The organism is Comamonas sp. C24C, from assembly GCF_053345995.1.
The window spans coordinates 40,174-96,285 of the sequence record NZ_JBKFBC010000010.1 but is presented as its reverse complement, the minus strand read 5'-3'; the positions used below and the strand labels follow the sequence as shown (position 1 = coordinate 96,285).

Below are 56,112 nucleotides of genomic sequence, written 5' to 3'. Positions count from 1 at the left end.
GCGGCGTCTGCCAAGGCGCGCCGTGGCGCGCCGGCTGGCCTTGGTGGCGCAGGACGCCGACACCCTCGATGCCATCACCGTGGCCGAGGCCGTGGAGCTCGGGCGAACGCCCTGGCTGTCTGCGCTGGCTCCTTTGTCGGCCGCCGACCTGAGCATCGTCAAAGATGCGCTGCGCGATGTCGGCCTGCTTTCCAAGGCAGGCAGCCGCTGGAACACCTTGTCGGGCGGCGAGCGCCAGAGAGCACATATTGCACGGGCCCTGGCGCAACAGCCCCAGTTGATGCTGCTTGACGAACCCTGCAACCACCTCGATATCCACCAACAGCTGTCGCTGATGCAGCTGATCCGGGAGCTTCCCATCACCAAGGTGGTCGCGCTGCACGACCTCAACCAAGCCATGGCCTGCGACCGTCTGGCCGTAATGCATCAGGGCCGTCTGGTTCAGCTGGGCAAGCCCCTGGAGGTGCTGAATCCGGATTTGCTGCAGCAAGTCTTTCAGGTTCAGGTGCGCGCCTTGCTGGATCCGGAAGACGGAAGCCACGTGCTGCGCTTTCAAGCGACGGCCAGTCACTAAAACCGAAAGTTCCTCATGCCTGCTCCCAGCTCCATCCGTATTGCCGCCTTGCTTGCCTGCGGTTTGTCAGGGCACTTCGCCGCAGCAGAAACTGTCGAAATCAAGATGCTCAACCGAGGTCCTCACGGAGCCATGGTGTACGAGCCCGAATTCGTCAGGATCGCAGCAGGCGACAGCGTCAAGTTCCTCGCGACCAGCAGCGGGCACGATGCGGTATCCATCCCGGGGATGGCGCCGGCAGGCGCGACGCCCTTCAGAGGCAAGACCAATCAGGAAATCACGGTCACCATGACCGAGCCAGGTCTTTACGGCGTCAAGTGCCAGCCCCACTATGCAATGGGCATGGTGATGCTGATCCAGGTCGGCGACAGCCCCTTGTCCCAGCTATCCGTACCGGATGATGTGCCTGAACAGGCAAGGCAGCGCTTCCAGGACATCGCTGCACGCGCCCAGACCGCAGCTCGAACATCCAGAGAGCCACGCCATGGCCAATGAAATCCGGCGCATCGAGCCTGCAGCCGCCACTGAAAAGATCCATCCGATGAGAGCCCGTGTTTTTCGTCTTTCTGCACTGAGCGCCGTCATGCTATGCGCCAGTGGTGGCGCTGTTGCCGGAGCACAAGATGACGCCAAAGGCTTTGTCGAGGGCGCTGCACTCCATATGCAAAACCGCATGCTGCTGGAACAGCTTAACTACCAGAAAGCAAGCAGCTTTCGTGCGGCCAGCGGACAAAGAGGTCAGACACTGGCCCGAGAATCGGCTTACGGCCTGATGCTCAATTACGAATCGGGCTACACGCAGGGCGTTCTGGGTCTGGGGCTCGATGCACATGCCTATGGCGCCGTCAATCTGGGGACGCAGGCCGAGCATGCACGGGCAACGCCTCGCTACGTGGCCAAGGATGGGCAAGAAATTGCAGATAGCTTTGGTCGTGCCGGCGCTGCACTGAAAGCTCGAATCTCTTCCACGGAACTGAAAGTGGGCGAGATGCGGACCAAGACACCGATCTTCAGTTCGTCCGATACCCGATTGCTGCCTGAAAGCAATCGGGGCTGGCAAGTCATCAGCAGAGACATTCCCACACTCACGCTGCAGGCCGGGCGATTTACCGGCTGGGCCGACCGCAATGCGCGCAAGAACGGTGCCGACTTGCTGGGCAACTATTCGGGCGTAACCAGCGGCTCCTTCAGCTTTGTAGGCGCAGCATGGAACACTCCCGTTCCAAACCTGACGCTGAGCAGCTACTACGGACAATACGCGGATAACTGGAACACCGCGTACCTCGGAAGTTTCTACAAGCTTCCTCTGTCAGACAAGCGTGCGCTGTCGTTCAATCTGAACCTCTATCGCAGCACCGATACCGGAAGGGCCAGGTCTGGCGAGATTGACACCACCACCTGGAGCCTGATGAGCAGCTACGTCGCAGGCGCTCACAGATTCGGCCTCGGCTACCAGAAGGTCACCGGCAACAATCCGTTCGACTATGTGAACCGCGGCTCCATCTGGTTGGAGAACGCCATGCAGCTGTCCGACTTCAACGGCCCGCGCGAAGCGTCCTGGCAACTCAAATACGATGTGGACCTGAGTTCCATCGCCACCCCGGGGTTGAGCGCGGGCGTTGCCTACACCAAAGGCTCCGGAATCGACAACAGCCGTCTCAATGCCGTGTATGCCAGCTACCTTGGCTATTCGGGAACCCAGGGCAAGCACTGGGAACGCGACCTTCTGCTCAGATACACGGTGCAGCATGGGGTGGCGAAGCATCTGAATTTGCAGCTGCGCTACGGCGTGCATCGCACCAACAAGGCCCAGGGCGAGGCCAATATGAATCAGCTTCGGCTGCAGGCGGAATTGCCGTTCAAGATCCTGTAGACCGGGACAAGCCCGGCAATCCAGCAATTCGTTGTGACTGCGTTTTCGGGCAAGCAAAAAGCCCCGGCACTGAGGCCGAGGCTTTGGAATTGGCGCCAGGGGTCAAGCCATCTTTCAGTGCTACAACCAGAACCCAGCGCTACGCATCTTGCCTTTGAAATGTGACAGCCAGATGGCAAAGATCTCAACCCATTAGCGGCAGCCTGCACAAGCCGCCCTCTTGCAAAGGCACCCGCAATATTGATCACGCCGGCCTGACTCTGGCTGTCTGGCACTCTGCCGCGTTCCGTCTGTCGCCCTCTCTTGCCGGCCTGCATGCCTTGGTCTCGGCGTTCATGGCAGGCTCTTTGGCCTTCACTTCATCAGCCCTTAGTCCTCAATTTCAAAGGGTTATTTGAGAACGATTCTCAATTGCGTTTATGATTCATCCCATGGTGCAGCGAATCGCTGTACCGCCTCTTCATCGTGGGGCGCTGACAGGCACGGGCCTGCAGCGTTTTAGCTAGCCAGCGGCCCTCTCCTATTAGCCAAGCCTTTTTTCCACGATCAAGCCTCTCAGCTCTGCAGCAAGCGCTGCTGCGGTCTTGCAGTCCACTCCCACCTGGGTGCCAAGAGCGCTTTAACCTCCATAGATCACCCTGTGCAGCCTTTCAGCCGCGCGATGCGCAAGGGCCGGCCGCCCGAGGACCATCTCTGCCAGCGCCGCGACTCATTACGATTTGCGCATAAAAGAGCAATGCTTTATAATCTCTGGATTGCTGCGCGGCACTTGCCCTGCGCAGCATCTCTCAGGCAGATCTCACGTTGCCCACGCTCGGCTCCATACAGCCAGAGCATTCCCTGGCAAGAAGCATGAGCCACCCGCAAGCGGGCTGGCTTATTTGATCCCGACTCATCAGAGCCGGATTCCTTCATTTTTCATTGGACGGCATGCCCTGCTCAGGGTTCGTGCCGCCCGTTGACTCGATATGCACACAGAACAAATCACAGAGCGTGTCGGCAACTACATTGTGACTGCCCTCACCCAAATTACTCACTCCGGCAAGGTTGCTGCAGCGGTTTCCATCCGACGCGGAACCTATGACCGGATTTTCAGATTTATCCGCCAGTTCGACACCCCGGACATGGCCAGCAAATATGCACTCGCCGAAGGGCGCAGCATGGTGCTGGACAACCAGTTGAACTGACCTTTTTGTTGAAAGGAAATGTTTTGGCCAAAGAAGAATTGATTGAAATGCAAGGCAGAGTGGACGAAGTTTTGCCGGACGCCCGTTTTCGTGTAACGCTGGACAACGGCCACCAGCTGATTGCCTACTCCGGCGGCAAGATGCGCAAGCACCGCATTCGCGTGCTGGCAGGCGACAAGGTAACGCTGGAGATGTCTCCCTACGATCTGAACAAGGGTCGCCTGACCTTCCGTCACATCGAGCGCTCCAACAACAGCAATCCCGCGCCGCAGCAGCGCCGCCACTAAGCATCAGCAGTGGATCTGGTGGAGGCCCCTACCACCAGCTTCGGCGCTGCGCAAGCGCCCGCTCAGCAGCAGCATCGCGCCAACATCAGGGCTCTGGCACCGGAATTCGCTTGAGGCAGGCTCGCGCCACCGGACGGCAGATGCTGCATCACACCCGGAGTCGGCAGTCAGCCTTGACCGACACCCTCAGGCATGCGGAAGCCGGAGCAGCAAGGCTGCAACCGGCCTCACCCCCACTCCCCCTCCAAGAACTCTGCGCCCCATGGCATGGCTGCTACCGCCCTGCTGATGGTGCCGCACTGTCTGGCAATCAGGGCCATCATCGAACCAGCCTGCAGGCATTCCGGCGCCGCGGCCCGGGAGGAATGTCTGGACCCGGATGCAATGGCATTCACGGGTTCGTATCTACCGCGGTCCACGTCAAAACAGCCTTTGATGAAAAGCTACTTAATACATAGCTTCTTCCGCCTTCCAGTTCTCCATTTCAGATAGAAAACAGTCTGAAGTTCCCGTATTTCGTGCATAAGGTGCTCATATTTTTTACAAGCATGGAATGGCAACCCACGCTCAAGGCACAGCCACAGCGCGAATTGCGCTCATGAATTGATACAGTCTCGTCGGTGCATTGCGCTTATGCTCGCAGCGTTTTGAACACCGATGCAGCCATGGCTCCAGCCCTGGACTGCCCTACCCAGAATGAAGAAAACCCTTGCTCTTGTCTCCATCTGCCTGCCCATGGCGCTGATTGCCACGCCTCTGACCAGCCTGGCACATGACCGCCATCATCACCATCACCACAAGCGCGAGCACAAGGAAGAGTACTGGGATGGCCAGTGCAAAGTGGAGCGCAAGTGGAAGAGCAATGGCGAGTACAAGGAAAAGCGCAAGTGCAGGAGCCGTCCTGCGGCCTACCATGCGCCCCAGCCCGTGTACATCGCCCCGCCCCAGCCGGTCTATGTCGCTCCGCAACCGCAGGGGCTGGTGATTGATTCGCGCATCGTGCTCAGACCCTGAGCGGCTATTCGTCCAGCAGGCTGACGGCCTCTGCCGCAATCAGATCCCAGACCAGATGCGCGACGGGCGATAGTTCACGCTGCTGGCGCTTGACCAGCATGATGCTGCGCTGCACCCGGGGCACCAGGGGACGGCTGACCAGGACCGCACTGCCAGCCGCTGCGGCAGTGGCGGCCTGAGCAGCCCAGGCCGAAGGAATGGCGAGACGCGGCACCACGCTCAGACCCAGACCCTGCTGCACCATGCTGTAGATGGTGGTCGTATGCCCCACCTCCTGGACCACCGATGCAGCCGCGCCATGGGCCTGCAGCGCGGCATCGATCAGGCGGCGACTGCCCGATGCATGGTCCAGCAGCACCAGGGACTCGCCCGCCAACTGTGCCCAGTGCACCTCTTTCTTGCGTGCCAGGCCATGCGAGGAAAGACAGACCAGACAAAAGGGCTCGGCCAGAATGGTCTGCGCATGCAGATCCTGTTTCTCGGAAGGGTCGATCACCACGCCAAAATCCACCTCGCCGCTGCGCACGCTGAGCAGCACATCGCTCTGAATGCGATCGAGCAACTGGATGTTGACGCCCGGCGACTGCTGCCTGCCACGTGCAATGCATTGCGGCATCAGGTGGGCGGAAAGCGTGGGACTGCTGGCCACCTTGACCCGGCCCTTGCGCTGTGTCGCCAGGCCCTGCACCTCCAGCAGACAGGCATCCAGATCCTCCAGCACGCGCGAGAGATTGCCCAGCAACAGACGCCCGGCTTCGGTCAGCTCCACCTCACGCGTGGTGCGATGCAGCAGCAGCAAACCCATGGCTTGCTCCAGATCCGTCACATTACGGCTGACGGCAGGCTGCGTCAGGGCCAGGGCGTCGGCGGCGCGGCTGAAACTGCTGCTTTGGGCCACTGCCACAAAGGCACGCAGTTGACGCAGACTGATATTCATATCAAAAAATTATAGGTCTATCGAATAAATCCATTTCTCTTTTAAATGGATTGCGTGTCCAATACGCAGCCATCGCGCACCGACCCGGTGCCTTGCATGGATGGCTTCAGCTCAAGAATATGTCTCGCCCCCGCTTTCTCCCCGATAACTTCACGCTGGCACTGCTTGCCACCGTCATCCTCGCCAGCTTTCTGCCCGCCTCGGGCCAGGTGGCTGAATATGTGGAACTTGTCACCACCGGCATCGTCAGCCTGCTGTTCTTTCTGCATGGCGCCAAACTCTCGCGCCAGGCCATCCTGGCAGGCATAGGCCACTGGCGCCTGCATATCTGGATCTTCATCGCCACCTTTGTGCTGTTCCCCGTTCTGGGGCTGGCACTGCGTCCGGTGCTTTCGCCCCTGGTCACCACCGAGATGTATATCGGCGTGCTGTTTCTCTGCACCCTGCCCGCCACCGTGCAATCTGCGATTGCCTTCACCTCCATGGCGCGCGGCAACGTGCCTGCCGCCGTGTGCAGCGCATCGGCCTCCACCTTGCTGGGCATTCTGGTCACGCCGATTCTGGTGAGTCTGATCCTGCACAAGAATGCGGAAGGCGGCGATGCATTGCATGCCATTGGCAAGATTGCCATGACGCTGCTGCTGCCCTTTGTCATCGGCCATCTGATGCGCCCCGTGATCGGCGGCTTCCTGCAGCGTCGCGCTTCCATCATCAAGCTGGTGGACCAGGGCTCCATCCTGTTTGTGGTCTACGCCGCCTTCAGCGCCGCAGTCATCAGCGGCCTGTGGAAACAGACGCCGATTCCCTCGCTGCTGGGCTTGATCGTGCTGTGCTGCATTCTGCTGGCCGCCGTGCTCTTCATCACCACCTGGGGCGCACGTCGCCTGGGCTTCAGCAAGGAAGACGAGATCACGCTGGTCTTCTGCGGCTCCAAGAAAAGCATGGTCAGCGGCATTCCCATGGCCAATGTGCTCTTTCCTGCCGCGTCCGTGGGCGCGATCGTGCTGCCGCTGATGCTGTTCCACCAGATCCAGCTCATGGTATGCGCGGTGCTGGCGCAGCGCTATGCCAGGCGAGTCCAGATTGCCGATCAGACCACGACCCATTAGGATCCCATGACCCACAAAAAAGGGGCGCCTCATGCGCCCCTTTTTTTTGCGGTTTGGAGATCAGACGGCCAGCGTCAACGCGTTTTGCCGGTGCAGCAGTTGCGCAGTCTCCGCATTGACGGAGTCGTTGACCATCACCTGGATCCCCAGTCCTGTCGCAGTCTCGGCGATGGCTTGCAGCAGATGCAGGGCACCCGGGCTCTGGGCGGCCTGCTCCGAGAACTCGCTGCCCAGCTTCACATAGCGCAGCGGCAAGGTGTGGAGCTTGGTCAGGCCGATGGGCTGCTGATCCAGACGGCGCAATCCCACGCCGACACCGGCCAATGCCATGGCCCGGCAGAATTCGGCCACCTCATCGGGATAGGCCGTCAGTCCATGCGCATCCAGCTCCAGACAGAGCAGGGACAGGTGATGCTCCCACTTCTGTGCACTCAGCTCTTCACGCAGGCGGCCCAGGAAGTCGGGCTGGGCCAGTGATGGCAAGGAGATTCGAATGACCAGCTCGCAGTCGTTTTGCTCAAGCCACGCCGCCCCAAGGGCCACCGCTCGCAAATCGAACTCTGCCGACAGGCCCAGGCGCACGGCCACCGGCAGGAACAGCGACCCCATCAAGGTCTCGCCGGAAGCCGTGCGCAGCGAGAGCGACGCTTCGCCGCGCTCCTGCATCCCGTTTCGGCCCTTGAATTGCAGCGGCTGAACCGACAGGGAAAGCGCATCCTGCGCCTCCAGGGCCGCAATCAGCATCTGGCGCCACAAGGTTTCTCCGGCCAGATCGGACACCACCTCATCATCGCCGTAGGCCACATATTCCACTTCGGCCTGGCCCGAACTCTCGGCACGCATCAGACCGTAGTCCAGCCGTGCAAGCACGCCAGTCACCGAGCTCGATGCCGAGTAGTCCGTCAAGGCAAAGCTCCAGCGGCACCACTGACCACTGCTCAAGGTCACGCGCATGGACAGCAGCACCTGCCGGATCTGTTGCACCAGCGACATGGCCTGAGGCCCCGCCAGGGCCGGCATGAGCACCACAAAGTCCGAGCCATTGAGGCGGGCCAGTTGAGCCTTGCAGTCGGCATGACTCTTCAACACCTGATTGACCTGCTCACCCATGGCCGCCAGCCAGGCATCGGCGCTGGCTCTCGACATCTGAGCATTCAGGGCCAGCAGATCGCGCTGGCGAAACAGCATCACATGGCCATGCGCCGCCAGGCCATCGGCTCCGCTGAGCGCGCGACGCAACTCGTTGACGAAATACTTGCGGTTCGGCAGCTGGGTGACCGGATCACGATTGACCTCGATCTCCAGCGATTCGATACGTGCCATTTGCTCCAGCGCCGTTGCCTGCACCCGCTCACGGGTATCCGCAATGGCGCTGAGCACCGGCACCAGCTCGGCCACAACGGCTTTGGCGGGCTGCGCCGACTCCGCCTCATCCGGCTGGCGGCCAATCGCCTGAACCTGTGCCGAGATCTCCTGCTGCAAGACCTTGCGGAACCAGCGAAACAGCAAGACCACAAAGAAAGCCCAGGCCAACCCGGCCAGCACGACCACACCCGCCAGACGCACGCTGCTGCCCCAGAGCGCCTGGCTGGCATAGCTGTCGTCCACCACCAACGTCAGCTGCCCGACCTGCTTCCAGCCATCGCTGATCACACGTTCGGCCTTGGGCGAGCGCAGCGGCAGCATCTCGACAAACCACCGTGGAGCAGCGCTTTGCCTGGGCTTAGCTGCAGCGGCAGAACTCTCGCTTGTGCCGTTGTCGCGCCGGCGCTCGAACAAGGTCTCGCCCTTGGGCGAGGCCAGTCGAATCAGCTTGAACTGTCCACCGTCGAACAAGGCCATCATCAGCAGCTCCTGCGTGACCGGGTCCTGATTGGCCGGCTGCGACAGTGACAAGGCCAGCGACGAGGCGGCATTCTCGCTCTCGGACTGCAGCTGCCCATCCAGATACTGGCGCGCGGCACCGATGCTGAACGCCAGGGTGCCAATCAAGATGGCCACAATGGCCACCGTCACGCTGATCAAAAGTTGTTTCAACAACGACATCTTGCTGCCTTATCTGTGTCGACCATTCAATATGTCTTCGCTGCCTGCACTGCGGAACATGGCATTCATGGCAAAAAACCTTCCTGCTTCATGCGCGCCAGCAGATCGCGCCAACGCGTAATTCGATCCACTGACGTGGTCTGTGCACCCGCGACATAAACACCCTGGGCATTGAAGCTGAACACGGGAGTCAAGTCCTTGCGCTGGCTAGCCGGCATGATGTTGTCCAGCAGGCTGTCCAGCACCAGCGGCTCGGCAGCAGGTGTCTCGTAATAGCCCAGCACCATATGCGCAATGCTCTGCGTACTGCCCACGCCCCCCAGGCGCGCGCGTACATAGATCAGGCGCAGTTTCTCTACCGCCACCCCCAGGCGCTGCAGCGAGAAATACTTGCCAATCACATAGTCCTCGCAGTCTCCCGCTCCCTTGCCCAGCGTCTCCAGCGGCGTGGCCCAATAGTCGGGCTGAGACCAGAGCATGCTGTCTTCCGATTGCAGCACCGCGCGATTCCAGAAGGTATTGACGGCTGACAACTGCTGCTGCAGCGGCCTGTCTTTCTGGGCCTGCAGCATCGCCAGCCACTGCCCCAGCCTCTGCACACCGGCACCGCCGTAGCGCGACTTCATGGTGCTCTGCAGCCGTTCACTGTCGAAATCCAACGCAACGGCTTCAAAGCCCTTCTGCAGCGCCCAGCCCCCGACAATCGCAGAGCCATACAAAAGCATGCCTCTGCGCGACAGATGCTGCGTTCTTTCCACGGAATGTGGAAACAGTAGGCTGGGCAAAGTGCTCAATCGAGTTGCAGGAAGAGCAAGCGCCCAAGACAGAATCTGCTTGAAACGCCTGCGAATATTGTGATAACCGCTATGAATCTTGATAGTTCCGAAAGAACACGACCAAGACTCGACGCTCACAAATGTAACCAATCATGCAAGCTCTGAAAACGACCTGACGATCACACCCGGCAAGGCGGCAGAAGACTTGATATTTCAAGACTTCTGCCGGCCCTCACCGGGGCCCTTCTATCAGGTGTGATCGATCTTGAGCTTGCCCTGATCGATCAGCTCCTTGATCAAGGCGTTCTGATCCGCCGTGGTGGTCAACGCGTGCCCCGCGGTGAGATCGACGCCCTTGACCGTGATCAGTTGATCGTAGCTAGGATTCGCATCACCCAAGTGCCCATCGTGGGAAACCTTGAGCACAGTATCGGCCCCGCTCTTGGAGAAATTCAGGAACTTGCTCAAATCGCTGGATTTTTCTTCTCCATCCAGCAAATCATTCAGCACCAGCTTGTCATTGCCTGACTTGCCAAAGTTCTGAACCACATCCTGAGCGGGTGCTTGCGGCGTGCCGTGATCCGAGCTGGTCCAGATAAACCAATCATCGCTATCAGAACCCAGCAAGGTATCGCCATTGGGCGTTCCATAGATCTCATGGGCGGCATCCGCAGGCGCTGTACCGGAGATAACTACCGTGGTACCCGAGGCATTGGACGCATTGAGCGAAACCGTCAGATAGGCCTCGGCATGACTGCCATCCGCTGCCAGCACCTTGTAGGTAAACACATCCTGCTGCGTCTGGTAGATATCCCCCTTAGGCGATGTCAAAGGCGTATAGGTGTAACTGCCATCTTTGCTGATATGCAGCGTGCCATAGTCGCCCTCAATATCGACACCCGATGCCGTGGCAGTCTTCCAACTCATGCCATGGTCGTGCGACACGGACAATGTGGAGCTGCTATCGGCATGATCATTGGTCAGCAAATTGCCGCTTACCGCTGTCCCAGTCAAGGCAACGACATCAATGACTTTGAAGTTATCCACGGACACGGTCAGAGTACTGCCATTAGGAGTCATATCGTTGACATCGATATAGATTCGATAGACGGTGTTAGCGTCCAAGGCGTTGGTCGTAATCAGACCAGTCCCGGTAACTGGATTCAACACAGAACTAGCACCTGACTGCTGAACCGCAGACCAGCTGTTATCGCTATTGAGTTTGTACAGTGTCCAGGTAACAGAATCTTTGCCCCAAAAAGAACTATTCGTATAGTTATCAAACCCGGTCACTTGGAACTGCAGCTTCTCCCCTGCCTGATTGCCCGTGGTGTAAACAGGCGTCAGCAGTCGTGTATCAGTATTGGAACCAGAGTCATCCCGCAACTGCAAAGCGCCGCCAATCACACGGAACTCGCTGCTATTCGAATTGCTGAACGTTTCATTGGAAACCCAGCCGGTCTTGGTTGCTGCATTGCTCACCCAGTCCTGATCGCTTACAGCGGTGCTAGTTGCGTCAACCTTCGCGGGGGTGGCCCACTTCCATTCCGTCGTATTGCTCTTGCTTGTGCCGTCTTTAGAGCTGGTGGAGAAGGCATCCGCCAAGGTATATGGTCCCTTGGACGCTGTCACCGATGTTGTCGCAACATCACTGGCAGCCAAGACAGTACCGGTGGATGTGGAGGCCGAATTGGTATCAGTGCCATCCTGCACCGTACCCGTCACGGTGATGGTGCCAGAGGTCACATTGTCCGGAACGGTCACGTTCAGGCCGGTAATCGTCACGACCTTGGTTACGCTGTCGATCTGTACCGAGTAATTGCCGCTGCTCTGCAAAGGCAGCACCCAATGCGTCGCATCGATTTGCGTACCCGCAGAAAGTGTCACGCCCTTGGCGACTTCCACCACCACCTTGCTGACGGACTCTGAATAATCAATATCCGTGGGCGTCACCACAATCGTGGCTGGGTAGGTCACTGCAGTCGTGTAGGTCACCTTGTTGATCAGGTAGTCATCATTGACACGTGGGGCATCGAACACAATCTGGCTAATGACGCTGCCAGCCGGAACACTCAATTTGAACTGGGTATCCACTCTGTCGGTTCCACCCTTGACAAAGCCATATAGCCCGCCAGTCACGGCATTGCCATTGGCGTCATAACCCAAGGCAACAGCCTTGCCCGCTTCATCAAACATCTGATAGCGGGCCCACTCCCCTGAAGCGAGCCAGGCAAACTGCACCGTGATGCTTGTCACAGGTGTATTGAACTGAATGGCCAGCTTCTCAGAAATGCCGGAACCATTGCCGATTTCCGCATCATCACCAGACGCGCCACCTTTTACCCCAAAACCATCATGATCCGTACCCTTGATATTGTTACTGACCGTGCCTACCGTGCCGTTAGCGTTGTAAGCAATCACGGTATGTCCAGCCTTCGGGTCCAGCACGTTGTACACATCGATAGATGTCGTGATCGGGACTGACCCCGCCCCCAGAACCACGCTGACCAAGGGCTTGTCGGCTACGGGCGTCACATTGATGCTGACGATTTGCGTCGTCAAGTTGCCCAGGGCGTCCTTGACGGTCACCGTGAAGCTGTCCGTGCCGCTGTAGTCGGCCTTGGGTGTGTAGCTCCAGTTGCCGTTGGCGTCGATGGTGGCCGTGCCGTGCTGCGCTGCGCCGCTGACGCTGTAGGGCGTGGTGCTGTCCAGGCCGTCCAGGTCGGTTGCTGTGGGCTTGCCGCTGATGGGCGTGGCAGCGTCTTCCGTGCCGTTGCCTGTCGTCTGGCCGGTGATGGCGGTGGCGTTGGCGCCCACGGTCACCGTGACCTTGGCGGTCTCGGCCGTGCCGTCGTCGGTCTTGACGGTGTAGGTGAACTCGGCCGTGCCGGTGTAGCCGGCATTGGCCTTGAAGCTCAGCTGGCCGTCCGTGCCCAGGGTGACCTGGCCGTTGGCCACGGTCACCGCTGCACCGCCGGCCGTGATGGCCGTGCCGTTGACTTGCGTGACCACCTTGTGGGCGCCTTCGAAGGCGTCGTTGGCCAGCACGTCGATCTTGACGCTCTGTCCGCTGGTGGTGCTGCCGCTGTCGTCGAAGGCGTCTTTTTCTGCCGCAACGGTGATGTTGATGACTTGCGTCGTCGTGTTGCCCAGGGCGTCCTTGACGGTCACCGTGAAGCTGTCCGTGCCGTTGTAGTCGGCCTTGGGTGTGTAGCTCCAGTTGCCGTTGGCGTCGATGGTGGCCGTGCCGTGCTGCGCTGCGCCGCTGACGCTGTAGGGCGTGGTGCTGTCCAGGCCGTCCAGGTCGGTTGCTGTGAGCTTGCCGCTGATGGGCGTGGCAGCGTCTTCCGTGCCGTTGCCTGTCGTCTGGCCGGTGATGGCGGTGGCGTTGGCGCCCACGGTCACTCCAGAGCTCAAACGCTCCAACTCAGTTGAGTACACAGAACGTCCATACTCCAGCGCCAGCGGCGACACTGCCTCAATGATGCTGGAAAGGCGCACAAAAGTGCTGCCGCCCTCGCTGCCGCCGGACAAGGTCGCCGCCGTGGGATCCAGCTCATCGAACGGGTCCCCTCCGGCATTGATGGCCGCAATGATCTGGTCGATCTCGGTGCTCGCAGGGCTCGCTACAGCAGCTTCTTCCACTGTAGGCGGCTGAACCAGGTCAGCAGTGAGATGCACATCCTGGTTCTCGCCCACTATCAGCGGTGGCTGCCCATCAGCCTGCAGCTGCACGGTGCTGCCGGACGCCGTAACGATCTCGGCATCGGCGGGGATACGCATGCCTTCATGGAGTACCGTCAGATTGCCATCAGGACCACGCATCCAAGCCTGGCCAGTGAGTTTGGTAATGAGAACGGTTTGAGCTGCCATGAGGGTCTGCCTATCCAGTCAGATTAAAAAGTGAAGGTGCACAAAGGCACCTGTCCAATAATTCAACTGACATATTAGAAGCCAACACACCACCGCACTATTGGCGACAAAGCCAATCGGGATCGGTTTTATTCGGTGTCTGCTGCCAAACATCAAAAAAGCCTGAAGCCTGCAATATGCAGGCTTCAGGCTTTTCAGAAGCAGGCGCTCAAAGAGGCAACGCCTGAAGTGACCATTTCGGCATCGGCAGCGCCAAGGTCGGTCTCAGGCCATTTGCCTGCGCCCGATGCCGTGAACCTTCAATGTCAACATCAATCGATCCTGCACCTGCAGTTTCTCAAAGACAGCCGACAGATGGGCACGCACGGTGCGCTCGCTGATGGACATGCGCTCGGCAATCTCGGCATTGCTGTCACCCAGCGATGCATAGCGAGCAACCTCCTGTTCGCGTGCGGACAACGGTTCAGCCCAGTCCGACTCCTGCTCAGGCAGGCGGGCATCCACATCGCGCAACAAGCGCTGCAGCAGAGAACGACCGAGCCAGATGTTGCCGCCAGCCATGCTTTGCAACATCCTCGACAGCACTTCCGAGCCCGATTGCGCATGGGCATAGCCACATGCTCCGCGGGACAGCAAGTTCCGGCCCTCCTCATCGCTGGGGCGGTTGCTGAGAACCAGAACCTGAAGGCCCTTCAGCAGCTCATTCCAGCGTGAAGCAGTCGACTCCGGCAAGGCTGGCAGGGCTGCATCCAGCACCACCACGGTACGGCCTTGCTGCTTCCAGCGTTGCAAATCGGCCAGACTCTGGCCGCGCGCAGGCATCCACTGAGGGCCTGCGATCTGCTGCCATTCCCGCCACAGCGTGGCATCCTGGGTCAGCATCAATACAGGCAAGGCATTCATAGAGTTCCTTTTTAATTGTTGGTGATCCATGAACTAACGTTCGATCAAGGCATTGGACTTGGCACGCAGAATCGGCTTGAGCAGATACTGCATCAAGGTGCGCTTGCCCGTGAGGATGTGCACTTCCGCCTGCATGCCGGGAATGATGGGACGCGAGTCATCGCCAACATGGGCCTTGTCCGTGCGCACCTTCACGACATAGAAGGAATTCCCTTTCTCATCCGTCACGGTGTTGGCACCGATCTGCTCCAATTTCCCCTGCAAACCTCCGTAGATGGCAAAGTCATAGGCCGTGAACTTCACCTCCGCCTGTTGACCAAAGTGCAAGAAACCGATGTCGCGTGGATTGACCTGCACTTCCATCAACAAGGTGTCATCCAGCGGCACGATGTCCAGGATGTCCTTGCCCGGCTGCACGACACCGCCCACGGTATTGGCCATCAAGGTATTGACCGTGCCGCGCACGGGCGAGCGCACCTCGGCCAGCTTGACCCGGTCCTCCAGCGCCACCTTGCCTTGCTCCAGAGTCCCCAGCTTGGCCTGGGTGTCTGAGAGCTCGGAGCGGGACTGGTTGCGCATATTCAGCTCGGACTCCTGGATCTTGCGTTCCGCCTCCTGAATCGCCGCCTGAATACGCCCGATCTGTGCACCGGCTGCCTTGGCCTCGCCACAGAAACGAGCCACATCGCGTTGCAGGCGAAGCAAATCCACCTCGGACACTGCACCACTCTTGAGCAAAGGACGGGTCACCGAAAGCTCTTCGGACGTCAAACTGCAGCTGGACGAGGCCTGATCCCGGTTGGCCTGGGTTTCGCGCAACTCCTGCTGACGCTGACGCAGCTGGTCACGCGCAATATTGACATTGGTGTTGAGTTCCTGGGAGCGGCTCTCAAACATGCGCCGCTCCATCTCCACCAGCTGAGGCGCCAGCGCCTGCACATCCTCCGGAGCCTTGAAGGGCTCACCCGATGCCAGGGCCTGAAGGCGCGCAGCCTTGGCCTTCAATGCCAGCAGTTCGGCCTTGTTCTCCCCGAGGGACGAACTGTAGCGCGTTGGATCGATACGCAAGATGACCTGACCTTGCTCCACATGCTCGCCGGGATGCACCAGAATTTCCTTGACGATGCCGCCATCCAGGCTCTGCACCACCTGAACCTGACGCGAGGGAACCACCTTGCCCTGGCCTCGAACCACTTCGTCGATGCGGCCCAGACAGGCCCAGAGCACCAGAACCAGCACGGTGACCAAGGCCACCCATATCAGCAGGCGAGAGCCGCGCGCCTGCTGCTGCCCTGCCGCCCATTGCGCATCGGCCTTGAGATCTTCAGGCTGATGCGTTCCCACCACCTCGCTACCGTCAAGCAGCCATCGCTCCAGCCGCGACCAGCGCGCCTTGAGTGCATTGCTGAAGCGCGAGGACTTTTTCTCTGCTTTGGACTCGCTCATGCTCGCCCTCCTACTCCGCCAATCCGTCCTTGTTTCAAGGCCTCGATGACCTGCTCCTTGCCACCATCGGCAACGATTTTGCCGCCATCGATCACGATCAACCTGTCAACCAGGGTCAACAATGCCGTGCGATGCGTGACCAGCAAAATGGTCTTGTCCTGGGCAGCCTCTTCCAGCCGCCGCTTGAGTTGGGCTTCGCTTTGATTGTCCAGATTGCTACTGGGCTCATCCAGCAGCAATATGGCCGGGTCGTTGATCAGGGCACGGGCGACCGCAATGGATTGGCGCTGACCGCCAGAGAGCGACTCGCCACGCTCGCCCACCAGCATGTCATAGCCCTTGGGGTTGCGCGCCACGAACTCATCCACGCCGGCAATACGCGCCGCATGCAACATATCGGACTCGCCCGCGAACGGCGCCCCCACCAGGAGGTTGTGCTTCAGGCTGCCATAGAACAGCATAGGGTCCTGCGGCACATGTCCGATGGCCCGGCGCAGGTCCACGGGATCTATCTGACGAGCATCCACTCCGTCAATCAGCACAGAGCCCTCAGTGGGCTGATACAGACCCAGAACCAGCTTTTCCAGCGTGGTCTTGCCCGAGCCAATACGCCCGATGATGCCGACCCTCTCCCCGGGCCGGACCGAAAAGCTCACCCCAGAAAGACTGGCCTGCTCGCTGCCCGGGTAGCTGAAGCTGACATTGCGAAATTCGATGGCGCCACGCAGATCCGGGCGCGAGACGAACTCCCGGTCCGCTTCGTGCTCGACCGGCATCTTCATATAGTTGTCGATGGAATTGAGCGAGGTGCGCGCATTGTGGAACTGCATCATCAGCCCTGCGACCTGACCGAAAGGCGCCAGGCAGCGCCCCGCAATCATGGAGGCGGCAATGATGCCGCCCATGGACAGCGCCGAATCCTGCACCTGGTACACACCGACGATGACCACCGCCACGGTGACCAGTTGCTGCAGGGTCTGGACGAAGTTCACTGTGCCCGACGAAATGAACTTGATCTTGCCGCCCATATAGGCGATGTACTGGGTGGAACTCTCCCACAGACGCTGCACGCCGCCCTGGGCGTTGAGCGTCTTGACGGCCTCCAGGTTGGTCAGCGACTCCACGAGCAACGCGTTGCGCTGAGACGAGGCCTGGAAGGTCTTGAGCGTCAGGCTCTCCATGCGCGCCTGGGCCCAGAAGGAGACCAGCAAGATCGCGGCAATCGCTACCACGGGAGGAATCAGCATCCAGGGCGAAACCCAGGCAATCGCCACCAGGAACAACAGTACAAAGGGCAGATCCACCAGGGTCGTAAGGCTGGCAGACGCAATGAAGTCGCGAACCGACTCAAACGAGCGCAGATTGGCCGCAAACGAACCGACGGATGCTGGCCGGCTTTCCATGCGCAAGTCCAGGACCCGCTCCATGATCTGCGCTGACAGCTGCACATCCACACGCTTGCTCGCCGCATCCACGACGTAGGCACGCGTCGTCGTCAGCACGAAGTTGAAGATCAGCACCAAGGAAATGCCGATCGCCAGCACCCACAATGTCTCCACCGCGTTGTTGGGCACCACCCGGTCATACACATTCATGCTGAACAAGGGCATGGCCAGCGCGAAGACATTGATGAGCACGGCAGCCAGCAGAGCATCGCGATACAGGCGCCGATTCTCCAGAATCACGGCCCAGAACCAGTGACTGCTGCGTGGCTCCATGCCTTGCTGCACCGAGCGCGGCTCGAAGCGGAACTGGGGACGCACAAAGCACATCAGCCCCGCATAGTCCTGCAGCAAAACCTGGGCCTCGACCTCGACCGGACTATCCGACTCCGGGTACTGCACGAGGAAGCTACCGCTCTCCTGGGCCCTGAGCAACAGACAGGCACGGCCGCCATGGAGAATCAAAATGGCCGGCAGCAAACCCTGGGGGACATCATCAAGACCGCGCTGCACAATGCGCGTGCTGAACTGCGCGCGAGCCGCGGCCCGAGCCAGCAACGAAGGCGTCAGACGCTGGTCCACCAGCGGCAGACCATTGCTCAGTGCCTGCGCGGTGTAAGGCTTGCCATGCAGGTTGGTGAGCTGAACCAGGCAGTCCAGCAAGGGATCGGCATGGGTCTCGTGGGCAGGTATGCGCCAGTCACCAGCCGGCGCATGCCCTGAGCCGCGCGCCCCCAGAAAGGCCGGGCCGGCCTGCTGATCCGCCGTGTCCGGCGAAGCACCATGCCCTCGCTTCTGGGTCGCATCCGTACCGCTGACCGATGCCATAGTAGGTTCAACGTCTGGTTTGGTCATCTTCAACAATCAACCTATAAAAGCTCTTCGTCATCATCAATCAAGTCCAGCGAATTGCGCATGCGCTGGCGCGCCTGCTTGCGTTGGCTCAGCTTCTCCAGCGCCTGTGGCGGAAGATCCGTCAAGCGCAAGGTTCCATTGGCAAGCAAGGCATCAATCAAGTCCTCCAGAACGCGGATGAAATCCGCATCCAGTGCCGACAGCTCCCGCCGGGAAGACCGCTCCGAAGGTGGTGAATCGCTTTTATCCATCTTGTTCAACTCCCACTAAAGATGCGCCAGATGCCGGCAGCCATCATTGGCGGACAGCTGCGGCCGGTGCAGACACAGGAGCTGGAGCTTGCACAGGAGCGCCCTGCTCGGTCTCCATGCTGGCAGGCACCGGCGTCAGATTGTTGGTGTCCGGCACCGAGGATTTGCAGCTGCGCAGCAAGTCATCGGGCAAGGTCAGCGCCTGCTGCTCCTCCGGACGGCTATCGTCATGCGGCTGCGCGAGGCCCAGCACCGGCAGAATCTGGCTGGACAAGGTCAGCCACTGGTACTCGGCCTTTTTCAGGTCATATTGAGCATTGACCAGGGCGCGCTGCGCATCGAACAACTCGTTTTCCGTATTCAGCAGGTCCAGCAGCGAACGCTGACCGATCTTGAACTGCTGCTGATACGCCACGCGCACCTTGGCAGTGGAAAGAACATGCTCACGCAGGAATGGCGTTTGCTGACGCAGACGGGCCATGGTGTTCCAGGTAATCGACAGCTCCTGCTGAAGATTGCGGCAGGTGTAATCGCGTACGTCCTGGGCCGCATAGCCCTGGGCGATCGTCTGGCGCAGACGTGCCTCGTCCGCGCCGCCGCGATACAGGTTGTAGGTTAGCATCAGCTGCACCCGCGAGCTCTGCACATCCCAATAGGCCGGCGAGTTCTGGTCACGGTCACGACCGGTGGATGCCAGCAGTTCCAGCTTGGGCATATGCGCCCCCTTGGCGGCCTTCTGACCTGCCTCGGCCGCTTGCACCAGGGCCTGTTTCGACAGCAGCAGCGGGCTCGCGCGCAGCGAATCGCCAAAATCCTTGGCAACCCCGGACACCGGCAGCTTGCCAGTCACCTCGGGCACGGGATCCAGCGTGGCCGCCGGATACTCGCCCACCACGCGACGGTAGCGCTGCATCACATCGTTGAGGTTGTTGCTCTCGGTCATCAGATTGGTCTGTGCCAGGGACAGACGACCGCTGGCCTGCTCCAGGTCAACGCCGCGGCCCACACCGGACTGCTGGCGCTCGCGCAACTGGCCCAGCGTCACCTGATGGGTGCCGAAGTTCTCACGCGCCAGCTTTTCCATTTCACGGTAGCGCTGCACATCCAGATAGGCCGCGACCACATCATTGGCCAGGTTTTCCGTGGTGGCGCGCAGATCGTAGAACTTTGAAAGCTTCTCAAAGCCCAACTGACGGATATTGCTGCTGGTGGTGAAACCATCAAAGATCAGCTGACGCAGCTGCAGATTCCAGCCCGGACGGTTCCAGTTCTGCGAGGGTGAATCCTGAATATGGCTGCGCCACTCGCGCCCGACCCAACCTTGCGCAGTGACTTGTGGACGCCAGCCGCCCCGGGCCACGTTCTGACCTTCGGCGGACGAAGTGAAATCCTGAAATCGCGCCTGCACTTCCGGATGCGTCATCAGTGCCTGCTCCACCACTTTTTGCAGTGCGACACCTTGCTCATTGGCTTGCTGTGCATTCATGGTTGTCTGGGCCATGCCTCCCATGGCCCACGAGGCCACACCCAAAGTGGCAACCACTTGTGCAATCTGACTGAATTTCATTGTTATCCCTCTTGTTTGACTCCGACCGGGCAATGCGATGTCTGGCCCGCCAACGAATGAGCGAGAGCAATCGGAGCGACCTCTGCAAGTCGCTCCCCGCGGAAGCTGGTGTTGATGTGGACAGGCTCGCTGCTGCCCGGCAAGGCACCGCAGACGGCCTCAGAACTCGCAAAATGGAACTCTGTAACTCTCTTGCTCACAACCTTTGGCGTCATGCCAGCGCCGCGCAGGAGACTGAAGGTCAGGTCAAGCTTGTTGCCTGATCGACAAAACTCATCACTTTTGCCTGACAAGACACCGCTTGGCGGTGCTGAAGGGATGGCGCTACCAAACCCGAAGTCAAGCAAATCACGCGGACAGGCTGTGAAGCGGCGATAGGCTAGACACAGCGCATTTGGAGATTTTCCTTTCCACGATAGCAAGGCGGAGCCTCCGGTTTCCGGCCGGTGTTCTTGACGCATAACCTTGCATGCGAAGCCGTGCGTTGATGGTTGATCTCCTGGCAACACCATCAAACAATTGGATTCAGTTGCAAATCTAGCACAACGCATGCAAGAATTTGTTTCAAAAATCACTCAAACAGCCGAACTTCGAGTTTTTTGCCTGGATTTGGCAATTCTTTTCATTCCTGCTTTATATCAAAGAAACTAAGAATCAATACCGCTTCCGCCCTCGTTATTCTCGTTGGGGTTAACGCAATCGGACGAAATCAGACCGGTTCCTACAGGGAAGCCGTCACCAAATGCTTCACGCCGGATCGCCGCGGCAATAGAAAAAGGGCTTCTGACTTGATAGTCAGAAGCCCTTGTCTAATTGGTCGGAATGGCGGGATTCGAACTCGCGACCCCTTGCACCCCATGCAAGTGCGCTACCAGGCTGCGCTACATTCCGAAGACTTGAATTATACACAAAAATTCGACGTCAAAGAGAAAGCAGCGCCCTGATCTGCAAAAGCTCTTCTTTTACCTCTTCCATGCCCATGACACCGGCGGGCTCTGCGAGGTCCTGTTGCAGCATTGCGCTCAGCAGATGGCTCTGCGCCAGGTCCTCTGCCGGCACGGGCAGTGCCGACTGCGCAAGCACCGCCTGCGGCTCGACCGCCCTGCCGTGGCCCGTCACCAGTTCGCGCAGACGATTTCTTGCACCGCTGATGGTGAAGCCCTGCTCGTACAGCAACTCCCGGATGCGGCGCACCATCAGCACCTCGTGGTGCTGGTAGTAGCGGCGGTTGCCGCGCCGCTTCATGGGCTTGAGCTGCACAAACTCCTGCTCCCAGTAACGCAGCACATGAGGCTTGACGTCGCACAGATCCGCGACTTCACCGATGGTGAAATAGCGTTTGGCAGGAATTGCCGGCAAAGATGAAGCCATGGCTGGTTGCAAGCAGTCGGTGGAGGGACGAGTGAAAGATAGACCATCACGCCTTGCGCAAATCCGGATCAGGCACGACGTGCACTCCTGCCTGCGCAAGTCCTAGCAATATAGCGCGAAGAGCTGACAGGACCTTGCACCGCACGCGACGCAAGACTGTCAGCTCTTCAATGACCGATGCTCCGCTTGACAGTGCACCAGCCGTGTGCCAATCGCTTAAGACCCCGAACTCTCGCCCTGGATCAGCTCCTTGAGCTTGCTGCTGGCATGGAAGGTCACCACGCGGCGCGCAGCAATGGGAATCAGCTCGCCGGTGCGCGGGTTGCGACCGGGACGTGGTGCCTTGGTGCGGATCTGGAAGTTGCCAAAGCCCGAAAGCTTGACATCTTCGCCTTCCACCAGCTTTTGCGAGATCAGGTCGAAAAACGCATCCACCATGTCCTTGGCTTCGCGCTTGTTCAGACCGATTTCGTCAAACAGCAGATCGGCCAGCTGCGCCTTGGTCAGCGCGGGGCTGTCGATGCTCTCTACGGCAAGCTCCATGGGTCGATCTCCTTGTGGATTGAACATATCAGCGCAGACGAGCCGCAACGCGTTCAACCAGAGCCGCAATGGTGCCCTGCATGGCGGCCTCGATGTCCGCGTCGGTCAGCGACGCGGTGTCGCTGCCCAGCGTCAGACGCACGGCCAGGCTCTTCTCGTCCTGGGCCAGACTGCCCGGCGCAGCTTCCTCGCCAGCCTTGAGCTTCTTGGGACGGAAGACGTCGAACAGCACGGCCGAGCGCAGAATGCCGCCCTGCACACCCTGCTGCACGGCTTCCATCACCTGAGCGTGGGTCACGGCTTCCTTGACGACCACGGCAATGTCGCGCTCCACGGCCTGGTGCTTGGCCACGGGCTTGAAGACGGGCACCTGACGGGCCAGCACGGCATCGAGCTCGAGCTCGAACATCACGGGAGCCTGGGCCAGATCCCATTCCTGGCGCCACTGGGGATGCAGCTCGCCGACAAAGCCGATGGCCTTGCCGTCCAGCAGCACGCGTGCGCAGCGGCCGGGGTGCATGGCCGGATGCTCGGCAGGCTCGAACACGGGCTTGGCCGGTGCCAGCAGTGCTTCCACATCGCCCTTGACGTCGTAGAAGTCCACCTTGGCTTCTGCCCTGCCCCATTGCAGTTGGTCGGCAGCGCCGTAGGCGAGACCCGCCACGCGCATGGGCTGATAAAAGCCCTTGACGGTGGTGTCGGAGTCGACCACGGAGTCGTCCTTGAAGAACACGCGACCCAGCTCGAACACGCGCACGCGCTGAGCCTTGCGGTCCACGTTGAACTTGAGCACCTGCAGCAGCGAGCCCAGCAGCGACGAGCGCATCACGCTCAGATGGCTGGCAATGGGATTGAGCAGCTTGATGGCGTTGTTGTTGCCGGCCAGCTCCTGCTCCCACTTTTCTTCGACAAAGCTGAAGTTGATGGTTTCCTGGTAGCCCAGGCCCGCCAGCTCGTGGCGCACGGCGTAGGGGCTGCGCTCGTTCTCGGCGCGCAGCTTGGGCGAGATCGGGGCCAGTGGCTTGGTGGTCGGCAGGTTTTCGTAGCCGATCATGCGGGCCACTTCTTCGATCAGATCTTCTTCCAGATTGATGTCGAAGCGGAAGGTGGGAGCGGTGACGCTGATCACGCCTTCGCTGGCCACCGCAGCAGGCAGACCCAGGCCGTTCAAGGCATCCAGGCATTGCTGCTGGGTCACGTCCATGCCAATGACCTTGGCCGCACGTGCCACGCGCAGTTGCACGGCCTTGGAGGCGGGCATATTGGGCTTCTGGTCGTCCATGGCACCGACTTGCGTATCGGGCGTGCCGCAGATTTCCAGCACCAGCGCGGTGATGCGCTCGATATGCTCGGTGGTGAACTCGGGGTCCACGCCGCGCTCGAAGCGGTGACCGGCGTCGGTCGAGAAGTTGAAGTGGCGTGAACGGCCGGCCACGGCCTTGGGGAACCAGAACGCGGCTTCGATGTAGATGTTCTTCGTGTCGTCGGACACGGCCGTGGCGTCGCCGCCCATGATGCCGGCCAGCGACTCGACCTGCTTGTCATCGGCAATCACGCCGACCTTGAGGAAGTCGTCGATCTTGATGGTGTTGCCATTGAGCAGCTTGAGCGTTTCGCCCTCCTTGCCCCAGCGCACATTCAGGCCGCCGCTGATTTTGTCCAGATCGAAGATATGGCTGGGACGGCCCAGCTCGAACATCACATAGTTGGAGATGTCCACCAGCGGGCTGACCGAGCGCTGGCCGCAACGCGCCAGACGGTCCACCATCCACTGGGGCGTCTTCACCTGGGTGTTGACATTGCGCACGATACGGCCCGAGAAGCGGCCGCACAGATCGGTGGCTTCAATCTTGACCGGCAGCTTGTCCTGCAAGGCCACGGCCGCAGCGGGGAAGGACAGGGCTTTGAGTGGCGTGCCGGTCAGCGCCGACAGCTCGCGCGCCACGCCGTAGACGCTCAGGCAGTGCGCCAGGTTGGGCGTGAGCTTGAGCGTGAACAGCGTGTCGTCCAGATTCAGGTACTCGCGCACGCTCTGGCCCAGGGGCGCATCGGCGGGAAACTCCAGCAGGCCGCTAGCGTCTTCGTCGATGCCCAGCTCCTTGGCCGAGCACAGCATGCCAAAGCTCTGCACGCCGCGCAGCTTGCCGATCTTGATCTTGAAGGGCTTGCCATCGGCACCGGGCGGCAGCTCGGCACCCACGGTGGCGCAGGGAATGCGGATGCCCACGCGCGCATTGGGCGCGCCGCAGACGATGTTCAGCAGCTCGGGGCCGCCCACGTCGACCTGGCAGATGCGCAAGCGGTCGGCGTCGGGGTGCTGCACGGCTTCCTTGATTTCACCGACCACGATGCCGGTGAAGGGAGGCGCCACAGGATCCAGCTCTTCCACTTCCAGACCGGCCATGGTCAGGGTATCGGCCAGCTGCTGGGTGGTCAGATTGGGGTTGCAGTATTCGCGCAACCAGGATTCAGGAAATTGCATAGTCAGACTCTTTGGCGTTCATGCCAGTCGCACCGCAAGCGGTCTGCCACTGGCTGGGCATGCGTATCTCAAAAAGATGAGCTATTAGCGCTCGGCATATATGGATTTCAGCATCAAAACTATCTGAAATCGTTTCATGGCATGCGCGAGCAGCTCACTTTTTTATTACTGAAACTGCGACAGAAAACGGATGTCGCCGTCGAAGAACAGGCGCAGGTCGTTCACGCCATAACGCAGCATGGTCAGGCGATCGGGGCCCATGCCAAAGGCAAAGCCGATGTATTTTTCGGGGTCCAGGCCCATGTTGCGCACCACATTGGGGTGCACCTGGCCGGAGCCCGCCACTTCCAGCCACTTGCCGGCCAGCGGGCCGCTCTGAAACTGGATGTCGATTTCGGCCGAAGGCTCGGTGAACGGGAAGAAGCTGGGGCGGAAGCGCAGCACCAGATCATCCTGCTCGAAGAAGGTCTTGCAGAAGTCGGTGAACACGACCTTCAGGTCCTTGAAGCTCACGTTCTCGCCGATCCACAGGCCTTCGCACTGGTGGAACATGGGCGAGTGGGTGGCATCCGAGTCCACACGGTAGGTGCGGCCGGGAGCAATCACGCGGATCTCGGGCATGGTCTGACCGGCATCGAGCGCGTTGCGGTAATTCTTCACATGCTGCACGGCATGGCGCACCTGCATGGGGCTGGTGTGCGTGCGCAGCAGATTGGGTGCGTGCTGGGTGCCGCCTTCGACATAGAAGGTGTCGTGCATGGAGCGCGCGGGATGGTCTTCAGGCGTGTTCAGCGCCGTGAAGTTGAACCAGTCGGATTCGATCTCGGGGCCCTGGGCCACATCAAAGCCCATGGAGCCGAAAATGCCCTCGATACGCTCCATGGTGATGGAGACGGGGTGCAGCCCTCCCGCGCCACGACGGCGACCGGGCAGAGTCACATCCAGCACCTCGGCCTTCAGATGGGCCTGCAGCTCGGCGTCTGCCAAGGCCTTGCGACGGGCGGTCAAGGCCGCTTCGATCGCCTGCTTGGCAACGTTGATGGCGGCGCCGCGCGACTTTTTCTCTTCGACGGAAAGCTGCGCCATGCCCTTCATGAGCTCGGTCATCTTGCCCGACTTGCCCAGAAACTGCGCCTTGGCATTTTCCAGATCAGCGGGGGTGTGGGCTTGCGCAAACAGTTGCTGTGCGCTTTCGACCAGAGAATCCAACTCGTTCATATCGACTCTTTATCGACTTGTAAAAATAAACAAGGGCTAGTGCCTTTTCAAGCCCTAGCCCTTGCTGTTTGTGCATCAGCAGCTACTGAACAAGACACGACTTCTGCAATCAAGTTCAAGCAAGATGCTCGCCCATCGGCAAATGCCTGTGGGGATTCTTGTCTGCAAAAGTCCTACAAGAGTAACTACCGATCGTGACCTCAGGCAGCCAGCTTGGCCTTGACTTGGTCGACGATAGCTGCAAAAGCAGCCTTGTCGTGCACGGCGATATCGGCCAGCATCTTGCGGTCGATTTCGATGGCAGCCTTCTTCAGGCCGTTGGCGAATTGGCTGTAAGTCAGACCCAGTTCACGTGCAGCAGCGTTGATACGAGCGATCCACAGCTGACGGAACACGCGCTTCTTGGTACGACGGTCACGGTAGGCATATTGACCAGCCTTCATGACCGCTTGCTTGGCAACGCGGAAGACGTTACCACGGCGACCGCGGAAACCCTTGGCCAGATTCAGAACTTTTTTGTGACGGGCGCGAGCCGTTACACCACGTTTGACGCGAGGCATGTGTTTTCTCCTAGTTCGTCAGTGAATTACAGGCCTGCGGAAGGCAACATCTTTGCGATGGAGCCCATATCGCCGGAATGCACGTTGACAATGCCACGCAGGTGACGCTTGTTCTTCGTGGTCTTCTTGGTCAAGATGTGACGCTTGAAGGCTTGACCGCGCTTGACGGTACCACCGGGACGAACGCGAAAACGCTTCTTCGCGCTGCTCTTGGTCTTCATTTTGGGCATGTGAATGCTCCTATTGAATTTGTGCTCGCAAGGCGGTGTGCAACCCGCACACACTTCGCTGGCCTCCGAGGCACTTGTTTGTCAGTCCAGCCAGGCCGGGCTGACTCTTGCAGGCAAGCCTGCAAATTCTTTGTCTGCCACACAAAACAAAAGTGGGCCAAGCCCACTCTTGCCCGAAAGGCAAAACCGCAATTATGCCTTATCTGCAGCCTCAGGTGCAGCAGCGACGCCATCACCTTGTGGTTTTGCACCACCGGCAGGCTTCTTGCCGCCTGCACGAGCCGGCGCAACCATCATGATCATCTGACGGCCTTCCAGCTTGGGGAACTGCTCCACCTGGATGGAATCGGCCAGATCGTCACGCAGACGGTTGAGCAGATTCAGACCCAGCTGCTGGTGCGTGATTTCACGGCCACGGAAACGCAGCGTGATCTTGCACTTATCGCCATCCGCCAGGAAACGGCGGATATTGCGCAGCTTGATGTTGTAGTCACCATCATCCGTACCAGGGCGGAACTTCACTTCCTTGATTTCGATGACGGTCTGCTTGGCCTTGGCTTCAGCAGCCTTCTTCTGTTCCTGGTACTTGAACTTGCCGTAATCCATCAGACGGCAGACTGGGGGAGATGCGTTGGCCGCAATTTCCACCAGGTCGACATCCAGCTCGCCGGCCATGCGCAGCGCTTCTTGCAGCGGCACGATGCCCAGGGGCTCGTTGTCGGGACCAGACAGACGCACTTCAGGCGCCATGATTTCTCGGTTCAGTCGATGCTTGCGCTCTTCACGGTGGCGCCGATCGCGAAATTCAGTAGCTATGGTTTTCACCCTTGGATTGAAATGGCTACAACAGCGTAGCCGGCTAGCGTGCCTTGCACGCTGACCGGCCCGCCACAAAAATTAATCTGCTTCAGGCCTTGGCCGTGATGTCCTTGGCGAGCAATTCAATGAATGCATCGACCGACATCACTCCGAGGTCTTTGTTACCCCGGGCGCGCACTGCAACCGCACCAGCTGCCTTCTCCTTGTCGCCTGCGACAAGGATGTAGGGCAGCTTCTGCATGGAATGCTCGCGTATTTTATACGTAATCTTTTCGTTGCGCAGATCTGTCACTACCCTAAGGCTTTGATTCGGCAATGCTTTTTGCAGCTTCTGCGCAACTTCCTGCGCATAGTCGGCCTGAGCGTCCGTGATATTGAGCACGGCAGCCTGCACGGGAGCCAGCCAGGCAGGCAGCGCGCCGGAGTGATGCTCGACCAAAATGCCGATGAAACGCTCGAGCGAACCCAGAATCGCGCGGTGCAGCATGATGGGACGATGGCGCTCGCCATCCTCGCCTACGAATTCCGCATCAAGACGCTCGGGCATGTTCGGATCCACCTGGATGGTGCCGCACTGCCATTCGCGGCCCAGCGCATCCTTCAGGGTGTATTCGATCTTCGGACCGTAGAAAGCGCCCTCGCCCGGCAGGTACTCGAACTCGCAACCCGATGCACGCAGACCTTCGGCCAGCGCGTTCTCGGCCTTGTCCCAGGCTTCATCGGTGCCGATGCGCTTTTCGGGGCGAGTGGACAGGCGATACAGGATATTGGTGAAGCCGAAGTCGGCATACACCTTCTGCAGCAGCGAAGTGAAAGCAGTCACCTCGGCCTGGATCTGGTCTTCGGTACAGAAGATGTGACCATCGTCCTGAGTGAAGGCACGCACGCGCATGATGCCGTGCAGCGAACCGGTGGGCTCGTTGCGATGGCAGTTGCCGAACTCGCCAAAGCGCAGCGGCAGATCGCGATAGCTCTTGATGCCTTGCTTGAAGATGATGATGTGGCCCGGGCAGTTCATGGGCTTCAGGGCATATTCACGCTTTTCCGAATCGGTGGTGAACATGTTTTCGCGATACTTGTCCCAGTGGCCCGTCTTCTCCCACAGGCCCTTGTCCAGAATCTGCGGAGCCTTGACTTCCTGGTAGCCGTTGTCCTGATAGACGCGGCGCATGTACTGCTCGACCTGTTGCCAGACCGCCCAGCCCTTGGGGTGCCAGAACACGGTGCCGGGCGAATGCTCATCGATATGGAACAGATCCAGCTCGCGCCCCAGCTTGCGGTGATCGCGCTTCTCGGCTTCTTCCAGGCGGAACAGATAGTCCTTGAGCTCGTCTTTGGTCGCCCAGGCTGTACCGTAAATGCGTTGCAGCATCTCGTTGCGGTGGTCGCCACGCCAGTAGGCACCGGCCACCTTCATCAGCTTGAAGTGCTTGAGCTTGCCGGTGCTGGGCACGTGAGGGCCGCGGCACAGATCCTCGAAAGCGCCTTCGCGGTAAAGGCTCACATCTTCATTGCTGGGAATGGAGGCAATGATCTCGGCCTTGTAGGCTTCGCCGAGACCCTTGAAGTACTGCACGGCCTCGTCGCGAGGCAGCACGCGGCGCACCACCTGCTCGTCCTTGTTGGCCAGCTCGGTCATCTTCTTTTCGATGGCAGCCAGATCTTCGGGTGTGAAGGGGCGCTTGTACGAGAAGTCGTAGTAGAAACCGTTCTCGATCACTGGGCCGATGGTGACCTGGGCATCGGGAAACAGCTCCTTGACGGCATAAGCCAGCAAGTGAGCAGTGGAGTGACGAATCACTTCCAGACCATCGGCATCCTTGGCGGTGATGATGGACAGCGGCGAATCCTGCTCGATCACAAAGCTGGTGTCCACGACCTTGCCGTTGATCTTGCCGGCCAGTGCGGCCTTGGCCAGGCCGGAGCCGATCGAAGCAGCGACGTCAGCGACCGAAACCGGGCCTGGATATTCGCGCTTGGAGCCATCGGGGAGCGTGATGTTGATCATGAAATTCCTTGTCAAACCAAATTTGTGTGGGGGAAAGCCAGCGCCAGAGCTTTGGAATCGCCTGAAAGCAAAAAGCGCGGAACCAGTCCGCGCTTTGATGAGGGTGTCGAGAAATCTCGGGCAGGCGCGAACCGCCAGCTGCCATCAGCAGCTGAAATACATCTCCGATGTAGTTCGCGGTGTCATAACCGTTGATGCCTTTCTCGCCCTTGTGAATTGAAGTCGTGGCATTTTAACCCTGCAATCAAAAAAGCGCCCGAGACTTTCGCCCCGGGCGCATAACCCCTTTTTTACCTAGACAGAATCACGATTCATCGTGGCTCAATGGAACTGCTCTTCCTCGGTGGAGCCGGTCAGCGCCTTGACGCTGGAAGAGCCGCCCTGGATCACGGTGGTCACATCGTCGAAGTAACCTGCGCCCACTTCCTGCTGGTGCGAGACAAAGGTGTAGCCCTTGTCACGTGCTGCGAATTCGGGCTCCTGGATCATTTCCACGTAGTGCTTCATGCCCTCGCCGCGAGCGTACTCGTGGGCGAACTTGAAGGTGTTGTACCTTCCAGCAATACCGCAAGTGGCAGATTTTTAACAGTTTTTTCCTGTTCCCTCGCATGCTGTTCGTGCCCACCCACGCATACCCCACTCCGCCAAAGTGAGCCGCTTGCCAGTTGCTCAACTTTTTCACCATCGCACTAAGGAGCCGGCTCACTGCAGCCCCCACGCCCCACCCAACCCGATGAGGTGGGTTGGTGACGTGGGTAGGTCTCTCTGGCACTGCCTAAATTTTAGACAGCGTTTAGGGGATAGCCCTCCAACTTGTGTCAACCACTTTGGCGGCAGCATCCACAGCAGACAAAAGCGTCTCATCGGCCAAATGGCTGTAGCGTGCCGTGGTCTTGAGTTGGGAGTGCCCCAGCAACTTGCTCACGACATAGATGGATTGCCCAGAGTTCACCAGATTGCTTGCGAAGGTGTGGCGCAGGTCATGCATCCGCAGGTCAGCCAGACCTGCTTCCTTGCGAGCTTTATCCCAAGAATGGAACAGATTGCCGAATGGCTTCTTTGTATCCGGATTGGGAACCACATATGAGCACCCCTTCCAGCGCGGCAACCCTTGCAGCACCTCCAAGGCTTTGTCAGAGATCGGAATGTTTCTGGCTTTTCCACTCTTGGACAGAGGAATGCGCCAGCTACGTCGCTCCAGATCAAAGTGCTCCCACTTGGCATCAAGCAACTCACGTTTGCGACATCCAAACAGCAACAACAAGGCGACGATGCTCTTGAGTTGGGTGTTGTCACTGCGAGATAGGGTTTCGTGCAAACGCTGAGTCTCAGTAGCACTGAGAAATCGCTCCTTTGCATTGTTCGTGGTGAACAGCACGACTCCATTAGCGGGGTTGAACTGACTTCCCGGAAGATCCTTCTTCTTCGCCAGGTTGAACATGATCTTGAGCAGGATGGGCAGCATGTTTGCATGTGCCAATGCGTAGCCCTTCCCTCGCAGATCCTGGTGAGCCTCCGCCACCATATCAGTCGTGATTGCATCCAAGTGCTTGGCTCCAAAACGCGGCAAGACATGACACTTGATGAAGCTCAGCGTGGATTGAAAATTCCTCCGATGCAACTTGATGTGGGGGACATAGATGTCACGAATGAATTCAGCCAAGGTCGGAACTGCTCGCAAGGCTTTACGCTCTTCCAGCGGATTGCCACCAAGCTCGACTTCCGAGCGCAAACGGCTAGCCTTCTGGCGAGCTTTGTCGTAACTGATCGCAGCAGCATCGCCAATCTTGTGCTGACGAAGCTTGCCATGGGTATCTCGATAGCGCTGGTGAAAAGTTTTACCTCCAGAAGAACGAACCTCCAGAATGAACCCTTTGATTGCACTATCGTAATAGTCCACCTTTGCTTTCTCGGGTGGACAGGTCGCCTTGCGCACAAACTGCGCACTGAGTTGGACAACGGGCATAGGCCCTCCTTTCATGGTTGGGGTTGGGATAAAGAAACGGGCCTATTGCGATAGACACCTGGGTAAAGGGCGCACGAATGCCCATCCACATGACCGTGGACATTCACAAAACATTGGGGGAAATAAAGAAGCGTGGCTCCCCGCCTGGGACAGCCACCGCCGGGGGGCGACGGTGTTCGAAATCATCGACTTAGGAGAGATGGCTTTGACCAAACGCCAAGCCCCCCCTCGCCACCGATCCAAAGAAGGCAACAACCTCGCCATGAGGTTGCGCCCCAAAAACGCCTTAGAAGTTCGGACTGCGCGACTTCCAGCCGGGAGGAGGTGTCAATTTTTTCTCAACTGACTCTTCCAATCGTTCCGGTAGATAGCGCACAAAGGCATCCTCGAATTCACGCACTTCATATCCCTTGGGCGTTTGGCCTGATTTGATGCGCACGGTCTTTGGCTTAATCCCATATGCCCCCATAAACCTCGCCAACTGACGTGCAGTCAAAGGTTGGCCTCGGTTGTAATTGGACCAATCCATATCCTGATCGTCATTAAGCTTTTCCAGCAAATCAACCGAGGGGATGTATTTCTCCTCATAGTTAGCCAAGACCTCACGAATATCTTCCAATAGTTGATTAGAAGAGGATTTTGGCGGTGATGTCTCAGCGCAATTCTGCAACGCAGCTTCAACCGCTTTGGCATACCAATCGTTTCCGAAGCAGTTAGCAATCGCAAGCAAGGACTCCCAATTGTCTTGCTGACGATCGCTAAGCTCTTCTGGCAAATCTTCCCACCCTTTCGACAAGACATCTCTGTGCTCAAGGACGAATTTGAGAATCCGAGAGCGCAAGCTAGCAAACACCTTTGGATCCGCCGAGCGCAAACGCTGCACAGTGTCATCTTTAGTCTTACGCTTCAAAGGAATCTGTATACCTCGGCTCATCGTGGCACTCGGCAAATGACGCTCAAGCATGATTCCCGCCATAGCTTTAGAACCGAAAACATTAAAAGCACGCTCGGTCATATCTTTACCATTAGAAGACTCCACACGCAAAACCACCCCACCTCGCTCGTAGCCCTTGTTAACAACACCGGCCATCTCGCTTTTGCCTTCCATAAACGTATCTGCTTCGTCGATCAGCAGTGTCGGACTGTAATTAGTTATCAACCTAAAAAGAGCTGCCAAAGAAATGTTCGCTGTTTCGATTGGGCGGGAAACCAACTTCTCAACCACTTTCAAAAGCTGTGTTTTTCCACACTCCCTCTCAGGCGCATTGATCAATAACAACGGACATCTGGCGAAAAGATTAGGACACCAAGAATTAATGATCCACAGCACAACAGCCAAAGCATCATGCTCTGATAAGACGACATATGATTTAATCGTATACAGACACTCTTTCATCAAAGCATCCAAATCAACTTTCCCACTCCACGGCTCGACATCATTCAAATTCAGCATACTCTTTATGAGATCCGGCGGGGAATTTTTAGGTCTAAGTTTCATTTTCATCAATAGAAATTAATGTTGGCATAGAAATGGATTGGCCAATCCCTGGTTCGCCGTATGCAAACAGCGAAACATGCATTCACTTTGCCAGATGAGCGACATTTCCAGCAAACCCCACCCCGTTATAAGCCCATATACTCAGTGGTAATTTCCAGAAGAGAGAAATATAAATACCCTCATGGAAGACATATTAAGTAGGAAAATAAAAATATATAAGCACAGATGCACTTCTTACTGGGAACAAAAATTTTTACTAGATAGAGTGCCTTCTGGATGGGAAGTCGAAAAAATAGAGGAGAAAAAAAGTCTTGCTTGCCAAACATCTAAAACAAGAAAGCCAGAGCAAGGCGTTCGTCTACATGGGAAGTGACTGCTGCATAGCCACGTAAACACCTCAGAGCATTCTCATGAAAATTTCAAAAAGTAAATAATGTAAATAAAATAATTATCACCCACTGCAGTCCTGCCCCCTACCCGACAGCATCCGCAACATCCGCAACGCTGCAACGGTGTTGAAAACTATCACCTCGTGCGTGTCGGAGTGGCAGATGTGGCGGAATCCGCCAGTCCCCAGGAGGCCCTGCGGAGCGGGTGCAGGGCATGGGCGGGGCCGGGACGCCCCCACCACAACGGACGGGCAGATTGCTCCCGAGGTGACACCACGAGGGGGCGGGCATCACCCCCCTACTGCCACGGCCCCAGCGCGCCCCTCTGCCCCACTGCTGTGGCCGCAGACAACGAGGCACGGTGCGTGGCGGCAATGCCTCTGACGTGGCTACTTACGGAAGCAACGCAGCCAGAGCGCGACCCCGGCTCCGATCAGGACCAAGATCAACAACTGCGGATACATGAAGGTCAAGATCGCGGCAGCAGCTATGGACATAAGACGGGTGGCGTTGAACCACATTCCCAGGGCCAATACAGTGATTAAGGCGGCTAGGATGCGCGGAGTCAAACTCGCCCCTTGACCTTCCGGTGCAACTTCACCGCCCCATCATTGCTGCCGATTGCCTTTGGCGGGCTTTGCAGGACCAGCTCCAGGGTAGTCATCGGCACATGCTCATGGAGCCGGGAATTCGCCTCACTGACTCGAATCAGCCCCAAGTCCCTCAACGCCGCCAGCACGAAGCCGCCGGTATTGATGGACTTGCCAGGGTGCAAACAGTGAAAGCTCTTTGCCTTGAGCTCCTGCGCCCCCAAGACAACGGCTTCGATCGCCTCAAACGCAGCCCAGTCCTTGCACCACATGCCTCCACCTGTATTGCGGGTGATTCGAAGATGCAAACTGCCATCTGCCCCATGTTTGCCAATCTCATAAGTCAGTGTGCTTTGTCCAGAGATTGATGCACATGTTCCGGTGTAAAAGCCACTAATCAATTCAGACTGAGACCCAGACTCAATTCTTTCAATTTCACTCATGATTTTCCTTGTAGTTCAACAAAACGATAGATCGAACGATCTATCAAATAAGATGGAAGAAATTACTCATTCAAGCAACGAAAATTGCACGAACGAATAAAAAAGCCGCCTTATACAGCGGCCTTGCTTCAACAGATAAAGTACTCATGACGAAAGCAACTCCATCTGTTTATGGCAATAGCTGAAAAGGCCTGGATCGACAGTGAGGCTCTTTGGAATATAGATAATCACCCCAGCACCATCATCGCTGAGTACCAACGTCAATTCAAACCATTCCTCATGACTCTCGATCACGTCACAGTTCCTCTCAAACAGAGAGAAACCCAATGCGTCATTGAGTGCTGTTAGTACATCAACAGGCTCAAGAATGATTACACGGAGAAACGATGGGTCATCGACTTCCAAATATTCAGATAGCTCATCAACACGCCTGCCAATAACAGCACCCAACTCAGTGCCAGAAATTGAAGGCAGGACACCCCGAACAGCTGACATTCCTTCATAAACTTGCATAATTTCCTTCCAGAAATAAAAAAGCCCGCCGAGGCACAAACCAGGCGGGCAAGAGATCGGCCATCAATTAATGGCCTGTGAGACTTCCTAAAATGGAACTCCTTTCATAAGTAACACTGAACTATTTTTCACTTTCCAGAATTTTCAGTTTCCCATCCTGTTTTTCACATATTTCCTGAACCTCAGTCAACAAGGAGTTATAAGTAACCCCTTCCCCTAAACCAGCAACGTAATCAACGATTACAACATCCTTACCCTCCAGAATTTTGCTGGCGTTGCTTTTGCATTGCTCGTACTTTGAGTAGTTATCCGGCTTTTTGCAGAGGAGAAGTTTTTGCCCTCCGATTGTTGGATCCGCCTCCAGCAGCGCCTGCCTCTTGCATTCACGAAATTCTTCAATCATCGTTTCACATTTAGCGTTTTCCTTAATGTGCCGTTGCATTCCCTCAGAATTCAGCACCCCCGCTATTTTGCAAGAATATAGAATCTTGGGCGCTGCCAGCAATTTATATTGCGAGTACTCCTCATCAGAAATACCTTCAACCTTGCCACAAGCCACTAGCGTGCCAATTAACGTTGTTGCAATTAAAAATTTAACTGATCTTTTCATTTATTAAACCTCCATTTCATTAACTCCATTAAACAGATATTTCCATTTCAGACTCAACCAGTCATAAACACCTTTCCTCAATAATCCTGTTTCCAATCAGAAAGTGGCACACCAATCCCATAGGCACCGTTGCAAAAAAAGGAATAGCGAACTCTTAATCGATCCGCTGCCCCAACAAGGACACGGAATCAGGAGTGCTCAGACCGATGCCCTGCCCAGACTTCGCAGGCACGATCAACTAAAGAGTCGGTCTCAATGACTCTTATGTAACGTTTTTCGTGACGACAGGCTAACACGGTGTCACGAAACTCGCTACATGAAGTCAGTGCCCCAGGAGCTCTCAAACGTCGTTGGTCGCCGCATGCGCGCCCGACGTGAAGCCCTGCAGTGGTCTCAAGAAAAAGTGGGAGTTCTCATTGGCATTGATGAGTCATCAAGCCGTGCCCGCATAAGCAGGTATGAACTGGGGACGCACGAGCCCCCTGTGAAGACAGCCAGGCAGATAGCCGAAGTGCTAGGCGTCCCACTCGCCTATCTCTACTGCGAAGACGATCAGGTGGCTGAGCTTCTACTAGCACTGCGCAAGCTAAGCTCAATAGCTCGTCACAAAAGAGTTACCACGTGGATCAATGAGCTGGCAGGACAGTAGAGCGTTGTGGCAGAAATCGCCGTGTCGTAAGCGGTAGGCTCAAGGTATGAGCCAGCCCAGTAAGACTGGCTAACACCACCTATCCACGAAGCGTGCGCAGATGACCGCTGCCGCCAACTTCAACAGCGCTTCGTGAATATCCAGCCGTCGTTCAAAGCGGATTCGCAGCTTGCCAAAGCCTGCAAACCAGCTGTGCGTCCTCTCCACCACCCAGCGGTGCTTACCCAGCCGTTGGCTGCTCTCAACGCCTCGTCTGGCAATCCGGCCGATGATGCCCGGCTGCCTCAGGTGGGTTCGGCATCGCTTGAAGTCGTAGCCTTTGTCGGCGTGCAGCTTGGCTGGTCTTTTACGGGGACGCCCCGACAAGCCTGCAATCGCAGGAATCGCGTCCACGCACCTCTCGAACATCTTAGAGTCGTGCCGGTTCGCGCCGCTGACCAAGATCACCAGCGGGATGCCTCTGGCATCTACAACGATGTGTCGTTTGGGGCCGAGCTTGCCTCTGTCCGTGGGGTTAGGGCCCGTTTCCTGCCCCCCCCGGGGGCTTGGTACCGAGGAGCCATCAATGCTGGCCCGGTTCCAATCGATCTGGTCGTGTTCACGCAAGCGCGTCAGCATGGCTTGGTGCAACTGCTTCCAAACACCAGCGGCATTCCAGTCTCGCAGGCGCCGCCAGCAAGTCGTGCCGCTGCCGTACCCAAGAGATTGGGGAAGGTCCTCCCATGGAATACCTGTTTGCAACACGAACAGGATGCCGTTGAGGGCGGCTTCGTCGCTGACCGCGAGCTTGCGCGCACCGCCTTTGGCAGACGGCACGAAGGCTGGGATCAGGGGTTGTAGCTGTCGCCGCAGTTCTTTGCTAACGGGTCGTCTTGCCATGAGGGCCGCAAGCATAACTGCTCTGCGAGGGGCTATGACGAAGTGATGTTAGCCACTCTTATCTCATCCTGGAGCAGTGGCTTATATCGCCACACGCTACTTACTTCCGGCGTGATGACTTGCAATAGATCACTAACTTCGTCGATCTTGAGCTTGTGGGGAACTTGAGCGAAGAAGTCGAACTTCAGGGTATTGCACAGGGTAATCACGCGCTAACTTACCGCATCAAACAACGGGATTCAGCGAAGCCAGGCAGTTTCGAAAGGTCACCTATTGAAGGAATGTTACACTTAGGCCAAATCTATTGCGAATGAGACTCATTTGCATATAATTAGTTTCGTGAATCCATACTCTTTCAATCACTAGATGACCAGAAAAAAGAATTTTGATATCTGTATGCATATCTATGCTGAAAGATGATTTCAGCTATTAATAGATTTTGACATTGGCGCAACATTAATTAATATTCGTAAAGTATATATGTGGAAGTGGATTTTTTCATTTATCGTGATCGTATTTCTAATTGCCGGATATAAGGCAATTGATAAAGATATTGACTCATCTAGCGAACCTAAGATTGGTGAATCAAAAGATTCATCGCCCACTACTAGTCATTCTTCAATAATCATACCAAAAGAAGGTCATTTCAATTGGGGTATGCCAACAAAGGGAGCAAAGAGATTTAGTGGTGTTAGATACGGCAGCCTACCTATTGAAGAAGCAGATCAGGAATCCGCTGAAATACTAAGAAAAGCAAGGGAGGATGGTATATATGCTTACCGCGCCTGGAGTTTATATGAGCGTTGCAATACTCTTAGTAAGACCCCAGATACTTACACCCTCGATGGAAGTTTTGATATAACGAAAAAATGCAGGGATTACATTCAAAAGGTTGGAAATAATGGTGATGAGTTTTTATTCATGGCAGCCCAATCAGGAATTCCAGAAGCAAAGATAGATTATCTGAGCATGGCATTTTATGATTTCGATATAAATACTGCAACCGCAGAGCAAAAAAACAAGGCTAACCAAGCGTATACGATGGTTTTAGATGAAGCAAACAACGGCAATGCTGATGCAATGGTGTTGGTGGCGGGTATCTATCAGACAGGCTTAATTGTAGAAAAAAATACAGTAGCAAGTTATGCATATGAATACGCGGCAATGAAAACTGGTTTGATGAAAAATAGAGAGGAGGTGCTAAAAATTCTAGAAAAAGATATGACAAGAAGTCAGATTAATGAAGCCATTCAAAATGGCGATCAGATATTCAACATTTGCTGCAAATGAGTATGAAAATCTTCAGAAAAAAGTTTCTCTTGGGATCGGTTTTTGTGTCTATGGCAGTTCTTGCTGCAGTTTATGGACCATTCAGATGCGATAATGGATGCAATGCTACAGACATGACAGACGGTCTAACAATGGCATTCATCAGAAGTACCGTTAATCAACAGCTGCACCAAGAAGCTTCGGCAGCAGGTAAATCCTTTAGCTGGAAGCCAGGGGATCAGCTTACTATATGTGATGGGAAATGGTGTGTCACTTCTCAATATCATCCATTAACTGGAACATTCATTTGGAACCCAATTAATAAACCCGCTTACAGAGATAATCGCCAGATGTCTTCCAATGAGGTATATTCTATTTATCTAGCACAGCTAGAAGATCCAGCGCTAAGACGAATGCTTGATACATTAATGGTCGGCTGCTTAAGAGGTACTTTGAAGATTGAGGGTGAAAGTTGGGGCGGAGACTCTTACTCGTGGGATGATGGATATATGAATGTAATATCTAGCGGATATCATTACAATCTGGGTTATGATTTTTGCAATGTGTAGTGGATTTCACAATTACTATTAGTTAATCGCTTCAGTCTGAGATTATTTCCGATTTCAGATATATGCCAAGCTCTCATACCGAGGGCTTGGCTTTATAGGCGACCCCCTACAGCCCGTTCATTTTCGATTGAGCCGAAGTGGAAGACTCCAATCAGCACTGGACTGAGAAAAATCCAGTAATCCCAGATAATTGCAGTTAGAAGTCTGGATATTGGTCTCTTGCTGCTATTGCAGGGTGAGAACTTTCTATAGCTTTTACAGCGTCTATTCGGGATTATGAGGTTTGAAATCAGTGCGCTCTTTTCGCATGTTCATCGCAGGCATAAATGGCCAGACCATCCGAAAAACCAGCTCACACATCCACTGAAGCATGGGTTGGCATCGCTGGGTGGTAGAGCGCACACACGCATGGTTTGCAGGCTTTGGCAAGCTACGCATCCGCTGTGAAGGCGGCTAGATATCCACGACGCATTGCTGAAACTGGCCGCTGCGATCATCTGTGCACGCTTCGTGGATCGGTGGTGTTAGCCGCTCTAAGCAGTCCAGCGATTGCTTATTGCCTTGTCACACAGGACAGAATCGCCGCATGGCACGAAGAGTCTACGAAGGTTGAGCCTAGCAACAGGCCAAATGAAAAAAGCGCCCGAGACTTTCGCCCCGGACGCATAACCCCTTTTTTACCTAGACAGAATCACGATTCAGCGCGACTCAATGGAACTGCTCTTCCTCGGTGGAACCGGTCAGCGCCTTGACGCTGGAAGAGCCGCCCTGGATCACGGTGGTCACGTCGTCGAAGTAACCTGCGCCCACTTCCTGCTGGTGCGAGACAAAGGTGTAGCCCTTGTCACGTGCCGCGAATTCGGGCTCCTGGATCATTTCCACGTAGTGCTTCATGCCTTCGCCGCGAGCGTACTCGTGAGCGAACTTGAAGGTGTTGTACCAGTTGCTGTGGATGCCGGCCAGCGTGATGAACTGGAACTTGTAGCCCAGCGCGGACAGGTCTTCCTGGAAGGAGGCGATCTGGCTGTCGTTGAGGTTCTTCTTCCAGTTGAACGAAGGCGAGCAGTTGTAGCTCAGCAGCTTGCCGGGGCAGGCGGCATGCACGGCCTGGGCGAATTCGCGGGCAAAGCCGATATCTGGCACGCCGGTTTCGCACCACACCAGATCCGCATAGGGAGCGTAGGCCACGCCACGGCTGATGGATTGCTCCAGGCCGTTCTTGACGCGGTAGAAGCCTTCTTGCGTACGCTCGCCAGTCAGGAACGGAATGTCGTTCTCGTCGTGATTGCTGGTGATCAGATTGGCCGCTTCGGCATCGGTACGGGCCAGCACGATGGTGGGCACGCCCATCACGTCGGCTGCAAAGCGAGCCGCGATCAACTTCTCGACTGCTTCACGGGTGGGAACCAGCACCTTGCCGCCCATGTGGCCGCACTTCTTGACCGCAGCCAGCTGGTCTTCAAAGTGCACGCCGGCAGCGCCAGCCTGGATCATGTTCTTCATCAGCTCGAAAGCGTTCAGCACGCCGCCGAAACCGGCTTCCGCATCGGCCACGATGGGCAGGAAGTAGTCGATGAACTCCTTGTCGCCGGGATTCACACCCTTGCCCCACTGAATTTCGTCAGCGCGCTTGAAGGTGTTGTTGATGCGGCGCACCATGGTGGGCACCGAGTCATAGGCGTACAGCGACTGGTCGGGGTACATGGTTTCGGACGTGTTGCCGTCGGCAGCGACTTGCCAGCCCGACAGGTACACGGCTTCCAGGCCGGCCTTGGCTTGCTGCATGGCCTGGCCGGCGGAGATGGCACCGAATGCGTTCACATAGCCCTTCTTCGAGCCGCCGTTGATCTTGTCCCACAGCACGTCGGCACCACGCTGGGCAAGGGTGTACTCGGGCTGCAGGCTGCCGCGCAGACGCACCACATCGGCGGCGCTGTAACCGCGCTTGACGCTCTTCCAGCGTGGGTTCTGTGCCCAGTCTTTTTCGAGGGCTGCGATTTGCTGTTCACGGCTCAGTTGCTGAGTCAGGGATTGGGGCATGGTGCACTCCTTAGCGGTTAAACAAGATGGGTTGGTGTTCGTCCTTGGGATTTACTTTATGTCTGCAACGCTTTTTCTCAGAGTCTTATGTCTTATAAAAGACTGAAATTTATTTTCAATAAAATCAACATCTTATTTTTATTTTTCACAATAAGAAAACCAATTTCTCATATCGAGAAATTTTGCGGCAGCGCAGCATTTCATTTTTCCATAATGCGAAATTGAATTCTTGCTTCATGAAAAATTGGCGCATTCCTGGCCTTCAGAACCGGAATCTCTCCGGTGCGGCACGAAACAAGCCTCGCCGTATGCACTGAAGCGCTTGTTTGCCAGCCGCATTGCCCTCCTCAACGCACTTGAACAAAAACAGGTGACACGGCAAAGACAGGGCACCAGTCGCGCGAGAACCAAAAAACAACAGTTCCCTGCGTCCGCGCCAAAAGCATGCAACAGCCCTGCCACACTGCCTTGCCACCTTCTTCTCCCTCTGACCTTCATCCCGCCACCTCATGCATACGCCCAGCCGCCCACTTGCCTATCTCTGCCTGGCGCTCAGCATGTCTCTGGTGGGCAGCTATGTGGCCCTTTCCAAGCCTCTGGCAGCCATCTTTCCGGTCATGTTGCTGGCATGGCTGCGCTTTGGCATCGGCGCCGTGGCCATGCTGGGCTGGCTCAAGGCCCCTACACATGAGGCGGCCCTGACCCGGCAGACCAAGTGGCTGCTGTTCTTTGAATCATTCTTCGGCAATTTCCTGTTCACGCTCTGCATGATCAGCGGCGTGGCCATGACCAGCGCCGTCACGGCCGGAGTGACCATGGCCGCGATTCCCGCCGCCGTTGCCATCATGAGCTGGCTTTTTCTGCGCGAAGCCGTGGGCGCACGTACGTGGACAGCGATTGTTTTCGCGGTGGCCGGAATAGGACTGAACGCCCTGAGCAAAACCGATGGCAGCAACGTTGCACCCGCCACTCAGCAAGGCCTGGGCCAGTTGCTGTTGATTGCCGCCGTGCTCTGCGAAGCCGCATATGCCGTGATCGGCAAAAAACTCACCGCCAGCGTGAGTCCCAAGCGCATTACCGCTCTGATCAATCTCTGGGGCTTTGCGCTCTCCGCCCCTGCCGGTCTCTATCTGGCCTGGCAGTTTGATTTTTCCCAGGTCTCTGCGCCTGCATGGGGCCTGCTGCTGTTCTACGCGTTGGCCGCCTGCGTCTGGACGGTGTGGTTGTGGATGACGGGACTGCGCGCCGTGCCCGCATCGCAGGCCGGCATTTTTACCGTGCTGCTTCCTGTCAGCGCGGCGCTGGTAGGCATGCTGGCCCTTGGGGAGCACATCAGCACCGTACAGCTGTTGGCCTTCGGTATCGCCTTGACCAGCGTGGTGATTGCCACCTGGCCCAGCTCGTTACAGCGCAAAAGCCAGGCACTCTCAACGGCGGTCAGGCCAGCAGATTGCGACGACTGAGCACAATGCCGTCGGCATCGGCATATAGCCAGTCGCCCGGACGAATCCACAGGCCCGCGATCTGAACATAGACATCGCGCAGTCCCTGGCCCTGCTTGACCGTGGGCATGGGGTTGAGCGCCAGTGCATAAAGCCCCACGGAGGCGGCCTTCAACTCGGCCAGGTCGCGCACGCAACCGTAGACCAGCACCCCGGCCCAGCCGTTCTGGGCCGCCGATGCCGCCACATTGCCGCCCACCAGGGCACGACGCAGCGAACCACCACCATCGACCACCAGCACGCGGCCATCACCGGGCTCGGCCAGCGCCGCCCGTACCAGACTGTTGTCGTCAAGGCATTGCACGGTGCTGACCTCGCCCATGAAGCCGACATTCGCTCCATAGCTGTGGAACACGGGTGGCAGGACGCGGAAATCGCTGCTGTCGTCGCTGATATGGGCATCGCAAAGATCGCAGGTGCTGAAGGGCAGAGAAGCCGGGGAATCGCTCATGAAAATCTCCACAGGGTCAGGTTTCGCCCATCTTGCCTCTAGCGCGGGCACTAGCACAAGCACAAGCGAGCACCCACGGAGAGCAACTTTTTCACAACACTCTCGAGGAAAAACCCATGAAAACAGACACTAAAAGGTCCGAGATCAACAAATCGAGGCAAAAAAACAGCTGACGAGCTTGGAAGAGCGATTTTTTGCCATTAGCATCAGACTCAGCCAGTGGATTGCAGCTGTATTTCGCTGGTGATAAGTCCACTACCCAATTAGGAATAAGCAAAATGGCAACTGCAAAGAAGGCACCCGCTGCAGCACCGGCAGCAGCTCCCGCCGCTAAGAAGCGCACTCCCAACGCTGCCTTCATGAAACCCCTGACACCCAGCGCTGCTCTGGCTGCCGTGGTTGGCAAGGACCCCCTGCCCCGTACCGAAATCATCAGCAAGCTGTGGGTCTACATCAAGGCCAACAACCTGCAAGACGCAGCCAACAAGCGCATGATCAACGCCGACGCCAAGCTCAAGGAAGTCTTCGGCAAGCCCCAAGTCTCGATGTTCGAGATGGCCGGCCTGATCGGCAAGCACGTCAAGTAAGCACTGCGCTTGCGCTGACCACAAAAAAGCTGGCCTGAGCCAGCTTTTTTTGTTTCTGAAGATGGCTGATGGCCCTGCCCAACGTCAGGCCGACCGCAAAGCCATCGTGCGACATGCCTATGCCTGCACGGCAATGAAAGTGTGTATCTCAGGAGTTCAATACACATCGCGCCGGTAGCGACCCGAGCCCAGCAACTCGGCCACCTTGGCCTCGCCCAGAATAGCCTGCAGCGTCAGATGCACGCCCTGCCCCATGCCATTGAGGCTGCCGCAGACATAGATGGCCGCGCCACGCTCCACCCATTGCCGGACCTCCTCGGCATGGCTGCGCAGCAAATCCTGCACATAGCGCGAGTCCTTGCCGTTGCGCGACCAGGCCTGATCCAGCCGCGCCAATCGCCCCTGCTCGACCCACGCCGCCAACTGCTCGGCACATAAGGCATCATGCTGTGGGCTGCGCTCTCCGAACAACAACCATTGATCTTTTCGGTCTTGCTGCACACGCGCCTTGATGTGGCTGAGCAGGCCTGCCAGGCCCGAACCATTGCCAATCAGGATCAGCGGCCGCCCGGCGTTGTCACCGAGTCTGAAACCACGGTGCTCGCGCAGCGTCAGCGACAGTACATCTCCCTCTGCCATGCCGCAGCACAGCCAGTTCGAGGCCTGCCCGGGCGATCCGTCGGCACGCGTGCTCTCGCGCACCAGCAACTGCAGACTGCCGTCGGCCGTGATCGAGGCGATCGAATAGTCTCGTGCGCGCTCCGGGTCGGCGGGCACGCACAGGGACACCAGATCGCCCGATTCCCATTGCGGCAGCTCGCCAGACTGCGGTGTCCATTCCAACTGATACAGCGCCCCGCCCTGGCTGCCGGGATTGAGCAAACGCCGCCGGCTGAGCACAAAAGCTACGCTTTTCGGTGCCTGCAACCAGTCCGCATCCAGCTCCTGAGCCGGAGCAGACTCGCCCAGCAGGCTCTGCCTTATCTGCCCGACCTGGGCCTGCCAGCTCTGCAAGCTCGGCCCATCCATATTGTCGACACAGATGAGATCGCTGCGCGCGCCGCTGGTCTGCAGCCATTCGTGCACCTGCACACCAAAAGCACAGAACTCCTGATACTCGCGATCCCCCAGCGCCAGTACCAGGCTTTGGTGCTGGGTCAGCGCAGGCTGCGCGGCCATGAGTTGCTGCACAAAGCCCAGCGCATGGTCGGGCGCATCGCCTTCACCCGTGGTGGACAGCATCCACAGGCTATGCGCATATTCCTGCAGCAGCTCGGCCGTCAGTTTCTCCACGGGCAGCAGGCGCACCTGAAGCCCGCCATCAACCAGCATCTTGGCCGTGGCACGGGCCAGAGCCTCGGCCTGCCCCGTCTGGCTGGCATAGGCCACCAGGACGGCAGGCGCCTGGGCATCGCCCTGAGATATCTGGCTCTGGGCTTCGTCGGCCAGGCGCTGCCTGCGTACCCTGGAGCCGATACCCCAGCACATGCCGGCGTACGCTGCAACCAGGCCCATGGCGCCATAGATGCGCTCGGGCGTCAAAATCCATTCCACTGTCATGCCTCAAATTGGTTGATCCAGGCGGGTGTCTTGATCACCTGCCTGCGGGTCCCATTGCCATCGGATGCAAGATGCGATGTCAGCACGGCTGCAATCCCGTGCTGAAGGGCAAAGTCCATGCCTTGCTGCGGCCCCAGCACCGTGAGCACGGTGGCCAGGGCATCGGCATGCATGCACTCCTCATGAAACACCGTGACGCTGGCCAGATCATGCGCCACCGGCCAGCCGGTGCGCGGATCCAGCGTGTGCGAATAGCGCTTGCCGGCGTGCGTGAACTGGTGCCAGAAGTCGCCCGATGTGGCAAAAGCGCCCTCGCGGCAGGCCACGATCAGGGATTCCGCCTCGGTAGCGCCGCCCATGCCCAGCTGCACCTGCCAGGGCCGGCCATCGGGCCTTTGCCCCCAGCTGCGCAGCTCGCCGCCGATTTCGAACAGGCCCGCGGCCCAGCCCGCTGCCTGCAGCTTCTGCACCGCCCAGTCCACGGCAAAGCCCTTGGCAATGCCGCAAAAATCCAGCTCCAGGCCACCGCTCTGCTGCAATTGCCGGGTCTGCGCATTCCAGCACAGATGGCGACAGCCGCTGCTCTGCAACAGGCGCTGGATCTCATCACCAGGCGGGGTTTGCCCGTGATGCGGCTGCAAGGGGTTCTGACGTGGGCCGAACCCCCATAGCGAGACCAGCGCTCCCATGCAAGGATCCATGGCTGCGCCAGACCATCGGGCCCAATGCAAGGCCGCTTCCAGAACATGCGCAAACTCTGTCGGCATCACATGTGTTTCACCGGGCTCTGAACGATTGAACCGGGTGATCAGCGAATCGCTCTCCCAGTTGCTCATCTGGGCGATCACATCCTCAAACACCTGCTCCAGCAGCGACAGCACCGGCTCCGTGGGCAGGTAATCCGGGTTGACCAGACGCAGCGACCAGTGCGTGCCCATGGTCTGGCCGGACAGGCGGTGAATGCGCCCATCCTGCTGGTGCTGCAGGCTTGCAGGTCTCCAGCGTTGCACGCCGAAGTCCGGCGCCGGCGTCCGCTCATAGGCCTGGCTCTGCCCTTCAGATGAGGGCAGTTGCCAGAGGCTGGCATCGAAGCGTACGCGGACAGAAGTGGTCATGGGCATCCGGACAAGGGCACAACAGCAGTGAAAACGACGACGCGCCCGGATCGGGCGCGTGTTCAGTCCATCAAGCGACAGCGCTTAAGGCAGAACTTCCAGGGTCGCGATATAGCCCAGGCGGCGCTCCGTGGCCTTGGCGATGCTGGTCTTCTTGTCCGTGGCATCGGCGTTCAGCCAGAACAGGCCTGCGCGGGGGAACTTGATCTTGACCTGGCCCTTGGCATCGGTCTTGAGCTTCATGGCATCCACACCGTCGCGGTAGCGAATGCCGTCGGCCACCAGCTCCAGCTCCAGATCCGCAGCAGGCTTGCCGTCGATCTGGAATTCGAAAGTCGCCTCTTCGCTGGCCACCAGATCATTGGGGTGAGTCACGGGCTTGAGCTCCAGGCCCTTGCCGGTCAGCGCCAGTGTCGAGGGCTTGCCCAGGGACACAAAGGTTTCCATGCGGCGCAGATTCTCGGTCACGCGCACTTCCTTGGCATCGGCAGGGATCTGCTTGAGCACTTCTTCCACCGAGCCACGCAGGCGCTTGGGCTGGCCGTTGGCATCCTTGTAGCCGCCCATCACGCCGGTCATCAGCATGGTGACGCGGTAGGTACCTGTCTTCTCGGGCTTGAAGTCGAACATGCTGCGCAGCTCGCCTTTGGCCACATTCTTCATTTCCACCGCCGCACCATCGGGCGCGGTCACCTTGACGGCATCCAGACCCAGCGGACGATGGTTGAAGAAGAACACATCGTTGGACACGGCGGCATCCACCGTGACCCAGTCAGACTTGGACAGCACGGTACTGGAAGGCTTGAACCACAGATCATGCGCCTGGGCGCCCAGGGCAGCCAGAGCCAGAGTTGCAGCGACGATGGCACGAGTTTGGAACTTCATATCAGGTCCTTGAAAACAGAAAGGGTGACAAATCCGAAAATGAGGCGATGCCCAGGCCAGGAACACCGAGCAAGAGCCGCCTCGCAGCGAAGGTGCAGTCCCCCTCCGCGAAGCAGAGAGGGGGAAGGCGCGAGGCCGCCCAGGCCAAGCGCCTCAGGAGGCGATCAAGGCTTCAATTCCAGCTTGATCGCGCCCAGCTCGGTGCTGCCATTGGCGCTCAGGCTGGTGGCCTGCTTGACGGGCCACTCGAAGGGAATGGAGACCAGCTCACGGCCGCCGACTTCACGGGCGGCTTCCACCATCAGCTTGTACTGACCGGGAGCCAGCTGGGGCAGCGGATTCTTGCCTTCGGCAAAGGACAGCGCATGGCTGCCCACGGGCTTGGTCGGCTGGGTCACGCCGTCGATGGGGAAGCTCAGCTCACGGCCCGTACGGCGCCACCACTGGCGCATGTCCTTGAGCCACTTGGTGCCCTCGGCATTCTTCATCTTTGTGTCGTACCAGACGGACAGATTGGCGGCCACGCCGCCATCGGCCTTTTCCAGCCACACAGCAACATAGGGCTTGTGGTATTCGGCCACCTGCAACTGGGGCACGGTCACCGCCACATTCATGCCGCCCGCGAGTGCCGGCAGGCCCACCACGGCGCTCAATGCCACCGAGGTTTTGAAAATCCGCTTAGCCATTTTCTCTTCCTTCACAAAATTCTTGGGCTCAGTGCACGAGCAGCAGAACCAGCAGGGCCGGCAACACCAGCCCTAGCCCCACCATGGGCCAGGTCATGGGCCGGCGCTGTGCATGCATCTTCAGAATCAGCAGACCCGTGATGCAGAACACCAGGCAACCGATCGCAAAGATGTCGATGAACAAGCTCCAGGCACCGCCGGTATTGCGCCCCTTGTGCAAGTCGTTGAGGTAGGAGATCCAGCCCCGGTCGGTCTTCTCGTACTCGACCGAGCCCTCCTTCAGGTCCACGCGCAGCCAGGCATCGCCGCCCGGGCGCGGCATGGGCACATAGGCCTCGTCCTCGCTCCACTCCACGGCAAAGCCCTTGGCACTGACCTTGATCTGCTGAACCAGCCAGCCATCCACCTCGGCAGGCAAGCCCACCGCACTCTTGTCCGCCGCTTCCACGCCCTGCTTCTGGGCTTGCTGCAGTTTTTCAAGCAGATTCGGGGGAAGTTGCGCATCACGCGATTCGACCTTGGGCTTGGACTCGATCTGCCCGGCGTGATTCAGGGTGAACCCCGTCACGGCAAACAGCAGCATGCCGATCAGACAGATGGCGGAGCTGATCCAGTGCCACTCATGTAATTTTTTGAGCCAATACGCCCGCTGCGGAGCGTTGGAGGAAGCCGCGGTCATTCAGAACTTTCTGGGATTGCATCGCCGCCGGGCCGAACCGGCCTGCGCGACATCGCGCCACAAGGCCCGGCCTTGGGTACACGGCAAGGCGGCATTCTAGTTGCGCAAAATTCTAAATGCATATCACTTCTATTTACTTTACTTGGCGTAAACAAAGCTCCCAGTCATGACCAGCGTCATTGCGCCGTCCCGAGAGCTCATGGCGAGCGCCCATTCTGTTGCCCTACTGCAACAAAACGTAGGGTATCCGCAGCCATTATTGAATGGTATCGAGAATTATTATCAATATCACCTAGAATCCGCACGCTTTTTCAAAAATCGACTCTTCATCAAAAGCATGTCCAACCACTATCTGACCCCGACCGACTCCAACGGCTTGCGCTGCGAGCTCAAGCAAATCGTGATTGCCGCAGGCCTGTGCCTGATTGGCGCCAGCGCGATGGCTCAGCAGGAAACCACCTTGTCCACCGTGAATGTGGAAGCCGCTGCCGACGCCAGCTTCAAGACCGAAGCCAGCTCCCAGAGCAAGTTCACCGCTCCCCTGCTGGACACGCCCAAGACCGTTCAGGTCATCAATGAAGAGATCATCAAGCAGACCGGTGCCACCAGCCTGCAGGATGCCTTGCGCTCCACCCCCGGCATCACCTTCGGCAACGGCGAAGGCGGCAACCCCACCGGCGACCAGCCCTTCATCCGCGGCATGGACGCCCAGTCCAGCACCTTTGTGGACGGCATGCGTGACATCGCTTCCGGCACGCGCGAGTTGTTCAACGTGGAATCCGTGGAAGTCATCAAGGGCGCGGACTCGGCCTACGCAGGTCGCGGCGGCGCCGGCGGCTCCATCAACATCACCACCAAGAAGGCCAAGAACGAGAATTTCATCTCCGGCGATGTGGGGCTGGGCACCGACAAATACCTGCGCGGCACCCTGGACATCAACCGCAAGATCAACGAGACCACCGGCATTCGCCTGAACGCCATGGGTCACAGCGCCGACATTCCCGGCCGCAACGGCCCCGACAACAAGCGCTGGGGCATTGCCCCCACCGTGACCTTCGGCATGGGCACGCCCACCGAAGTGACCCTGTCCTGGCAGCATCTGCAGACCGACAGCATGCCCGATGGCGGCGTGCCTTATCTGTACAGCAATGCCGCCATGGCCAAGCTGGCCGGCGGCTCCACGGTTCGCCCCAGCTATGGCAGCAACAGCGCCAACTGGTACGGCATGAACAACCGTGACTACCAGAAGGAAAAGAGCGATCTGTTCACGGCCTCGGTGGAACACAAGTTCACCGACACCAACAAGATCCGCAACAGCCTGCGCTACAGCAAGAGCAAGCAGGACTATGTCTGGACCCAGCCCGATGACTCCAAGGGCAACGTTCTCAACGGCTATGTCTGGCGTCGCGGCAACTTCCGCTTCTCCGATGTGGAAACCCTGCAGAACGTGACCGAGTTCACCGGCAAGGAGCAGACCGGCTCCATCGGCCACAGCTATGCCTTCGGCCTGGAGCTGTCCAAGGAAAAGTCCGATGCCCAGTCCGGCGCGATTCAGGACAACAGCACCAGCACCTGCACATCACTCAATATGTGGTGCACCTCGCTGAACAATCCCGATGCCTCCACGCCCTGGAACTACGCCTGGGACAAGGGTCGCACCACCCGCAACAAGATCGACACCGTTGCTATCTATGGCTTCGACACCTTGAAGTTCAATGAGCAATGGCTGCTGAATGCGGGCCTGCGCGTCGACCACTACAAGACATCGACTGCGGCTCCTGACTACACCAACCCCATCACCAACGCCAAGTCTGTCGCCTTCGACTACTCTCGCAGCGACACACTGTTCAACTACCAGCTGGGTCTGGTCTACAAGCCAGCCACCAATGGCAGCATCTACGCCAATATCGGCACCTCCTCGCGTCCCGGCGGCTCGACCCTGGGCAACGGCAGCGAAGATCTGGCCATCACCTCCGATGCGCTGGCCAATCTGAAGCCCGAGAAGACCCGCTCCATGGAGCTGGGCACCAAGTGGGATCTGCTGGACAAGAAGCTGAATCTGTCTGCTGCCATCTTCCGCAACAACGTCACCAATGTCCGTATCACCGATGGCACTGGCGCCGTCTTCATGGGTGGCGACAAGGTGGTCAATGGTCTGGAGCTGGGCTTCACCGGCCAGATCCTGTCCAATCTGAGCGTGTTCGGCGGCTATACCTATATGGATAGCGAGCAGAAGAACGCTGGACAGACCTGCACCGGCACGCCTCTCAAGTGCGTGAGTTCCGCCGCCAACGGTCAGGCCTTCATCAACACGCCCAAGCACAGCTTCAGCCTGTGGACCAGCTACAAGCCCATGCCCAAGCTGACGCTGGGCCTGGGCGTCTATGCCCAAAGCAGCGTCAATGCAGCTTACGCAGTGTCCACCGTGGATGGCGGCATCGTGACCAAGGGCGTCGGCGGCTACACCCGCTTTGACGCGATGATGGCCTACCAGATCGACAAGAATCTGGCCTTCCAGCTGAATGTCTTCAACCTGGGCGACAAGGTCTACTACAGCGGCGTGCGTTCGCCCCACTACGCCACCATGGCCGCCGGTCGCTCTGCCGTGGCTTCGCTCAAGTTCACGTACTAATGAATGCCCTGCCTGCGCTTGATCTGGCGCAGGCTTGCTGCAAACCATCACCCCAAGCCCCGCAGGCACCAGATGCCAGCGGGGCTTTTTACGTGCACACGGCCCAAATACTCCTTCAGAATGCCGGATTCCGGCTCTTAAAACCATAGCTTCTTACGCTTGTCCTGCAATGATTTCAATATGAAAAGATATTGAAAACAATATGCAGCAAGCGCAACTAGCTATGGTTAGTTAAGAGACCAGGATCAACAACCGCCAGATACCGACCCATGCTGCTACGCATCCCCAGCCTGCTCACTCCCGATGAAGTACGCCACTGCCGCCAGGCGCTGGAAGCCGCCAGCTGGCAGGACGGCAAGACCACGGCCGGTCATGTGGCGGCTCAGGTCAAGAGCAATCTGCAGCTGCCGCTGGACAGCAAGACCGGCCAGCAGATCGGCGACCTGATCCTGGACCGGCTGGGCCGCAACCCGTTGTTCATGTCGGCAGCCCTGCCGCTCAAGGTCTTGCCGCCGCGCTTCAATCGCTATGAGGGCGGAGGCACTTATGGCAACCATATCGACAATGCGTTCTTCACCATTCCGGGTACCGCCATCAAGGTCAGAACCGATGTCTCCACCACGGTCTTCTTCAGCGATCCCGACGAATACGAAGGCGGCGAGCTGATGGTGGAAGACACCTTCGGCCAGCAAAGCGTGAAACTGGCGGCCGGCGACGCCATCGTCTACCCTGGCACCAGCCTGCACCGCGTCAACCCCGTCACGCGCGGCACGCGCTATGCATCGTTCTTCTGGACGCACAGCCTGGTCAAGTCGGCGGAGCAGCGCCGTCTGCTGTTCGATCTGGACCAGAGCATTCAGCAACTCACCCAGGAGCAGCCCGAACACCCGCGCGTCGCCGCGCTCTCGGGCACTTATCACAATCTCTTGCGCATGTGGTCTGAAAGCTAGCCCCCCTGGAGAGACGGCACTGCGCTGCTGGGCAGCCCTTGCCGGCAGTCTCCCCCTGCACCGTGCCTGCTCTACCGCCCCATCCCCATCCAACCGGCTTGATTTATGACTGTTGAACGTTTGAATGCCGCAGGCCAGCCTGTCAAACCGCCACTGACGCAGATTTCCGCGCAGATGGGCTCCCTGGCGGACTACGCCCGACTGGCGCGCGAGCATATGGAAGCCCACGCCTGCGCGCATATCGAAAGCGGCGCCGATCAGGGGCTGACGCTGGCGCATAACCGGCAGGCGTTTGACCGCTTTCGCCTCTGCCCGGAACCGCTGGCCGATCTGTCAGACGCTCATACGCGGCAAAGCCTGCTGGGCCTGAGTCTGGACTGGCCCTTGCTGCTGGCACCTGTTGCCTACCAACAGCTGGCGCACCCCGAAGGCGAACTCGCCACGGCACGCGCGGCCATGGCCATGCGCACCGGCATGGTGGTCAGCACCCTGTCCAGCTACCCTCTGGAGGCCATTGCCCAGGCCGCACAAGCCGCAGCCCAGGAGCTGGGACGCAGCGGCCCGCTCTGGTTTCAGCTCTACCAGCAAGCGGCACGCGAGCACACGCTGCAGCTGATCCGGCGTGCCGAAGACGCCGGTTATCAGGCCCTGGTCTGGACGGTGGACGCCCATATCAAACGCTCCAGCTACCCGCTGCCGCCAGGCGTAGAGGCCGTCAATCTGCACGGCATGCCCAGGCAGAGCCAGAGCGGCGATCTGATGAGCGAGCATATTCTGTTCGGCTCCGAGTTGGCCCGAGGCGCGCCCACCTGGGACGACCTAGTCTGGCTGCGCCAGCAAACCCGCCTGCCGCTGATCGTCAAGGGCCTGCTCTCGGCCCGCGCCGCCGCGAAAGCCGTGGAACTGGGGGCCGATGCCATCGTGGTCTCCAACCATGGCGGGCGCGTGCTGGACGGCGCCGTCTCCGCCCTGGAAGTGCTGCCTGCCATACGCGCGGCCACGCCTGCCCATATCCCGCTGCTGATGGATGGCGGCGTACGCCAGGGAACCGATGTGCTCAAGGCCATCGCCCTGGGCGCCAGCGCCGTACTGCTGGGACGGCCCCAGATGCATGCCCTGGCAGTGGCCGGCATGCTGGGCGTGGCCCATATGCTGTATTTGCTGCGCGCCGAGCTGGAACTGGCCATGGCGCAGACCGGCTGCGCCAGCCTCGATCAGATCGGGCCCGGGCTCTTAACCACTTACTGAATGTGCGTAATTTGGCGGCATGCATTGCAAATGCGATGGATTCTCATTTATACTCCGCCTATTGCATCAATAGCCAGCAACAACTGCCTGTAGCCATGATCGTCTGTGTATGCCGCCGGGTTTCTGACCGAGAAATAGCACGCCACGCGCATGCGGGGATGAGCTTTGACGAAATCCAGTTTGAATTGGGCGTTGCCACACAATGCGGGCGCTGCGAAGGCTGCGCACGCGATGTCGTCGCCCAGTGCAGTGCCAGTCATCCGATCGCGGCCATCCACAACGAAGCGCAATCCCGCGCGTCGATGCAGACGGTTCAGCTTGCCACCAATATCCTGGAAAGCAAAGCATGGCCCACCTCTCCGTCCTCTCAGCCGTCTTCGGCAGTCTGATTCTCGTGATGGTATGCACCTGGTGGATCCTGCGTGAATGATGCGTTCCTGTCTGCGTGCCCTGTTTTCTGTGCCTGCTATTGCCGGTTGACCAGCGCTTTTCCTTTCTGATTCCAGCCTGCGCTGGTTGCTCTTCTCGCTCTTATGTCCCAGTCTGATCGATTTGCACCTGCCAGCGGCCCAAGCCGCAATATGGCAGTTGCTGGTGCTGTGGTTGTTGCGCATGCTGCTGCCCTGTGGGCCATGCAACATGGTCTGGCACAGCAAAAGCCGCCAGAGGTAGTGATTCCCGCCAGCGTGATTGCCCAGTTTGTGGCACCGCCAGCCGCCGAACCCACTCCGCCGGCTCCGCCTCCGCCCCCCAAGCCCCCTGCGCCAGCGCCCAAACCCGAGCCCAAGCCACAGCCCAAGCCCGAGATCAAGAAGGCTCCGCTGCCCAAGGCCATCAAGGATCCAACGCCGGCACCGGCCGCGCCTCAGGGCGCCCTGGAGAACAGCGACAGTAAACCGGACAAGACGCCGCCAGCGCCACCCGCGCCCCCGGCTCCTCCAGCCCCGCCCGCACCTCCGGCACCACCGGCTCCGCCCAAGCTCGAGCAGCCATCGAGCAATGCGGCCTATCTGAACAACCCCGCTCCCGCTTATCCTTCGGTCAGCAAGCGCATGGGTGAACAAGGCAAGGTGCTGCTGCGCGTCTATATCAACGAGCAGGGCCAGCCCGAGAAAATCGAAATCAAGCAGTCCAGCGGCTTTGACCGTCTGGATGAAGCGGCCGTCAACACCGTGCGCCAGTGGAAGTTTGTCCCCGGCAAGCGCAATGGCGTGGCCGAACCCATGTGGCACATCGTGCCCATCAACTTTGTTCTCAAATAAATCTGCAGTTCTCAGGAGTACCCATGGAATCCCAATTCGGCATTGCCCACGTCTGGACACAGGGCGACTTCGTGACCAAAGGCGTGGCCATCATCTTGCTGGTCATGTCGGTGGCCTCTTGGCTGGTCATCGTTCTCAAGGCCCTGGATATCGTGAAATTCAAGAAGTTCGCCACCCAGGCGCAGGACTTCTGGCACAGCCCCGATCTGGCCACCGGCCTGGAAAAGCTCGGTGACGACAAGCAGAACCCCTTCCGCTTCATGGTGCTCGAAGGCCGTGAAGCCTCGGCCCACCACCGCAAGACCAGCGTCCATCTGCATGACACACTGGACATCAGCGACTGGGTGACCCGCTGCCTGCGCAACGGCATCAACGAATTCACGGCCCGCCTGCAATCCGGCCTGGCAATTCTGGCTTCCGTGGGCTCCACCGCCCCCTTCATCGGCCTGTTCGGTACCGTCTGGGGCATCTACCACGCACTGGTGGCCATCGGCATGTCGGGTCAGTCCTCCATCGACAAGGTGGCCGGCCCCATCGGCGAAGCGCTGATCATGACCGCACTGGGTCTGGCCGTCGCCATCCCCGCTGTGCTGGGCTACAACGCTCTGGTACGCGGCAACAAGGGCATTCTGAATGCACTGAACAGCTTTGCCCACGACGTGCACGCCTATTTCGTGACCGGTGCCCGCGTTTCCGTGGACGGTCAGATTTCCGGCAATGTGCTGCCCCTGAAGAAAGGCGCCTAAGCCATGTCGTTCGGAACCATGGATGATGGGGACAGCGATGATGTGATGAACGAAATCAACATGACCCCTCTGGTGGACGTCATGTTGGTGCTGCTCATCATCTTCATCATCACCGTGCCCGTGATGAAGCACTCGGTCAACGTGGACCTGCCCCGCGCCACCAACCAGCCCGAGGACACCAAGCCTGCCACCGTGCAGCTGGGCATCACGGCCGACGGCAAGTATTCCTGGAACGGCCAGGACATCAGCGACGAACAGCTGGAGACCAATCTCCAGGCCGAAGCCGTCAAGGAGCCTCAGCCCGACCTGCACATCCGCGGCGACAAGGAAGTGCGCTACGAACGCGTGGCTCAGGCCATGGCCGCCGCTCAGCGTGCCGGCGTCAAGAAAATCGGCTTTGTCACCGACCCTACCCAATAAGCGCGTGCTTATCCAAAAAAAACGGCCCTCCAGGGCCGTTTTTTTATGACTCGAAGACATCGAGCAGTGGCATCCGCATCCTGCCTGACCGGCCGGGCCAGCTCTGCACAACATCGCAAGGCAGAAATCCCGGGCTGGCGCACGAACGGACGGATTCCAGCAGAAAAATAAACAGTGTTTTTTCGCAAATGAGACTAAGTATCACTTGCACTTTAATTGAGAATTGTTATCATTACACCAGTTTTGAACTTAAGGAATCACGGCATGTCTGCACCGCTTGTTGCGACCTCACAGCCCAACAACCGCAGCTCTTCCTCCATGGCTGCTGCAAACCCCTCAGCCGCTGCCGGCTCCAGCCTGGGCCTGGACAGCGCCCTGCTGCTCAACGGCCAGAAGGCCGTCACCATCCTGCATAACGGCACGCCCTATCGCCTTCAGGCCACCAAGCTGGGCAAGCTCATTCTGACCAAATAAACCGTTTCATCGTGGGGCGACACCGCAAGTGTCGATTCGCCAGCCATAGTCGTTGTAGAGCACCTGCCCTCTCTTGTGCTCACACTTCACATAGCCACGCGTTTTTTCCTCATTCGCAACCCGCCAAAA

General features: G+C 58.2%; 53 protein-coding genes, 1 tRNA gene and 2 pseudogenes (1 of these 56 only partly in view). 22 read left to right on the top strand and 34 right to left on the bottom strand.

Annotated features, from left to right (window positions below):
* The 6 genes from ACLBXN_RS18080 to ACLBXN_RS18055 form a co-directional block, all read left to right on the top strand.
* On the top strand, window positions 1-574 hold the 3' portion of the coding sequence (locus tag ACLBXN_RS18080) for an ABC transporter ATP-binding protein (RefSeq protein ID WP_447613038.1). 230 nt of this gene lie to the left of the window's left edge; the window shows 574 of its 804 coding nt (coding positions 231-804); the start codon falls outside the window, past its left edge; it ends in the stop codon at window positions 572-574.
* Between the two features lie 15 nt (window positions 575-589).
* Entirely contained in the window at window positions 590-1,069 is a 480-nt protein-coding gene (locus ACLBXN_RS18075) for a pseudoazurin (protein ID WP_447613037.1), read from the top strand.
* Complete coding sequence (locus tag ACLBXN_RS18070; RefSeq protein ID WP_447613036.1) at window positions 1,059-2,447, top strand: OprD family outer membrane porin; 1,389 nt, start codon at window positions 1,059-1,061, stop codon at window positions 2,445-2,447. Before ACLBXN_RS18075 ends, ACLBXN_RS18070 begins: the two co-directional genes overlap by 11 nt.
* A gap of 968 nt (window positions 2,448-3,415) precedes the next feature.
* On the top strand, window positions 3,416-3,634 hold the full coding sequence (locus tag ACLBXN_RS18065; RefSeq protein ID WP_447613035.1) for a hypothetical protein: 219 nt from the start codon (window positions 3,416-3,418) through the stop codon (window positions 3,632-3,634).
* A 23-nt stretch (window positions 3,635-3,657) separates the two neighbouring features.
* On the top strand, window positions 3,658-3,921 hold the full coding sequence (infA, locus tag ACLBXN_RS18060) for a translation initiation factor IF-1 (RefSeq protein WP_003061434.1): 264 nt from the start codon (window positions 3,658-3,660) through the stop codon (window positions 3,919-3,921).
* Between the two features lie 696 nt (window positions 3,922-4,617).
* Window positions 4,618-4,935: a hypothetical protein gene (locus tag ACLBXN_RS18055; protein ID WP_043008290.1), complete on the top strand. Its 318-nt coding sequence runs from the start codon at window positions 4,618-4,620 to the stop codon at window positions 4,933-4,935.
* A gap of 4 nt (window positions 4,936-4,939) precedes the next feature.
* On the opposite strand, the gene ACLBXN_RS18050 is transcribed toward ACLBXN_RS18055, so the two are convergent.
* Entirely contained in the window at window positions 4,940-5,872 is a 933-nt protein-coding gene (locus ACLBXN_RS18050) for a LysR family transcriptional regulator (RefSeq protein WP_407713560.1), read from the bottom strand.
* A gap of 119 nt (window positions 5,873-5,991) precedes the next feature.
* Here ACLBXN_RS18050 and ACLBXN_RS18045 point away from each other — a divergent pair, with 119 nt between their 5' ends.
* Window positions 5,992-6,981, top strand: coding sequence for a bile acid:sodium symporter family protein (locus ACLBXN_RS18045; protein WP_407713561.1), 990 nt, complete (start codon window positions 5,992-5,994; stop codon window positions 6,979-6,981).
* A gap of 60 nt (window positions 6,982-7,041) precedes the next feature.
* On the opposite strand, the gene ACLBXN_RS18040 is transcribed toward ACLBXN_RS18045, so the two are convergent.
* From ACLBXN_RS18040 to ACLBXN_RS17940, 21 genes and pseudogenes are all read right to left on the bottom strand, one after another.
* A complete protein-coding gene (locus ACLBXN_RS18040; RefSeq protein ID WP_447613034.1) occupies window positions 7,042-9,027 on the bottom strand; it encodes a LapD/MoxY N-terminal periplasmic domain-containing protein in 1,986 nt (661 codons plus the stop codon).
* Window positions 9,028-9,092: 65 nt separating this feature from the next.
* Window positions 9,093-9,821 (bottom strand): transglutaminase-like cysteine peptidase, encoded by a 729-nt coding sequence (locus tag ACLBXN_RS18035; protein WP_447613033.1) that lies wholly within the window; start codon window positions 9,819-9,821, stop codon window positions 9,093-9,095.
* Window positions 9,822-10,052: 231 nt separating this feature from the next.
* The gene (locus ACLBXN_RS18030; RefSeq protein WP_447613032.1) at window positions 10,053-13,676 is read right to left on the bottom strand and encodes a retention module-containing protein; all 3,624 of its coding nucleotides are present in this window, start codon (window positions 13,674-13,676) and stop codon (window positions 10,053-10,055) included.
* 264 nt (window positions 13,677-13,940) lie between these two features.
* Window positions 13,941-14,579, bottom strand: a complete 639-nt coding sequence (locus tag ACLBXN_RS18025; RefSeq protein ID WP_407713564.1) for a response regulator transcription factor — start codon at window positions 14,577-14,579, stop codon at window positions 13,941-13,943.
* Between the two features lie 33 nt (window positions 14,580-14,612).
* Window positions 14,613-16,025, bottom strand: coding sequence for an HlyD family type I secretion periplasmic adaptor subunit (locus tag ACLBXN_RS18020; RefSeq protein WP_211458788.1), 1,413 nt, complete (start codon window positions 16,023-16,025; stop codon window positions 14,613-14,615).
* Window positions 16,022-18,295, bottom strand: a complete 2,274-nt coding sequence (locus ACLBXN_RS18015; protein WP_447613031.1) for a type I secretion system permease/ATPase — start codon at window positions 18,293-18,295, stop codon at window positions 16,022-16,024. Before ACLBXN_RS18015 ends, ACLBXN_RS18020 begins: the two co-directional genes overlap by 4 nt.
* 41 nt (window positions 18,296-18,336) lie before the next feature.
* Complete coding sequence (locus ACLBXN_RS18010) at window positions 18,337-18,573, bottom strand: hypothetical protein (RefSeq protein WP_167003180.1); 237 nt, start codon at window positions 18,571-18,573, stop codon at window positions 18,337-18,339.
* 43 nt (window positions 18,574-18,616) lie between these two features.
* Window positions 18,617-20,140, bottom strand: coding sequence for a TolC family outer membrane protein (locus ACLBXN_RS18005; RefSeq protein ID WP_407713567.1), 1,524 nt, complete (start codon window positions 20,138-20,140; stop codon window positions 18,617-18,619).
* Between the two features lie 2 nt (window positions 20,141-20,142).
* A complete protein-coding gene (locus ACLBXN_RS18000; protein ID WP_447613030.1) occupies window positions 20,143-20,601 on the bottom strand; it encodes a hypothetical protein in 459 nt (152 codons plus the stop codon).
* A gap of 353 nt (window positions 20,602-20,954) precedes the next feature.
* Window positions 20,955-21,031 (bottom strand) — tRNA-Pro (locus tag ACLBXN_RS17995).
* A gap of 30 nt (window positions 21,032-21,061) precedes the next feature.
* Complete coding sequence (locus tag ACLBXN_RS17990) at window positions 21,062-21,511, bottom strand: MerR family transcriptional regulator (protein ID WP_447613029.1); 450 nt, start codon at window positions 21,509-21,511, stop codon at window positions 21,062-21,064.
* A 216-nt stretch (window positions 21,512-21,727) separates the two neighbouring features.
* On the bottom strand, window positions 21,728-22,054 hold the full coding sequence (locus ACLBXN_RS17985; protein ID WP_003053575.1) for an integration host factor subunit alpha: 327 nt from the start codon (window positions 22,052-22,054) through the stop codon (window positions 21,728-21,730).
* Window positions 22,055-22,082: 28 nt separating this feature from the next.
* Complete coding sequence (gene pheT, locus ACLBXN_RS17980) at window positions 22,083-24,536, bottom strand: phenylalanine--tRNA ligase subunit beta (RefSeq protein ID WP_447613028.1); 2,454 nt, start codon at window positions 24,534-24,536, stop codon at window positions 22,083-22,085.
* Window positions 24,537-24,701: 165 nt separating this feature from the next.
* The gene (pheS, locus tag ACLBXN_RS17975) at window positions 24,702-25,754 is read right to left on the bottom strand and encodes a phenylalanine--tRNA ligase subunit alpha (RefSeq protein ID WP_003069975.1); all 1,053 of its coding nucleotides are present in this window, start codon (window positions 25,752-25,754) and stop codon (window positions 24,702-24,704) included.
* Window positions 25,755-25,954: 200 nt separating this feature from the next.
* On the bottom strand, window positions 25,955-26,314 hold the full coding sequence (gene rplT, locus ACLBXN_RS17970; RefSeq protein WP_003053572.1) for a 50S ribosomal protein L20: 360 nt from the start codon (window positions 26,312-26,314) through the stop codon (window positions 25,955-25,957).
* Between the two features lie 26 nt (window positions 26,315-26,340).
* Complete coding sequence (gene rpmI, locus ACLBXN_RS17965; RefSeq protein WP_003053571.1) at window positions 26,341-26,544, bottom strand: 50S ribosomal protein L35; 204 nt, start codon at window positions 26,542-26,544, stop codon at window positions 26,341-26,343.
* Between the two features lie 192 nt (window positions 26,545-26,736).
* A complete protein-coding gene (infC, locus tag ACLBXN_RS17960; protein WP_072248305.1) occupies window positions 26,737-27,369 on the bottom strand; it encodes a translation initiation factor IF-3 in 633 nt (210 codons plus the stop codon).
* A gap of 82 nt (window positions 27,370-27,451) precedes the next feature.
* Window positions 27,452-29,371 carry a threonine--tRNA ligase gene (thrS, locus tag ACLBXN_RS17955; RefSeq protein WP_343679137.1) on the bottom strand — a complete coding sequence of 640 codons (1,920 nt, stop codon included), beginning with the start codon at window positions 29,369-29,371 and terminating at the stop codon, window positions 27,452-27,454.
* 321 nt (window positions 29,372-29,692) lie between these two features.
* Window positions 29,693-29,923, bottom strand: a pseudogene (locus ACLBXN_RS17950) (isocitrate lyase); the annotation flags it as partial.
* Window positions 29,924-30,164: 241 nt separating this feature from the next.
* Entirely contained in the window at window positions 30,165-31,337 is a 1,173-nt protein-coding gene (locus ACLBXN_RS17945) for a tyrosine-type recombinase/integrase (RefSeq protein ID WP_447613027.1), read from the bottom strand.
* Between the two features lie 286 nt (window positions 31,338-31,623).
* A complete protein-coding gene (locus ACLBXN_RS17940; RefSeq protein ID WP_447613026.1) occupies window positions 31,624-32,841 on the bottom strand; it encodes a DUF3631 domain-containing protein in 1,218 nt (405 codons plus the stop codon).
* Between the two features lie 175 nt (window positions 32,842-33,016).
* On the opposite strand from ACLBXN_RS17940, the gene ACLBXN_RS17935 reads away from it, so the two are divergent.
* Window positions 33,017-33,208 carry a hypothetical protein gene (locus ACLBXN_RS17935; RefSeq protein ID WP_447613025.1) on the top strand — a complete coding sequence of 64 codons (192 nt, stop codon included), beginning with the start codon at window positions 33,017-33,019 and terminating at the stop codon, window positions 33,206-33,208.
* 581 nt (window positions 33,209-33,789) lie between these two features.
* On the opposite strand, the gene ACLBXN_RS17930 is transcribed toward ACLBXN_RS17935, so the two are convergent.
* The 3 genes from ACLBXN_RS17930 to ACLBXN_RS17920 form a co-directional block, all read right to left on the bottom strand.
* Window positions 33,790-34,257, bottom strand: coding sequence for a hypothetical protein (locus ACLBXN_RS17930; RefSeq protein WP_447613024.1), 468 nt, complete (start codon window positions 34,255-34,257; stop codon window positions 33,790-33,792).
* Between the two features lie 144 nt (window positions 34,258-34,401).
* On the bottom strand, window positions 34,402-34,770 hold the full coding sequence (locus ACLBXN_RS17925; RefSeq protein WP_447613023.1) for a hypothetical protein: 369 nt from the start codon (window positions 34,768-34,770) through the stop codon (window positions 34,402-34,404).
* 121 nt (window positions 34,771-34,891) lie between these two features.
* Complete coding sequence (locus tag ACLBXN_RS17920; protein WP_447613022.1) at window positions 34,892-35,380, bottom strand: hypothetical protein; 489 nt, start codon at window positions 35,378-35,380, stop codon at window positions 34,892-34,894.
* Window positions 35,381-35,696: 316 nt separating this feature from the next.
* Here ACLBXN_RS17920 and ACLBXN_RS17915 point away from each other — a divergent pair, with 316 nt between their 5' ends.
* Window positions 35,697-36,029 carry a helix-turn-helix domain-containing protein gene (locus tag ACLBXN_RS17915; RefSeq protein WP_447613021.1) on the top strand — a complete coding sequence of 111 codons (333 nt, stop codon included), beginning with the start codon at window positions 35,697-35,699 and terminating at the stop codon, window positions 36,027-36,029.
* A 69-nt stretch (window positions 36,030-36,098) separates the two neighbouring features.
* On the opposite strand, the gene ACLBXN_RS17910 is transcribed toward ACLBXN_RS17915, so the two are convergent.
* The gene (locus ACLBXN_RS17910; protein WP_447613020.1) at window positions 36,099-36,908 is read right to left on the bottom strand and encodes an IS5 family transposase; all 810 of its coding nucleotides are present in this window, start codon (window positions 36,906-36,908) and stop codon (window positions 36,099-36,101) included.
* 480 nt (window positions 36,909-37,388) lie between these two features.
* Between ACLBXN_RS17910 and ACLBXN_RS17905 the strand changes: the two genes are divergently transcribed.
* From ACLBXN_RS17905 to ACLBXN_RS17895, 3 genes and pseudogenes are all read left to right on the top strand, one after another.
* Window positions 37,389-38,198: a hypothetical protein gene (locus ACLBXN_RS17905; protein ID WP_447613019.1), complete on the top strand. Its 810-nt coding sequence runs from the start codon at window positions 37,389-37,391 to the stop codon at window positions 38,196-38,198.
* Window positions 38,195-38,746 carry a hypothetical protein gene (locus ACLBXN_RS17900; RefSeq protein ID WP_447613018.1) on the top strand — a complete coding sequence of 184 codons (552 nt, stop codon included), beginning with the start codon at window positions 38,195-38,197 and terminating at the stop codon, window positions 38,744-38,746. The genes ACLBXN_RS17905 and ACLBXN_RS17900 overlap by 4 nt, the downstream gene beginning before the upstream one ends.
* Before the next feature lie 370 nt (window positions 38,747-39,116).
* Window positions 39,117-39,274, top strand: a pseudogene (locus ACLBXN_RS17895) (IS5/IS1182 family transposase); the annotation flags it as partial.
* Between the two features lie 180 nt (window positions 39,275-39,454).
* Here ACLBXN_RS17895 and aceA read toward each other — a convergent pair.
* Window positions 39,455-40,786: an isocitrate lyase gene (gene aceA / locus ACLBXN_RS17890; protein WP_447613017.1), complete on the bottom strand. Its 1,332-nt coding sequence runs from the start codon at window positions 40,784-40,786 to the stop codon at window positions 39,455-39,457.
* Between the two features lie 509 nt (window positions 40,787-41,295).
* Here aceA and ACLBXN_RS17885 point away from each other — a divergent pair.
* Window positions 41,296-42,249, top strand: coding sequence for a DMT family transporter (locus tag ACLBXN_RS17885; protein WP_447613016.1), 954 nt, complete (start codon window positions 41,296-41,298; stop codon window positions 42,247-42,249).
* Here ACLBXN_RS17885 and rraA read toward each other — a convergent pair.
* Together rraA and ACLBXN_RS17875 are read right to left on the bottom strand one after the other, a co-directional pair.
* The gene (gene rraA, locus ACLBXN_RS17880; protein ID WP_003053562.1) at window positions 42,224-42,739 is read right to left on the bottom strand and encodes a ribonuclease E activity regulator RraA; all 516 of its coding nucleotides are present in this window, start codon (window positions 42,737-42,739) and stop codon (window positions 42,224-42,226) included. The two genes, ACLBXN_RS17885 and rraA, sit on opposite strands and share 26 nt — an antisense overlap.
* A gap of 91 nt (window positions 42,740-42,830) precedes the next feature.
* Entirely contained in the window at window positions 42,831-43,100 is a 270-nt protein-coding gene (locus ACLBXN_RS17875) for a hypothetical protein (protein WP_447613135.1), read from the bottom strand.
* Between ACLBXN_RS17875 and ACLBXN_RS17870 the strand changes: the two genes are divergently transcribed.
* Window positions 43,018-43,326 carry an SWIB/MDM2 domain-containing protein gene (locus tag ACLBXN_RS17870; RefSeq protein WP_003053560.1) on the top strand — a complete coding sequence of 103 codons (309 nt, stop codon included), beginning with the start codon at window positions 43,018-43,020 and terminating at the stop codon, window positions 43,324-43,326. The two genes, ACLBXN_RS17875 and ACLBXN_RS17870, sit on opposite strands and share 83 nt — an antisense overlap.
* A gap of 156 nt (window positions 43,327-43,482) precedes the next feature.
* On the opposite strand, the gene ACLBXN_RS17865 is transcribed toward ACLBXN_RS17870, so the two are convergent.
* The 5 genes from ACLBXN_RS17865 to ACLBXN_RS17845 form a co-directional block, all read right to left on the bottom strand.
* The gene (locus tag ACLBXN_RS17865) at window positions 43,483-44,886 is read right to left on the bottom strand and encodes a sulfite reductase subunit alpha (protein ID WP_447613015.1); all 1,404 of its coding nucleotides are present in this window, start codon (window positions 44,884-44,886) and stop codon (window positions 43,483-43,485) included.
* A complete protein-coding gene (locus ACLBXN_RS17860) occupies window positions 44,883-46,001 on the bottom strand; it encodes an FAD:protein FMN transferase (protein ID WP_447613014.1) in 1,119 nt (372 codons plus the stop codon). Before ACLBXN_RS17860 ends, ACLBXN_RS17865 begins: the two co-directional genes overlap by 4 nt.
* A gap of 84 nt (window positions 46,002-46,085) precedes the next feature.
* Window positions 46,086-46,886 (bottom strand): DUF4198 domain-containing protein, encoded by an 801-nt coding sequence (locus ACLBXN_RS17855; RefSeq protein ID WP_211458778.1) that lies wholly within the window; start codon window positions 46,884-46,886, stop codon window positions 46,086-46,088.
* A 164-nt stretch (window positions 46,887-47,050) separates the two neighbouring features.
* On the bottom strand, window positions 47,051-47,572 hold the full coding sequence (locus tag ACLBXN_RS17850; protein ID WP_043004071.1) for a DUF2271 domain-containing protein: 522 nt from the start codon (window positions 47,570-47,572) through the stop codon (window positions 47,051-47,053).
* 28 nt (window positions 47,573-47,600) lie between these two features.
* Entirely contained in the window at window positions 47,601-48,251 is a 651-nt protein-coding gene (locus ACLBXN_RS17845; protein ID WP_447613013.1) for a PepSY-associated TM helix domain-containing protein, read from the bottom strand.
* Window positions 48,252-48,588: 337 nt separating this feature from the next.
* On the opposite strand from ACLBXN_RS17845, the gene ACLBXN_RS17840 reads away from it, so the two are divergent.
* The 8 genes from ACLBXN_RS17840 (at window position 48,589) to hemP (ending at window position 55,983) form a co-directional block, all read left to right on the top strand.
* The gene (locus tag ACLBXN_RS17840) at window positions 48,589-50,883 is read left to right on the top strand and encodes a TonB-dependent receptor (RefSeq protein ID WP_447613012.1); all 2,295 of its coding nucleotides are present in this window, start codon (window positions 48,589-48,591) and stop codon (window positions 50,881-50,883) included.
* Between the two features lie 269 nt (window positions 50,884-51,152).
* Entirely contained in the window at window positions 51,153-51,833 is a 681-nt protein-coding gene (locus tag ACLBXN_RS17835) for a Fe2+-dependent dioxygenase (protein ID WP_447613011.1), read from the top strand.
* A 120-nt stretch (window positions 51,834-51,953) separates the two neighbouring features.
* On the top strand, window positions 51,954-53,081 hold the full coding sequence (locus ACLBXN_RS17830) for an alpha-hydroxy acid oxidase (RefSeq protein WP_447613131.1): 1,128 nt from the start codon (window positions 51,954-51,956) through the stop codon (window positions 53,079-53,081).
* 95 nt (window positions 53,082-53,176) lie between these two features.
* The gene (locus ACLBXN_RS17825) at window positions 53,177-53,470 is read left to right on the top strand and encodes a (2Fe-2S)-binding protein (protein ID WP_029158775.1); all 294 of its coding nucleotides are present in this window, start codon (window positions 53,177-53,179) and stop codon (window positions 53,468-53,470) included.
* Between the two features lie 144 nt (window positions 53,471-53,614).
* Complete coding sequence (locus tag ACLBXN_RS17820) at window positions 53,615-54,343, top strand: energy transducer TonB (RefSeq protein WP_447613010.1); 729 nt, start codon at window positions 53,615-53,617, stop codon at window positions 54,341-54,343.
* Window positions 54,344-54,366: 23 nt separating this feature from the next.
* Window positions 54,367-55,089 (top strand): MotA/TolQ/ExbB proton channel family protein, encoded by a 723-nt coding sequence (locus ACLBXN_RS17815; RefSeq protein WP_003053540.1) that lies wholly within the window; start codon window positions 54,367-54,369, stop codon window positions 55,087-55,089.
* Between the two features lie 3 nt (window positions 55,090-55,092).
* A complete protein-coding gene (locus ACLBXN_RS17810) occupies window positions 55,093-55,509 on the top strand; it encodes an ExbD/TolR family protein (protein ID WP_034365655.1) in 417 nt (138 codons plus the stop codon).
* 264 nt (window positions 55,510-55,773) lie between these two features.
* On the top strand, window positions 55,774-55,983 hold the full coding sequence (gene hemP, locus ACLBXN_RS17805) for a hemin uptake protein HemP (protein ID WP_003053537.1): 210 nt from the start codon (window positions 55,774-55,776) through the stop codon (window positions 55,981-55,983).
* The last annotated feature ends 129 nt before the right edge of the window (window positions 55,984-56,112 follow it).

Excerpts from the sequence above, each read along its gene's own strand:
- ACLBXN_RS18075 (WP_447613037.1), top strand. The coding sequence starts at position 590 with ATGCCTGCTCCCAGCTCCATCCGTATTGCCGCCTTGCTTGCCTGCGGT.
- ACLBXN_RS18070 (WP_447613036.1), top strand. The coding sequence starts at position 1,059 with ATGGCCAATGAAATCCGGCGCATCGAGCCTGCAGCCGCCACTGAAAAG.
- ACLBXN_RS18065 (WP_447613035.1), top strand. The coding sequence starts at position 3,416 with ATGCACACAGAACAAATCACAGAGCGTGTCGGCAACTACATTGTGACT.
- ACLBXN_RS18055 (WP_043008290.1), top strand. The coding sequence starts at position 4,618 with ATGAAGAAAACCCTTGCTCTTGTCTCCATCTGCCTGCCCATGGCGCTG.
- ACLBXN_RS18050 (WP_407713560.1), bottom strand. The coding sequence starts at position 5,872 with ATGAATATCAGTCTGCGTCAACTGCGTGCCTTTGTGGCAGTGGCCCAA.
- ACLBXN_RS18045 (WP_407713561.1), top strand. The coding sequence starts at position 5,992 with ATGTCTCGCCCCCGCTTTCTCCCCGATAACTTCACGCTGGCACTGCTT.
- ACLBXN_RS18040 (WP_447613034.1), bottom strand. The coding sequence starts at position 9,027 with ATGTCGTTGTTGAAACAACTTTTGATCAGCGTGACGGTGGCCATTGTG.
- ACLBXN_RS18030 (WP_447613032.1), bottom strand. The coding sequence starts at position 13,676 with ATGGCAGCTCAAACCGTTCTCATTACCAAACTCACTGGCCAGGCTTGG.
- ACLBXN_RS18025 (WP_407713564.1), bottom strand. The coding sequence starts at position 14,579 with ATGAATGCCTTGCCTGTATTGATGCTGACCCAGGATGCCACGCTGTGG.
- ACLBXN_RS18020 (WP_211458788.1), bottom strand. The coding sequence starts at position 16,025 with ATGAGCGAGTCCAAAGCAGAGAAAAAGTCCTCGCGCTTCAGCAATGCA.
- ACLBXN_RS18015 (WP_447613031.1), bottom strand. The coding sequence starts at position 18,295 with ATGGCATCGGTCAGCGGTACGGATGCGACCCAGAAGCGAGGGCATGGT.
- ACLBXN_RS18010 (WP_167003180.1), bottom strand. The coding sequence starts at position 18,573 with ATGGATAAAAGCGATTCACCACCTTCGGAGCGGTCTTCCCGGCGGGAG.
- ACLBXN_RS18005 (WP_407713567.1), bottom strand. The coding sequence starts at position 20,140 with ATGAAATTCAGTCAGATTGCACAAGTGGTTGCCACTTTGGGTGTGGCC.
- ACLBXN_RS18000 (WP_447613030.1), bottom strand. The coding sequence starts at position 20,601 with ATGCGTCAAGAACACCGGCCGGAAACCGGAGGCTCCGCCTTGCTATCG.
- ACLBXN_RS17990 (WP_447613029.1), bottom strand. The coding sequence starts at position 21,511 with ATGGCTTCATCTTTGCCGGCAATTCCTGCCAAACGCTATTTCACCATC.
- ACLBXN_RS17985 (WP_003053575.1), bottom strand. The coding sequence starts at position 22,054 with ATGGAGCTTGCCGTAGAGAGCATCGACAGCCCCGCGCTGACCAAGGCG.
- pheT (WP_447613028.1), bottom strand. The coding sequence starts at position 24,536 with ATGCAATTTCCTGAATCCTGGTTGCGCGAATACTGCAACCCCAATCTG.
- pheS (WP_003069975.1), bottom strand. The coding sequence starts at position 25,754 with ATGAACGAGTTGGATTCTCTGGTCGAAAGCGCACAGCAACTGTTTGCG.
- rplT (WP_003053572.1), bottom strand. The coding sequence starts at position 26,314 with ATGCCTCGCGTCAAACGTGGTGTAACGGCTCGCGCCCGTCACAAAAAA.
- rpmI (WP_003053571.1), bottom strand. The coding sequence starts at position 26,544 with ATGCCCAAAATGAAGACCAAGAGCAGCGCGAAGAAGCGTTTTCGCGTT.
- thrS (WP_343679137.1), bottom strand. The coding sequence starts at position 29,371 with ATGATCAACATCACGCTCCCCGATGGCTCCAAGCGCGAATATCCAGGC.
- ACLBXN_RS17945 (WP_447613027.1), bottom strand. The coding sequence starts at position 31,337 with ATGCCCGTTGTCCAACTCAGTGCGCAGTTTGTGCGCAAGGCGACCTGT.
- ACLBXN_RS17940 (WP_447613026.1), bottom strand. The coding sequence starts at position 32,841 with ATGAAAATGAAACTTAGACCTAAAAATTCCCCGCCGGATCTCATAAAG.
- ACLBXN_RS17935 (WP_447613025.1), top strand. The coding sequence starts at position 33,017 with ATGGAAGACATATTAAGTAGGAAAATAAAAATATATAAGCACAGATGC.
- ACLBXN_RS17930 (WP_447613024.1), bottom strand. The coding sequence starts at position 34,257 with ATGAGTGAAATTGAAAGAATTGAGTCTGGGTCTCAGTCTGAATTGATT.
- ACLBXN_RS17925 (WP_447613023.1), bottom strand. The coding sequence starts at position 34,770 with ATGCAAGTTTATGAAGGAATGTCAGCTGTTCGGGGTGTCCTGCCTTCA.
- ACLBXN_RS17920 (WP_447613022.1), bottom strand. The coding sequence starts at position 35,380 with ATGAAAAGATCAGTTAAATTTTTAATTGCAACAACGTTAATTGGCACG.
- ACLBXN_RS17915 (WP_447613021.1), top strand. The coding sequence starts at position 35,697 with ATGAAGTCAGTGCCCCAGGAGCTCTCAAACGTCGTTGGTCGCCGCATG.
- ACLBXN_RS17910 (WP_447613020.1), bottom strand. The coding sequence starts at position 36,908 with ATGGCAAGACGACCCGTTAGCAAAGAACTGCGGCGACAGCTACAACCC.
- ACLBXN_RS17905 (WP_447613019.1), top strand. The coding sequence starts at position 37,389 with ATGTGGAAGTGGATTTTTTCATTTATCGTGATCGTATTTCTAATTGCC.
- ACLBXN_RS17900 (WP_447613018.1), top strand. The coding sequence starts at position 38,195 with ATGAGTATGAAAATCTTCAGAAAAAAGTTTCTCTTGGGATCGGTTTTT.
- aceA (WP_447613017.1), bottom strand. The coding sequence starts at position 40,786 with ATGCCCCAATCCCTGACTCAGCAACTGAGCCGTGAACAGCAAATCGCA.
- ACLBXN_RS17885 (WP_447613016.1), top strand. The coding sequence starts at position 41,296 with ATGCATACGCCCAGCCGCCCACTTGCCTATCTCTGCCTGGCGCTCAGC.
- rraA (WP_003053562.1), bottom strand. The coding sequence starts at position 42,739 with ATGAGCGATTCCCCGGCTTCTCTGCCCTTCAGCACCTGCGATCTTTGC.
- ACLBXN_RS17870 (WP_003053560.1), top strand. The coding sequence starts at position 43,018 with ATGGCAACTGCAAAGAAGGCACCCGCTGCAGCACCGGCAGCAGCTCCC.
- ACLBXN_RS17875 (WP_447613135.1), bottom strand. The coding sequence starts at position 43,100 with ATGAAGGCAGCGTTGGGAGTGCGCTTCTTAGCGGCGGGAGCTGCTGCC.
- ACLBXN_RS17865 (WP_447613015.1), bottom strand. The coding sequence starts at position 44,886 with ATGACAGTGGAATGGATTTTGACGCCCGAGCGCATCTATGGCGCCATG.
- ACLBXN_RS17860 (WP_447613014.1), bottom strand. The coding sequence starts at position 46,001 with ATGACCACTTCTGTCCGCGTACGCTTCGATGCCAGCCTCTGGCAACTG.
- ACLBXN_RS17855 (WP_211458778.1), bottom strand. The coding sequence starts at position 46,886 with ATGAAGTTCCAAACTCGTGCCATCGTCGCTGCAACTCTGGCTCTGGCT.
- ACLBXN_RS17850 (WP_043004071.1), bottom strand. The coding sequence starts at position 47,572 with ATGGCTAAGCGGATTTTCAAAACCTCGGTGGCATTGAGCGCCGTGGTG.
- ACLBXN_RS17845 (WP_447613013.1), bottom strand. The coding sequence starts at position 48,251 with ATGACCGCGGCTTCCTCCAACGCTCCGCAGCGGGCGTATTGGCTCAAA.
- ACLBXN_RS17840 (WP_447613012.1), top strand. The coding sequence starts at position 48,589 with ATGTCCAACCACTATCTGACCCCGACCGACTCCAACGGCTTGCGCTGC.
- ACLBXN_RS17835 (WP_447613011.1), top strand. The coding sequence starts at position 51,153 with ATGCTGCTACGCATCCCCAGCCTGCTCACTCCCGATGAAGTACGCCAC.
- ACLBXN_RS17825 (WP_029158775.1), top strand. The coding sequence starts at position 53,177 with ATGATCGTCTGTGTATGCCGCCGGGTTTCTGACCGAGAAATAGCACGC.
- ACLBXN_RS17820 (WP_447613010.1), top strand. The coding sequence starts at position 53,615 with ATGTCCCAGTCTGATCGATTTGCACCTGCCAGCGGCCCAAGCCGCAAT.
- ACLBXN_RS17815 (WP_003053540.1), top strand. The coding sequence starts at position 54,367 with ATGGAATCCCAATTCGGCATTGCCCACGTCTGGACACAGGGCGACTTC.
- ACLBXN_RS17810 (WP_034365655.1), top strand. The coding sequence starts at position 55,093 with ATGTCGTTCGGAACCATGGATGATGGGGACAGCGATGATGTGATGAAC.
- hemP (WP_003053537.1), top strand. The coding sequence starts at position 55,774 with ATGTCTGCACCGCTTGTTGCGACCTCACAGCCCAACAACCGCAGCTCT.